Source organism: Enterococcus wangshanyuanii (genome assembly GCF_002197645.1).
Taxonomy (GTDB): domain Bacteria; phylum Bacillota; class Bacilli; order Lactobacillales; family Enterococcaceae; genus Enterococcus_L; species Enterococcus_L wangshanyuanii.
In genome coordinates this window covers 1,671,691-1,729,361 of sequence record NZ_CP021874.1, presented here as the reverse complement: position 1 = coordinate 1,729,361, position 57,671 = coordinate 1,671,691, and the positions used below count along the sequence as shown (strand labels likewise).

Below are 57,671 nucleotides of genomic sequence, written 5' to 3'. Positions count from 1 at the left end.
CTCGCTCAAGACATTAATCAACTGGATCAAACGTTGCTGACGACGATCGATGCCTTAAAAGCTGAAGTGGCTAAAGTAGAAGGGATCGAACGTTCAAAAGCTGAGTTTATGCGTGTGACCTCGCATGAATTAAAAACACCGGTCGCCTCATTGATGGGAATCATTGACGGTATGATCTATAATGTGGGGAAATTTAAGGATCGCGAGCATTACCTAGCAGTATGTAAAGAGATTTTGCAGCAGCAAGCAGACATGATCCAAAATGTTTTGACAGTTTCAAAGTTGGATATGTTTTCTTTGGAGGAAACGAATCAGGAAGTTTTTTCACTAAGAGAGGTCATTGAAGATAAGCTTAAAACGTATCGATTACTTGCAGAAATCAATCAGGTAGAACTTGTTATACATTTGGAAGAATGTCTGATCGAAGGAAATAAAGATGAGATCGGCAAGGTGGTCAATAATCTTTTGAGTAATGCTTTTCGCTATACGAAGGCGAACGGTCAAATCGATTTATTTTTGGATCAGCATACGTTAGTGATCGAAAATCAAGCAGTGAAGGCTTTGTCTAAAGCTGAATTAAGCCAAATCTTCGAGCCATTTTATCGTCCTGATTTCAGCCGAAATCGAGAAACTGGAGGATCAGGCTTAGGATTATTTATAGTGAAGCAAATCTTGGATAAACAAGGATGGAATTTTTCATTCAAAGAGTTAGAAGGGGAGCGAATGTGCTTTTCGATTTATTTTGATACAGAAAGAATTATCATCTAATAAAAAAGTTTTTATGCTTGTTATGAAAGTCCCTTTGTGATTCAAATGTAGCTTTCATAGATGTAAGGTTATTGAATCTTTTGTAAGTAGTTTGCTCACCTTCCGTATGTTAGTATAAATGTACTGAGAGAAAGAAGGGGCAGAAATGAGTCGTGCAAGAGAAGTTATATCTTATCTAGTTATCATCTATCTATCGATCAGTGTTGGAAATCGGGCATTGGCTTTTTTTCAGAAGTTTCCAACCAATATTTGGATCGATCGAATCATTTGTATCATCATTACAGCAATAATCGCTGGTTTGTTAGGCTGTCTTTTATTGCCAAAAAACAAAGTCAAACAATAGCATCAAATTTGAGTGCGAAACAACACTGGTTTTTAGTGTTGTTTCGCTTTTTTTTCGTGATCAGTTTATCCAAATATCAGGCGGTAATATTTTTGTATTAATGAAAACGAGGTATAGTGATGAGAAAAATTAAAAAGATTATCTTGTAGAAAGTTATCCTCTATTTATTACTGTTGAATCATACATTTGTCTTTTTTAGCGATATAAAGATTTGAAATAGTCAATTCGAAAAATAAGAAAGGACGATGATTAAATCAATTCTAGTGTTTATTCGTTTTCAAGGAAGCAAGTCTTGATCTGTAGTGTTATATTTAGGTCTCTTCCTTTTGTTTAAGTTGTCATAATAAATAATGATAATTGATAAAAAAGGAAAAAATATGATGCAATATTTTTGGTAAAAAAAGAATATTTTAAGCTATAAAATGAGATTTTATAGGATTTTATACAACTAGTTGTTTATATAAAAAAATGAAAAAAGACTCTTCCATTTAATGATATGCTTCTGTATAGTTAATAAAAAAGAGAAAGGAGTAAGGAATTTTTTTATAGTCTATTTAGTTATTAAATAGACGAAGTTACTTGCGATTAATGAAGTAAAATGAAAAATGATAGGAGTTTATAGAATGAGTAGAGTACTAAGTAGATTGTTGAGTAGATTGTTTTCACGCACCGATGGAGAAAGCTTAGTAGGTTATGTCGGAGTGATCCTTTTAATGTTGGTTGGGCTTGTCTTTATTTATTGGCTATATTATAAATTTGTTACTGATAAGAAAATAGATTCTTTTGTGAAAGCTAATGAGGCACCAGCTGATAAGCAAAAATATTTAGCTGCAGCATCGATTTATAGTCATGATCCATACCCGACAATGATATGTTTAAAAAGCTTTGATTTGGAAAAACCATTTCTTAAATTGATTCGAAGACAGGTATTTAAAAGAGATTGGTCGATCACTAATCATCAAACGACGATAGATACACTTGATTGGTTATTTGATTCTGGTCATCGAAAGGAAATAGATTTAAGTAGCACTTTGAGCCAATTAGATTCGAGGCATGTGGTCGATAGCCATCTTGCTCGGTTGATTACTGCTGCAAATGATATCCAGGTATATAATGATAATGGAGAGCTTAGAAAAATAGATGAAAATGCTATTTATAATTGTAAAGGAATCTTAGCTTGGGATGCACTAAGAGGTGCTAATGTGGCACGAGTTTGCTATAATTTGGGCTATTTGTCAGAAGAAGAAACTTGGTACTATTTAGAAAAGTTCTCTCATCAGCTTAAAGAAAATTACGATAATTGGGAAGAGATAGCTTTTTCTTTTTTATTAGGACGGTATTTATGGTCTGGAGATTCAACGCAAGAAACGTATATTAGGATAATTACGAACCAATTTACTCATTATTCAATGCCGTCAAAATCTAAAAAAGAAATCAACATGTGGCAAAAATTTCCAGTAAGTTCACTATAAATGTAAACTGTGTAGCAACTTTGTAATACTATGTTAGACTAAATAAAACGTGAACTATTTGGTTGTACTAAAAAAAATAATTGGAGGGAGCAATAATTATTATGAAAAGAAAAAGCTATACAGGAGAAAACGTATCGGTGTCTGGTCCTTATTCCCATGCAATCGATGCGGGTAATTATCTGTTTTTCTCAGGTCAGGTTGCTAAAAATAGTACTAATTATATTGAAGAAACAGGGAGTATTGAAGAACAAACAAAACAGTGTTTTGTCAATTTACAAGAAGTCATGAAAACGGCCAATGTTAGTTTAGATGATGTTGTGAAAGTCAATGTCTATCTAACGCAAATGAACAATTTTGAGGCGATGAATGAGATCTATAAAACGATGTTTAAAGAACCTTTTCCAGCTAGAACGTGTGTCGCAGTTTTAGAATTACCATTAGGCGCGGATATTGAAATTGAGGTTATTGTTTATAAAAAGTAAAACGAGCTCAATACTAGAAAAGAAATCTTTCAATTTTTACTTACTGATTTTTCTTTACGCGTGTCAAATTTTTCTAGTAACCTATTGGGAAGTTGGAGTAAAGGGGATATATGGTTGAAGGTAGAGCCTGTAGATGCTATAAAGGGTTCAATAAACGCTATTTATAGAATTCATGAAAAGATTGACACGGATAAATACAAAGAAAAGAAGGGGACTAATTTGATGATTTCACTAAGAGAAGTAACCAATGATAATATTGAGGCCGTTTTAAACCTTAAAATAAAAGAAGAACAGCAGACATTTGTTGCAAGCTCTTGTAAAAGTTTAGCTTATGCTTATGTAAATAAAGACAATACAGTAGCTTTTGGAATTTACATGGATAATACATTAGTTGGCTATGCGTCAATCATATTTGATGAGAGTGATAATATGTTTAATTTATGGCACTTTTTTATAAGCGAACTTTTTCAAGGAAAAGGGATAGGAAAACAAGCCCTAGGAGTCGTAGTGGAAGAGATAAAAGGAAAATCCCTAGGCATAGCAAATAAGGTCGCTTTGGGTGTAGAGGAAGAAAATGTAGTTGCAATAAAATTATATGAATCATTTGGTTTTAAAGATACTAGCGAAAGAGATGAGGATGGAGAAATTATTATGATCTACGAATTTTAACATCGCCAAGGATTACAAAAGAATGTGTCTATTCAAAAAGGAAAAGGGGTTACCTAGTATTTGGAGCGTTGAGGATGGTTAAAACTTAATTCTATATATGCCGGTCATGATCGTATTACAGATTTTGGGACAGTCTCGTAACTTATGGGCTATATAGAATCAAGTGATAACGATTATTAAGAATTGATGCATGGTGCTTAACGTTACGCGTAGGATTTGCGTGTTGATGTTAAGCCTCTATTTTTTTATACCCCATCTCAAGCAACAGTTTTTCCACTTCATCTACCGTCGAAAGATCAGCGAGTGCAGATAAAAAGCCTATTTTTTTTCGATCTACCTTAGTGAAGTCTATTTTATAGGATTCAATGGCTCGTTCTTCTTGATACTCTACAGAATAGCTGACCCCCTCAACATCTTCCAGCTCTTTTTGTTTCTGAGAAATCAAGGATTCGGCTTCTGTTTTATCTTTGATACCAAACCCAGCGTAAGGAATAGCTTCGGTCGTTTCTTCGGCAATTATTTTTCCATTTTCATAGGTTACTTTTTTTTCCATTTTATCTTCTTTACTGCCCAGCTCGGCTGTATAAGTGACGGTTCCTGTTTTTCCTTCACTTTTTGTTGAGCTAGGTGACGATTTACCCTTTGATGAACTGCTCGTAGCGTTGATTTTTAATGAGGCTTCCGAATTTTTTGTCTTCTCTTTCGTTGATTCTTCCTTTGCTGTGCAGGCTGTTAACGTAACCGCTGCAGTCACTATTGTCAAAAATAGCACACGGGAATAGTATAATTTCTTTTTCATATAAAAGACTCCTTTCCACTCTATCTGTAAGTCAGGTTATCATAAAAAGCTGTCCTAATAATGTGATGTAGAAAAACGGTACGGAAAAAATAGACAAAAATTACATTATGGTATTTTATAAAAGAAAAACGAATTTGTTAATTTTATCTTTTTTATCTCGGCTAAAAGTCCTATATAAATGACGGACATTTTCTGATAAGGTACAATAGAAGAAACAAGTGGAGGGAAAATGGATGGCAAAGATCATGATTGTAGAAGATGAAACGACGATTCGCGACTTGATTCGTGAAGAGCTGCAAAAATGGCAGTTTGATACATTCGGAGTGACTAATTTTAATACTGTTTTAGAGGATTTTCAGCAGGAAGATCCACAGTTGGTTTTACTGGATATCAACTTACCTGTATTTGATGGTTATTATTGGTGTCAAAAGATTCGTGAAATTTCTAAAGTGCCTATTATTTTTATTTCGAGTCGTAATACGAATATGGATATGATCATGGCGATGAATATGGGGGCTGATGATTTTGTGACAAAACCATTTCAATTAGATGTTTTGGTTGCAAAGATCAACGCTTTGCTACGGAGATCGTATAATTATTCTGAGGTCGGCAGTGAGATCATGTCTCATAACGGCATCACGTTGAATGTAGATAATGGCAGTATGGAGATCAACGGTGAAAACATCGATCTTAGTAAAAATGAGTATCGCTTGCTTTATATTTTGATGAAGAAGCATGGGAAAATTTTGACTAGAGAAAAGCTACTGCGCGCGTTATGGGAAGATGAACGCTTTGTTGATGACAACACTTTAACAGTCAATATCAATCGCTTACGGAAGAAAATCGAACAGGCTGGATTGGAAGGCTATATCGAAACCAAAGTTGGTCAAGGGTACATTGTACCGTAGATAGGAGAGACGCATGACGATTCGTAATTATTTAAAGGATCACTGGCTTTTACTCGTTGGCTGGCTGACATTTATTGCATTGACCTGTTTTATTCTGTGGTTATCGCCAGATATTGCGGTGAATTTTTCGATCATTGGTTATTTAGTCTTATTAGAAGGTCTATTTTTACTGCTCTTTTTAACGATCGATTATTCATTAAAAAAACGTTGGTGGCGCTCGCTGGATACAACAGAGCATCCGCCTTCTTTACAGCATTATCTAAGTGAGGCTTCAAGGGCGGAAGAAAAGCTCGTTCAAGAATATATCAACGGGTTATTGGTCGAGCATCAACAAGTGATGCAGCAGGCGATCAATAATCAACAGGATCAAAAAGATTATATTGATTCGTGGGTGCATGAAATCAAAGTACCATTGGCTGCAGTGAACTTGATTTTACAGTCTCTGGAAGATGATATTCCAGAGAAAAAATATTATTTGGTAGAAAATGAACTGACTAAGATCGATGAATATGTGGAGCAAGTCCTTTATTATGCCCGTTTGGATAGTTTTTCCAGAGATTATCTTATTCAGGAATATTCGTTGAAAGAGATCGTTCAATCTGTCATTCGGACACAGGGAAGTTATTTTATTCAAAAGAATCTACATTTTTCAATTGAAGGAACGGATCAACTTGTGTTGACGGATGCAAAATGGGTAGCGTTTATCTTTAAACAATTGGTAAGCAATGCAATCAAATATACGCCAGCTGGAGGAGACATCACTGTTACTTTTTCACGTACAAAAGAAGGCGCTTGGTTACAATTGAAAGATACGGGCGTTGGGATTCCTAAAGAAGACCAAGGACGGATTTTTGACAAAGGCTTTACGGGTGAAAATGGCCGAACGAGTGAGCAGCATTCCACGGGTTTAGGCTTATATTTAGCAAAGAGTTTAGCGGATAAATTAGGTCATCAACTATCGGTGGAATCTATAGAAGGTGAAGGAACAACGATGAAATTGCTCTTTCCATTTTTGAGTTATTTTAAAGAGAGACGATAAAGAAAAGAAGTCAACGGATGAATTCGGTCGGCTTCTTTTTTTGATTTTGGGAAAATGAGAGAAATTCTTTTAAACTTTTTTCTTTATTATGGTTGTATCGGAAACGTTTTTATTGTTAGACTGAGATATCTACTTTATTGAATAGGAGTTTATTATGAATATTTTGATTGCGTTGATTCCAATGTTTGCCTGGGGCAGTATTGGTTTAGTCAGTGGAAAGATCGGTGGCAGTGCGAATCAGCAAACGCTTGGGATGACGATTGGAGCGTTGATCTTTTCATTAGGTGTCTATTTTGTGGTTCAGCCGGCTATTACAGGTCAAATGATCCTCATTGGTATTTTATCTGGTTTGTTTTGGAGCGTTGGACAAAATCAGCAATTTCATGGAATGAAATATTTAGGAGTATCTGTTGGATTACCTGTTTCTACAGGCATGCAACTGATCGTCAATACGATTGCCGGAGCAGTCTTTTTTCATGAGTGGCACGGGAGTAGAGACTGTTTCTTAGGTTTTATTGCGTTGGCTTTGTTGGTGTTAGGTGCGTATTTGACTGCTCGTCAGGACGATGAAAGCTCGGTCAAGACCACAAATTCTATGCTTGATTTTAACAAAGGTTTTCGTGCATTGATTGCTTCAACAGTAGGGTATGGTGCCTATACGATCATTATCAATGCGTTTGGACTCGATCCAATGGGCATTATTTTACCGCAAAGTATTGGTATGTTGATTGGTGCTAGTTTCTTTGCATTCAAGAAAATCAAGGTGGATCGCTATGTTTGGTTCAATATGAGCTGCGGGCTTTTATGGGGTCTAGGGAATATTTGTATGCTTCTGACGATGCGCCAGATTGGTTTAGCTATCAGTTTCTCTCTTTCTCAAATGGGCATTATCATTTCAACATTAGGCGGTATTTTCATTCTTGGTGAAAGCAAAACTAAGAAGGAAATGAGATATGTGTTTTTTGGTTGCTTATTAGTGATCGTCGGTGGTATTCTTTTAGGGTATATGAAAGCGTAAATTGTCTATTTACGCTTATTTTTATGAATTAAATGCAATTATTTATCTAAGAATAATGGTTAGTTGAATTTATTGGAGGAAATGAAATGTCGATGTTTAGAAAAAAATCATTGGAGGATCTATCTACTGAGCCGAGTGGAATGAAGAAAGATCTAAAAACGATGGATTTGATCATGTTAGGAATCGGTGCGATCGTTGGAACGGGAATTTTTGTGGTGACTGGGGTAGCAGCTCAAAGAGATGCTGGTCCGGCCTTGTCTTTATCGTTTTTAGTAGCAGCAGGTGCAATCATTTTGGCAGGGTTATGTTATGCGGAGTTTGCTTCACGGATTCCGGTGATTGGCGGACCTTATGCCTATATGTATGTGGTTTTTGGAGAGTTTGTTGCCTGGATGACGGGTTGGCTGGTGATTTGTGAATTTTTCTTAGCCGTTTCGTCTGTGGCTTCCGGCTGGTCCGGCTATGTTCATGGTTTTTTGAACAGTTTGGGGATTCATTTACCTAAGGCTTTGAGCGGTGCGTATAATCCAGCGAATGGCACATACGTTGATTTGGTCGCGATGCTAGTTCTTTTAGCTGTGATGTTCTGGGTGTCTTTAGAGGCTAAAACCGCTTTGCGTTTAAATAATGTGATGGTTTTTGTAAAATTTGGTATTATTGCTTTATTTTTAATTGTTGGGATTTTTTATGTAAAACCGGATAATTGGCAGCCGTTTATGCCGTTTGGTTTTTCAGGCGTGATCAGTGGTGCCGCAGTGGTTTTCTTTGCTTTCTTAGGTTTTGACGCAGTGAGTATGACTGCAGAAGAGGTCAAAAATCCGCAAAAAGATATTCCTAGAGGGATCATCGGCTCGATTTTGATTACTGCAGTTTTATATGTGATCGTTACATTGATCTTAACTGGTATCGTGCCTTTTGATGCGCTTGGTGTAAAAGATCCAGTGGCTTTTGCGATGCGTTTTGTGCAGCAGGATGGTGTTGCTGGTGTAATCTCAGTTGGTGCGATCTTAACACTTTTAACGGTGACGATTTCGATGATGTACAGTTTGGCGCGGATCATTTATGCGATCAGTAAAGATGGGCTTTTGCCGAAATTTATGAGCAAGATCGACGAAAAGAATCGTACGCCGAAAAATGCCACATATGTTGCAGGGATTTGCACGATGTTATTTGCTGGGTTCGTGCCAATGGAATTATTGGCGGAACTGACAAATATCGTGACATTGATGTATTTGATCGTGATGGCGATCGGGATCATTCGTTTAAGAAAAACAGATGGCGATCCTAAACCAGGGGAATTTAAAATTCCTTTTGTTCCGTTTTTACCAATTTTATTGGTGATCGTCAGTATTGGTCTGATGCTACAGCTGCAGGCGGCCACTTGGAAAGCATTTGCTATTGCGTTAGTGTTAGGCGTAGTGATCTACTTTACGTATGGTTATGCGCACAGCAATGAGCATAAAACAGAGAAATAGATAAAGAGCTAGGGTAAAGCAAATGACAATAGTTGGCTTTACCCTATTTTTGTTTCGAAAGATGGGCAAAGGACGAACGATAGAAACATTCAGGTAGGAAATGTTACAAATTTTATTTTAAAAAAAGGTTGAACTACAGTATAGTTGTAGTAACTGAGGAGATAAAGGAGAGGATCAGGTATCATGAGCTATCGGATCGAAAACGATTCTATGGGAGAAATCCAAGTGCCGAACACAGCACTTTGGGGCGCACAAACACAACGCAGCCGTCAAAATTTTAATATCGGGGCTGAAAAAATGCCTCTGCCCCTGATCAAGGCGTTAGCTATAGTTAAAAAACATGCGGCGAAAGCCAACGAAGCTACCGGTAAGCTTGATACAGCAATTAGTCAGGCTATCCAGCAGTCAGCAGATCATATCATTGCTGGGGCAGTTGATGAACATTTTCCATTGTCGCTTTGGCAAACGGGAAGCGGAACGCAGACAAATATGAATGTGAACGAAGTGATCGCTCATTTGTGTGAGAAAGAAGGTATCCACGTTCATCCAAATGATCATGTGAATATGTCTCAAAGTTCCAATGATGTGTTTCCGACAGCGATCCATATTGCTGCAACTGTGCTGATCCAAAGAGAACTGTTTCCTGTGTTAGAACAGGTGATAGATACATTGAACAGATTAGAAACAGCAAATGCTGATGTCATTAAAATCGGCCGTACTCATTTACAGGATGCAACCCCGATCACATTTGCGCAAGAGGTAAGTGGCTGGCGTTCTAGTTTTGAGCATACCAAACAAATGATCGAGCTAAGTTTGACTGAGTTGAAGCAATTAGCCATCGGTGGAACAGCAGTTGGCACTGGGTTGAATGCTTCAAAGGAATATGTCGATTTTTTTATTGCAAGCCTAAATGAAGAGACACAGAGTCAGTTTTCAGCTAACTCAAATAAATTCCATGCGCTTGCAAACAAGGATGCTGTAGTATTCACCTCTGGCGCATTAAAGGCATTAGCAACAAATGCTATGAAAATGGCAAATGATATCCGCTGGATGGCGAGTGGTCCGAGAAGTGGACTGGGAGAAATCACGATTCCGGCAAATGAGCCAGGCAGTTCGATCATGCCGGGAAAAGTCAACCCAACACAAGCCGAAGCATTGACTATGATCGCCATTCAGGTGATGGGAAATGATACAACGATCGGTATTGGCGCATCACAGGGAAATTTTGAATTGAATGTATACATGCCGGTATTAGCGTATAATTTGATTCAAAGCATTGAGCTTTTAACGGATGGCTTACGTTCATTCAATGAGCATTGCTTAAGTGGGATTCAGGCAAATCAGGAAAAGATGAATCAATATGTCGAACAGTCACTGATGTTAGTCACTGCATTGAATCCGTATATTGGCTATGATAATGGTGCTAAGATTGCTAAAAAGGCTTTTGCAGAAAATGTCACGCTAAAACAAGCGGCACTATCGACAGGTTTGGTGACAGAAACAGAATATGATCAGTGGGTAAGGCCGGAACATATGTTGGGAAATAACTTCTAATGTTTGCTTGTATGGATTTGAAAGGAGAAAAAATAAATGACAACGATTTATGAAAAAGCATTGAAAGCACATGAAGAATGGCGTGGAAAAATCGATATTCATTCGAAAGCGAAAGTGAAAACGAAAGAAGACCTGTCTCTAGCTTATACACCAGGTGTAGCAGAGCCTTGCAGACAAATTCATGAAACGCCTGACAAAATCTACGACTACACTTGGAAAGGAAATACCGTTGCAGTAGTGACAGATGGAACAGCTGTGCTGGGATTAGGGGATATTGGACCAAAAGCTGCGTTGCCTGTTATGGAAGGTAAAGCATTGCTGTTCAAAGAGTTTGCGGATATCGATGCGATCCCGATTTGTTTGGACACGAAAGATCCTAAAGAAATCATTCAAATCATTAAAGCAATGGCGCCAACGTTTGGCGGGATCAATCTGGAAGATATCTCTGCTCCACGCTGTGTTGAAATTGAACGAGCTTTGATCGAGGAATTAGATATTCCGGTTTTTCATGATGACCAGCATGGCACGGCGATCGTAACGATTGCAGCTCTAATCAATGCACTGAAAATCGTCCATAAAAAAGTAGATGAGATCAAGGTCGTTATCTCAGGTACTGGAGCGGCCGGTAGCGCGATCATCAAAATGCTGCATCATTTTGGAGTCAAAAATATGATTGCCTTTAACATTGACGGAGCGTTAAGCAAAAAGTCTGAACGATCATTAGATTTCTTAGAGCAAGAAATTGCTGCAATTACAAATGTAGCAGATTTTCAAGGAACGATGGCTGAAGCGATGGTCGGAGCAGATGTTTTTATCGGTGTTTCTGCGCCGAAGCTTGTAACAAAAGAAATGGTTGCTTCAATGAATAAAGGAGCGATCGTGTTTCCAATGGCAAACCCGGAATCAGAAATCGATTATCAGGATGCAATCGAAGCTGGAGCTGCTGTAGTCGGCACAGGTCGTTCAGATCATCCCAATCAAATCAATAATGTACTGGCTTTTCCGGGACTGTTCAAGGGCGCTTTTGTAGCTGGAGCGACTAAGATAACTGAAAATATGAAGTTGGCAGCAGCCCAAGCAATTGCTGAAATTATTCCTGAATCTGAATTGACCAGTGATTATATTATTCCATCTCCATTCAATCCGGATTTGGTTGAGATCATCATTCGAAAAGTTGTGGAAGCAGCTGTAAAAGACGGTGTGATCCGCTCATAACAAAATTCTTGTAAAAGTATCAGGTCATTTTTTTCAAAAAAGAATGATTTGATGCTTTTTATATGGAGAAAGCACAAGGATTTCTAGTTCAATAAAGCCAAGTATGGTATACTGTTTAGGAGTAAATTCAAGAGAATGCTAAAGGAGGATGTTTCTGTATGTCAGAAAAAGAAACATTTTATATCACCACCCCGATCTATTATCCAAGCGGACAACTACATATCGGTAATTCATATACAACGATTGCCTGTGATGCGATGGCCCGTTACAAACGCTTGATGGGCTTTGACGTATTTTACTTAACAGGTGTGGATGAGCATGGACAAAAAATTGAAAATAAAGCATCAGAACTAGGCGTTACCCCGAAAGAATATGTCGATAAAATGGCGGCTGATGTTCAAAAACTATGGAAAACCCTTGATATCAGTTATGACAAATTTATTCGAACAACAGATGATTACCATAAAAAAGCGGTACAACAGATTTTCGATCAATTATTAGAACAAGGCGATATTTATCTTGGTGAATACGAAGGTTGGTATTCTGTTTCTGATGAAGAATACTTTACAGAAACGCAATTAGCGGAAGTGTATCGTGATGAAGAAGGCAAAGTCATCGGCGGTAAAGCACCGAGTGGTCATGAAGTTGAGCTAGTCAAAGAAGAGTCTTATTTCTTCCGTATGAGTAAATATGCGGATCGTTTACTTGAGTATTACAATGAACATCCAGAATTTATCCAACCGGAATCTCGTAAGAATGAAATGATCAATAACTTTATCAAACCAGGCCTGGAAGATTTGGCTGTATCACGTACGACGTTCTCATGGGGGATTCCTCTAACAAAAGATCCTAAACATGTGGTTTATGTTTGGATCGATGCGTTGTCGAATTATATCACAGCTTTAGGCTATGGTTCAGAAGATGATAGCTTATTCCAAAAATACTGGCCGGCAGATGTCCATATGGTCGGAAAAGAAATCGTTCGTTTCCATACGATTTACTGGCCGATCATGTTGATGGCGCTTGATTTACCATTACCGAAAAAGATTTTTGGTCATGGCTGGTTATTGATGAAAGACGGTAAAATGTCTAAATCAAAAGGCAATGTAGTTTATCCTGAAATGCTAGTGGAACGTTATGGCTTGGATGCTTTGCGTTATTATTTACTACGCGCGATTCCATTCGGCAGTGATGGTGTCTTTACGCCGGAAGACTTTGTTTCTCGTTTGAATTATGATTTAGCCAACGACTTAGGTAATTTATTAAATAGGACCATCGCGATGATCAATAAATATTGTGAAGGTCAAGTACCGACTTATGCGTCTAAAGTGACGCCATTTGACAGCGAATTATCCACAACTGCTGCTAATGTGATTGGAAAATATCATGAAGCAATGGAAAAAATGGAGTTTAACACTGCGATTTCCGAAGTGTGGACCTTGATTTCCAGAGCCAATAAATATATCGATGAAACACAACCTTGGGTTTTAGCCAAAGATGAAGAGAAGAAAAACGAACTAGATAGCGTCATGGTGCATTTAGCGGAAAGCTTGCGCATCGCAGCGATTTTATTACAGCCGGTAATGACTGAGACGCCAGGGAAAATCTTCGAACAATTAGGCTTAGATCCTGATACGATGAATATGGAAAATATCCATTTTGGGGAATTCCCAACTGGGGTCAAAGTTGTCGCTAAAGGGACACCGATTTTTCCTCGTTTGGAGATCGAGACAGAAGTGATTTATATTCAAAAGAAAATGTCCCAAAATGCACAAACCACTGCAGAAGAAATCAAGTGGGATCCTGAAGAAACGGAACTTGTTTCAACAAAGGAAAAACAAATCAAGTATGAAGATTTTGATAAAGTCGAGCTAAAAGTAGCCGAAGTTGTCGACTGCAAAAAAGTCAAAGGCGCAGACAAGCTGCTACAATTCCGACTAGATGCTGGTGATGGACAAGATCGTCAAATTCTTTCCGGCGTAGCTGAATTTTATCCAGATCCAAGTGCCTTGATCGGGAAAAAAGTTGTGATCGTAGCCAACTTGAAACCGAGAAAAATGCGGGGACAAATCAGTCAGGGAATGATTCTTTCAGCAGAATCGCCAGATGGCAAGCTGCAAATTATCGATGCACCAAAAGATATGCCGAATGGAGCAGGGATTGCTTAATTAAGACAAATTAAAAACAGCCAATGCATTAGTCTAGTCCTAACTTAGACAAATACGTTGGCTGTTTTCTTTGTTAATGCGAATAATTTGATATATGACTAAAATTTTAATTTTTTATTCGTTTTAAGTCTGCGGAAACGAGTCGGTAAAAGCATGACCAATAACGCATATGGTACGCTAATGATCGACCAAGTCAAGGTTCTACTCAAACTATTATTTTTGTACAACCAATTGAGTAAAAAATGCAGTCCTAATAAACTAATGGCAACAAAAATCAAAACGGCATAATCAGGCTCATCTTTAATCACCATTCGAAGGACGCTGCCGATTAGCGGTACTAGATAAAAATAAGCACTTGTTAATGAGATTCGCCAGCTTTTAGTGATAGTTCCAAGATTTATCAAGAAAAATACAATGGATAATACGATCCCTAAAGGTGGGAAAAAAGCGATCAAGGCTGAATAAATAGCTCCCCATAAAAGCATCAATGGTCCTTTCACGATCGCAGCAATTGCTATAAAGAGCCCTATCAGGAGAAATTGCTGTGTCATGGTACCGTATGCCAATAGACCGAAAAGAATCAGCAATAGCCAATGCCAGACCGTATTGACTTGAGGTTTCCTTTGAATCGTTACGTTCTTTTGGATCGATGTTTTTAAAAAGTCAGATTCTTCGAAGAAATTTTTCAAAAAGCACTCACTCCTATCAAATTGAAAATCAGACTGGAGTTAAGTGTACTGCGAAGCAGATAAAAAAACATCAGACTAAAGACTGTTTTTTAGTCTGATGTTTGAAGAATCACGCATGCTCGTTTCTGTTAAACACCTCAGCAAGCTCCCCGATATAAGGTAGAAAGACCTGTTTCATCCCTCTAGAAATCGCTGTATAAAGAATTTTTTTCTCTCTGTCAGTCGTACCGTAATGGCTTTTGGACGGATCATGAATGATCACATTATCAAACTCAAGTCCTTTCGCCATATCGATCGACAGGATTTGAGCATATTTGTGCGAAAGTCGTTGTTTCAAGTGTTCGGCTTCGGCTGCTGTTTTTGTGATAATGACAGTATCTTCTTCGTTAGCTAATGAATTTAAAAGTGAATTCACTGTATCCAGATACGTTTTTTCCTCCTCACAAGAAATAAAGACAGGTTTTTCTCCATCTTTTCGAATCGATACGATCTTCAGTTTTTCGTGATTGGTCACTAATGTCTGGAAAAGTTGAGTGATTTCTTTACTCGAACGATAGCTATTCAGCAATTGATAAGAAGTAACAGAACGACTAGAAGCCGACAATAATTCTTGTAGTGCAAGAAAGCTGATCGATGTATTAAAAATCGCCTGATTTTCATCTCCTGCTAATGTAAAGTTCGCTTGCGGGAATAATTTAAGCAGCAAAAGAATTTGAGCGTCAGTGTAGTCTTGGACTTCATCCACCAAAATAAACGCCATTTGTCGATTTGATAGATCCTCGATAAATTTATCTTTGAGCAGTAATAAAATGACTATTTCATCTGCAGTATACGCAGAGGTCGTTCGTTGATAAGGCTCTTTTTGATCCTGCTGATATAAGGCTTCAAAAAGCAGCCACTGATCGAACCAGGCCAAATCAGCGATGTCTTCTGCAACTTTACGGTATTTTTGCTGTAACCGTTGAAGGGCATATTCTACTAATTGCTCCTCATCTTCGGCATCAAATGTCGTATCAAAGTAGCGTAATTGTTCAGCTTCCGTCAAATCTTGCATCTGATCGATCATTTGCTTTGTTTTTGATTGCTTGATCAAATAACGACGCCATAAACTTGCTAGTTTTTCTTTTGTTGCTGAAAGTCGATCTCTGATCGTTAAAGTGGCCGGTGTTTCTTGATACAAGCTAAAAATCAATTCAGCAGAAAATATCGGTTTACGTTTAAATAAAATAGGTTTAAATAGTGATTGCTGGATCAAAGAGGGCTCTTGAAAGGCTTGTATGAAAGCCACAAATTTCTGTGATTGAATCACTCTTTGTTGATCATTGACTTGCTCAGCTGTAATTCGTTTAAAATAGTCAGATTCCGTTTCGATCGGTGCTTTTTCACGAAAGGTAAATTTGAGAAATTGCAATAGCGTCAAATTCAATGGATTTCGCTCACCTAAATTTGGTAAGACTTGAGAAATATAATCGATAAATGTTGAATTAGGTGAAAGTAGTAAAATGTCATCGGCAGTAATTTTGGTCCGATGATTATAAAGTAAATAAGCGATTCGCTGCATGATCGCAGACGTTTTCCCGCTTCCTGCAATCCCGTTGACTAAGAGTAATGGGTGACTTTCATCCCGAATGATCTCATTTTGTTCCTGCTGGATCGTTGTGGTGATATCTTTCATATATTGAGAAGAGTCTGCTTCTAACGAGTGAAGCAAAATATCATCTTGGATCGCAAGGCTGGTATCAAAAAAGTTGATCAAGCGATCTTCTTCGATGATCAATTGCCTTTTTAGATTCAAGGTGACAGGGATCTCTGTTTTATTGGCGAAGTAGCTGCTATCGCCTAAAACATTATTATAAAAAAGAGAAGCAATCGGTGAACGCCAGTCATAAATGCGCGATTCACCCTCTAAATTTGTAAAGTCATTCATCCCGATGTAAAACACATCCCGATCAGCATCTGCGTCTAAAAAGGTGACATCGATCTTCCCGAAATAAGGCACTTTCAGTAAGCGCTCGACTTTTTCCAGCTGTTTCGCAGCTGTCGCATTTTGGATATTTAGTTGATCGATTTCTCTATTTTTCATTTCCATCATGGCAAACGTTTCTAAATTATCCGAATAACTATCAAAATTGAGTTTTGTATCACCGCCAAACTGCTCTAGCACTGACTTTCCTGTCGTGTTGACTTCATTAATAGCGGTTTGATAGGTATCTTTTGCTTGACTTAGTTCCTCGTAAATTTGGTGGAGATGTTCGGTTTCTTGTGTGCGATCGTTTGACATAGTGATTCCTCCTGACGTAAATTGCCGTGACCGATTAGTATAAGCTATTTTTTTTAATAAAGCAATTGGAAGATGCTGATAATTTTCAGAGCTGTCCATTCAGCTTTTACGTAAAATGTGATAAAGTATAGAAGACAGAGGAGGGTTTTACTTGATTTTTGATTCACATACACATTTAAATGCAGAACAATTTAATGAAGATATTCCTGAAACGATTGCCCGCGCGAAGGAGCTGGGCGTAACTGAGATGGCGGTTGTTGGATTTGATACACCGACGATCAAAAAATCACTTGAACTAAGTCAAATGTATCCGGAGATCCAAAGTATTATCGGTTGGCATCCAACGGAAGCTGGGAGTTATACGCCTGCGATCGAAAAGGAGCTGCAGGAGTTGTTAACGACACCAAAAGTTGTGGCTCTTGGGGAAATCGGTTTGGATTATTATTGGATGGAGGATCCTAAAGAAGTTCAGGATCGAGTGTTCAGACGTCAAATTGCGATTGCCAAAGAAATGAATCTACCCATCAGTATTCATACACGAGATGCAATGGAAGACACGTACAACATTTTAAAAGAAGAAGATATCCGTGATATCGGCGGAATCATGCATAGTTTCAGCGGTGATCCTGAATGGATGAAAAAATTTCTAGACATGGGCATGCATATTTCACTAAGTGGTGTGGTGACCTTTAAAAAAGCGTTAGAAGTTCAAGAAGTCGCAAAAGAGGTTCCGCTTGAGCGTCTATTGGTAGAAACAGATGCACCATATTTAGCGCCGGTACCGTATCGAGGCAAACGAAATGAGCCAGGCTATACGCGTTATGTAGTTGAAAAAATTGCCGAATTACGTGAGATGCCTTTTGAAGAAATCGCCGCACAAACGACTGCCAATACCCATCGTTTGTTTAGGTTAGTCTAATGACAGAAAAACTGAGGATCGAAGAAATCATAGTCGTAGAAGGCAAAGACGACACGAGAAGAATTCAGGAAGTGGTGGATGCAGATACGATCGAAACGATCGGTTCAGCCATCAATGAAGAGATCTTAGAGCAAATCGAACATGCACAAGAAACCAGAGGTGTGATCATTTTTACGGATCCGGATTATTCAGGGGAAAAAATACGTAAAACGATCATGGATGTTGTACCAGATGCTAAACATGCTTTCTTATCCAGACGGCTGGCGGCACCGAAAAAACGCGGGTCAAGTTTAGGCGTGGAACATGCCAGTGATGAAGCGATTTTAGAGGCATTGGAAAAAATTGTCACCCCTGTTCATGAAGCAGATGATTATCAAGAAATCCCTCGACAAACCTTGATAGAATATGGTTTAATAGCAGGAGCTCATGCAAAAGAACGCCGGGAAAAATTAGGTGATATCTTACGCATTGGTTATACGAATAGCAAACAGCTAACGAAGCGACTTAAAATGTTTCGCATCACAGAAAAAGAGCTTACGGATGCTATGAATACCATCATACAAGCAGCGAGTGAAAAATCGGAGGAATCAATGTGACAGAATATAAAGAAATCGCCACACCTTCAAGAACAAAAGAGATCTTGAAGCAGCATGGCTTTTCATTCAAAAAAAGCTTAGGCCAAAACTTTTTAACAGAACCGAATATCTTACGTAAAATTGTTGAAACTGCTGGAATCGATACACAGACAAATGTAATAGAAGTTGGTCCGGGAATCGGCGCTTTGACCGAACAGCTAGCAAAAAATGCAGCTCAGGTTTTGGCGTTTGAGATCGATGACCGACTGATTCCTGTTTTAGAGGACACACTTAGCCCGTATAACAATGTAACTGTGGTTCATAAAGATGTACTTAAAGCAGATTTAATTGGAACCACAAAAGAAGTGTTCAAAGAAGATTTACCGATCAAAGTGGTAGCCAATCTGCCTTATTACATCACGACACCGATCATGATGCATTTTTTAGCATCTGATTTAGAGGTGGCTGAGATGATCGTCATGATGCAAAAAGAAGTGGCTGACCGAATTTCAGCAAAACCTAGTACAAAGGCATATGGTTCTTTGTCGATCGCTGTTCAGTACTTTATGGAAGCAAGTATTGCATTTATTGTGCCCAAAACAGTATTCATCCCACAGCCAAATGTTGACTCAGCAATCATCAAACTAACGAAACGTGACAAACCAGCTGTTGATGTTATCAATGAGAAAGAATTCTTTAAGTTGACTAAAGCTTCATTCCAACTCCGTCGCAAAACATTATGGAACAATTTGACTCATTCGTACGGCAAAGATGAAACGACTAAAGAGTGGCTGACAAAAAGTTTGACCGAGGCAGAAATCGATCCCTCACGTCGAGGTGAGACTCTTTCTTTAGAGGAGTTTGCTCGTTTAAGTAATCAGTTAGAAAAAAATCGGGCACTCTAGACGATAACTAAAGAGAACCAAAAATAAAGCGACTCCGTTTTATTTTTGGCTCTCTTTTTTTGAACGATAAAGGGTGTTATAAAAACCAATTAATTGTGACTTTGTGCAAAATAATTCGCTTGGAGTTATTGACATTTCACAAATAACGAGCATAATATAAGAAAGCGCTTTCTTTAAGTGAGGAGGAATTTTGTGGAAAAAAGGGGCTCAAGAAATGTTGTTTGGATGCTTACGGCTATTTTTTTAGGCTATAGCTGTATCTACGTTGACAAGATGACGATTGGTATGTCGCTGGTGACGATTGCAACGGATTTAGGTTTTGATCCGCAGCAAAAAGGGTTGATTTTAAGTGCTTTCTTTTTAGGATATACGATTTTTCAAATTCCATTTGGGTATCTATCGAATAAAATCGGTACTAGAAAAATGATGATTACCTCTGTATTTTTAGTAGGTATTTTTCTTTGCTTATTCGGATTTGGTTTTTCATTATTATATCTGATCATGGTTCGATTTATGACTGGAGCGGTCGCTCATTCGGGATATCCCTCTTCAGTAAGTACATTTATTTCACAAGAACTACCTTTGGAAAAACGCGGTCCGGCACAATCGACGATGATCGCTTCATCAGGTTTTGCTTCAATTATTGGGCCGTTACTGATCGCACCGCTATTGGTGATGATTGGCTGGCATAAAACCTATTACTTATTAGGCGTACTGGTGATGTTGATTGCGGTCATGATGTATTTTGTGATTCCAAAAGAATTTGGCGGAGTCAAAAAGCAACTGCAAAATAAACAATCGATTTCCTTCAAAGAAGTGTTGAAGGATCGAAATGTGTGGGTCATGATTTTTGCGGCATTTTTCATCAATGCAGCCGTCTACGGTTTAAATGGCTGGATGGCGACCTACCTTGTTGAAGCGCATGGACTTGCTTTAACTCAAACCGCTTATGTTTCAGCTGTCATTGGACTATTTACGATGGTCGCAGCTATGGGAGGCGGTGTACTGGTCAATAAGTACTTTATGGGTAGAGAAAAATATGTGATTTTAGTAGCTACAATTGGCGGCGGGGCTTTTTCTATTTTGGTTTCACTGGTAGGCAGCTTTGTAGCGAGTATGCTGTTTTTGGCCTTGGCTGTGGCGGCAGCTAGTTTAGCATTTGCAACGTTGATGAGTATTCCTTTAAAGATTTTTCCATCCGATGAAGTATCTGCAAAATATGCAACGATCAATGCCGTAGGTGTCTCAGGAGGATTCGTGGCACCAACGATCATTGGCGCACTGATTCAATTGTCTCAAGGCAATTTCTTTAGTTCATTTATTTTTATTGCCGTTTCGTTTGTTGTATCAGGATTTATCACATTGATGGTTCAACGAAAAGGGGAAGCTTGAAAAAACAGAAGGATGTGAAGGTATGTGCACAGGAATTTCAGTAGAATCAAAAGAAGGAAATCATTTTTGGGGACGTACGCAGGAATTCAATCTTTTACTGGATTATGAAGGAGCGATCATCCCTAAAGCGTATGAGGTGAAAGTATCGCTTGATCGTTTTGTAACTCGTTATGCTGCAATGGGTGTAGCACTTGCTGAAAATCCATTGTTGATAGATGGGGTGAACGAAAAAGGATTGATGGGCGGTTCCTTTTATTTTGGCAATTATAATCGTTATATTGACGAAGAAAAGATTCGTTCGGCTGGCAAGCTCCCTCTAGCTGGAGCGGAATTTGTGACATACGCGTTGACGAATTATGCTTCTGTTCAGGAAATCAAAGAGCGGGTGAATCAAGATACAGCGATCGCTCTTGTGGATAATCAGTTGGGGATTCCTCAGCATTATGTTTTTCAAGATGAAACAGGAGCTTCGGTTGTTGTTGAACCTTCGATCGAAGGCAGCTATGAAGTGTATGACAATCTTGTTGGGGTATTTACAAATAGCCCTAAATTTGCCTGGCATTTAGTCAATCTTCAAAATTATGTTGGTCTCAGTGATCAGATGGCAAGCGATATTCAGATGGGTAATCTACATGTTTTTTCTAATGGTAAGGGTTCAGGTATGCGTGGATTGCCAGGAGATTATACGCCGCAGTCACGTTTTATCCGAGCAGCCTATCTTAAGCATTTTACAGAAAAAGTCAGTGATGAGCAGGTAATTGATCAAATTTTCCATCTATTAAACAGTTTTGATATTCCCAAAGGTGTCGTTAAAGTCACTTCTGAAAAAGATGTTCAGTATACGCAATATACAAGTGCTTATGATGGACAAAAAAAGGTCATGTATATTCATTTGTATGAAAACCGCATGATTCAAACACTGTCTTTAGAGGAGCATTTAAAAGATGCAACGATTCCGCAATATTTTACTTTAAACGATAGACAGCAATATCAGGCAATGGTAAAAAAGTTCTAAGTGTAAAAGGAGAATGATTGGGATAAAAATAGGATGTATGGTAAATTTTAAGTAGAAGCTTTCGATGACTTATTTCAACGTTAAAAACTCTAGCAGTTAAATAGATTGGATGGAAGAAAATTACGGGAGAGACTGACTAACAGCACCGAAGGAATAAATAATAAGTGGCGCAACCATTATTATGAAGATCTCAGGTAAACGGACCGTAATTGGACATCACTCTGGAAAGCATAGGCACCGAAGGAGCAACTCTTCGATGAGAAGACGAATCTCTCAGGTTTTGTACAGAGGAACAGGCACTTTTTTAAGGTGCCTGTTCCTCTGTTTTTATAATTTCATTTTTGGTGTGGAGGTGGGAGGAAAATCAGTGTTCTAAGCAAGTAGAAAAAATAAAAAGTGAAGGAGTTTGGAAATGGACCTAAAAACACCCTTATACGATGCACATGTGAAAGCTGGAGGGAAGATGGTATCTTTTGCCGGCTACATGTTACCTGTACAATATGCAAAAACAGGTGTGATCAAAGAACACTTGGCGGTTCGCAATCAAGTTGGCTTATTTGATGTTTCTCATATGGGAGAAGTCGTGTATGAAGGAAAAGACGCCTTAGCGAATTTGCAATATGTTTTAACCAATGATTTTACTAATTTAGAAATAGGTCGGGTCCGCTACACATTGATGTGTAACGAAAATGGTGGCGTGATCGATGACCTTTTGGTATATAAATGCAGTGAGGACAAATATCTACTCGTAGTGAACGCAGCTAATAGAGAAAAAGATGTTGCTTGGATGAGAGAGCACTTATTTGGTGAAGTTGACTTTTCAGATCAGTCGGATTCATTTGTTCAAATCGCTTTGCAGGGGCCTAATTCAAAAGAAATCATTGAACAGTTGACTGCTGAAAAGGATATCCCTAAAAAATACTACAGCTTTACTGAACATGCCGATGTGGGCGGTATCACTTGCCTCTTATCCAGAACGGGATATACAGGAGAATTCGGCTATGAATTATATTGTTCAGCTGAAGACGGAGTTAAACTATGGGAGTTATTATTGGAAACAGGCGAAAAATTCGGCCTTGTTCCTTGTGGTCTAGGTGCACGTGATACCTTGCGTTTAGAAGCAGGGATGCCTCTTTATGGTCACGAAATGAATGACGAGATCACTCCATTTGAAACAGATTTAAATTTTGCAGTGAAGATGAAAAAAGAAAAGTTCATCGGGAAAAAAGCTTTAGAGGAAAAAGGTGAGCCTAAAATCACTCGAATCGGTTTGGAATTGACGGAACGCGGAATCGTGCGTGAAGGAGCACCAGTGTACTTCAATGATCAGAAGATTGGGACGACAACATCAGGAACGATGTGTCCTTATGTGAATAAAGCGTGTGCTATGGCGCTTGTGGATAAAGGTCTCGTAGAGATTGGTTCATCGATCGAAGTTGAAGTTAGAGGTAAGAAAATTGCTGCAGAAGTTGTAGAGATTCCATTTGTAAAAAAATAATTTGACTAGAGGAGACGGTTAGAATGGCAAAAGTAGAAGAATTGAAGTTTTCAAAATCACATGAATGGGTCCTTTTTGAAGGAGACAAAGTAAAAATCGGTTTATCTGATTATGCACAAGATCAATTAGGAGATATTGTCTTTATTGATTTGCCAGATGAAGGAGACGAAGTCACTAAAGAAGAATCATTTGCGGATATCGAGTCAGTTAAAGCGGTATCAGAAGCGTATTCTCCATTGACAGGAACCGTTTCTGCGGTAAATGAAGAACTATTAGATAGTCCTGAATTGATCAACTCGGCACCATTAGATTCGTGGTTGATCGAAGTGGAGGAAATCAAAGAGGTCGAAGACTTATTAACAGCTGAGGAGTATAAGAAATTCTGCGAAGAATCTGAGGAGGCTTAATTCATGGGAAATTATCTTGGATCAACAGAGCAACAACAAAAAGAAATGCTGCAAAAAATCGGGCTTGATACGATGAACGATCTTTATCAAGTGATTCCACAAGAAATGTTAGTAGAAAAACTTGATATTCCAGCGGGCAAATCTGAATTTGAAGTACGCAGTATCATTGAAAATATGGGTCGAAAAAATAAAGTTTTTTCAAAAATCTTTCGTGGAGCAGGCGCCTATAACCATTACATCCCTGCTATCGTGAAACAAATTGCGGCCAAAGAAGAATTTGTTACATCCTATACTCCTTATCAGCCAGAAATCAGTCAAGGCTTGCTGCAGTCTATTTTTGAATACCAAACAATGATCTGTGAGATCACAGGCATGGATGCCACAAATGCTTCAGTTTATGACGGTGCAACGGCGACAGCAGAAGGAATCAATATGTGTTTAGAGAAAAAAAGGCTGAAAGTTTTGATCTCTGAAACGACCAATCCGATGACCGTCCAAACAGCTATCACTTATTTTAGCTCTAGAGAAATCGAGTTTGTGATGATTCCTGAAAAAGATGGATTAACGGATCTAGCCGCTTTAAAAGAAGCCTTAGATGAAACAACTGCCTGTTTTATCGTTCAGCAGCCGAATTATTATGGCGGGCTCGAAGCAGTAGAAGAAATCGAAGCGTTAGTCCATGATGCAAAAGCGAAATTCATCATGAATGTCAACCCAGTAGCCAGCACGACATTAAAATCAGCTGGTGAAGTCAATGCAGATATTGCTGTAGGCGACTCACAGCCATTTGGCTTGCCGCTAGCTTTTGGCGGACCGTATATCGGTTTTATTGCGACGAAAGAAAAAATGATCAGAAAACTTCCCGGCCGCATCGCAGGTGAGACGGTAGATGAAGCTGGCGACAGAGCTTTCGTTTTGACTTTACAAGCGAGAGAACAACATATCCGCAGAGAAAAAGCAGCTTCTAATATTTGTTCGAATCAAGCCTTGTGTGCATTGACGAATGCAGCGTATATGAGCACGATGGGCGCAAAAGGCATTCAGGAAGTTGCCGCACAATGCTACAGTAAAGCACATTATTTAGCAGATCAACTCAGTAAAATAAAAGGTGTTCAGCTAGCAAATGACGCACCATTTTTCCATGAGTTTATCACTACATTACCGGTTTCAGAAGAACTTGTCCTAGCAAAATTAGAAGAAAACGATATTTTAGGCGGTTATCCAACTGAAAAAGGATTGCTATGGTGTGTGACTGAAATGAATACAAAAGAGCAGATGGATGAAGTAGCAGCACTAGTGAAGGAGGTATGCCAGTCATGAAATTGATTTTTGAACGAAGTGTAGATGGCTATTATAACGAAATGATTTCTAAGTGTGATGTGCCTGTCGTTGAACTGCCTGAAACGATGAAGAGAGAAAAAGAATTGCATTTGCCCTCACTGCCGCAGCCAGAAATCAGCCGTCACTATACTGAGCTGGCGAATGCGACCTTTGGGATCAACGATGGATTTTATCCGCTAGGTTCCTGTACGATGAAATACAATCCAAAAATCAACGACGAAATGGCGGCATTTCCAGCTTTCGCCAATATCCACCCGCTACAGCCGGAACGAACAGTGCAAGGCTCTTTAGAAGTATTCACTATGACAGAGAGGCTTCTTAAAGAAATCACTGGGATGCATGCGATCACTTTCCAGCCAGCTGCAGGAGCCCACGGAGAATTTACCAGTTTGTTGATGATCAAAGCTTACCACGAAAAAAATGGCCAGCCCCAACGAAATAAGATCATCGTTCCTGACTCTGCTCATGGTACAAACCCTGCTAGTGTGGCGATGACTGGTATGATCACAGTCAATATTCCGTCAGATGAATATGGCTGTGTGGATATAGAGGCATTGAAAGAAGCGGTCGGTGAAGATACTGCTGGATTGATGCTGACGAATCCGAATACTGCTGGTATTTTTGATAAAAATATTTTGGAAATAACGAAAATCGTTCATGACGCTGGCGGCTTAAATTACTATGATGGCGCGAATTTAAATGCGATCATGGGTGTTGCCAGACCAGGGGATATGGGCTTTGATATCATTCATTTGAACTTGCATAAAACATTTTCAACACCACATGGCGGTGGCGGACCAGGCTCTGGTGCTGTCGGCTGTAAAGAGATTTTGAAATCATTTTTACCCAATTTTTATCCAGTTCAACAAGGAGAACAAATCGTCTTTACTGAACCGGCAGATTCTATTGGACAAGTCAAAGGCTTTTATGGACAATTTTCTGTCTTTTTACGTGCGTTGACTTACATTCTATTCCTAGGCTCTGAAGGGATCTCCTCAGCATCTAAAGGAGCAGTTTTAAATGCAAATTACATGCTTCATGAATTGAAAGATATATTTGAAGTACCATATGGCGATACGTGTATGCATGAATTTGTGATCAGCTTAGATCGATTGAAAAAAGAAACGGGTGTCACAGCTTTAGATGTTGCTAAAGGAATTTTGGATCATAAAATGTATCCGCCGACCATGTATTTCCCATTGACAGTACCAGAAGCATTGATGGTAGAGCCTCCTGAAACAGAATCAAAAGAACGGATCGATGACGCTATCTCTGTTTACCGCAAATTGTATGAAGCGGCACATGAAAATCCAGAGGACTTCCATAATTATCCGCTCCATGCTCAAATTCATCGTGTAGATGAAGTGAGAGCGGCGCGGCATCCAATCGTTCGTTATGATTTTTCTAAAGAATAAGGAAGGGAGTGAAAAGGGTGAGGTATGATTTAATTGTTGTTGGAGCAGGACCTGGAGGCTATGTAGCAGCAATCAAGGCTGCTCAGTTGGACATGAAAGTAGCACTTGTTGAAGAGCAAAGAGTTGGCGGGACATGCTTGAATCGAGGCTGTATCCCGACGAAATCTTTGCTGCATTCTGCTGAGACGGTCAGAACGATCAAACAGTCAGAGGAAATCGGCATTCACATCGACGCTATCACTCTTGATATGAATCGTATCTATCAGAAAAAAGAGCAAGTGGTCGATCAATTGGTTCAAGGAGTTGAAGCACTAATCAAGGCAAACAAAATTGAATTGATCATGGGAAGCGGCGAAATCATTGCAAAAGGTAAAGTCAGAGTTTCAGGAGAAATTTATGAAACAGATAAGATCCTGATCGCAACTGGCTCAAAACCAGCGATTCCGCCTATACCTGGAAGTGATTTACCTGGTGTTTTAACGAGTAATGAACTTTTGGCTCAGTCAAATCAATATAAGCAGTTGGTCATTATCGGTGGAGGTGTGATCGGTGTCGAGTTTGCTTCGATTTTTAATGATCTAGGCTGTGATGTTACGATCATTGAGGCTGCTGATACGCTTTTGCCAAATTTTGATAATGAGATTTCTAAGAAATTAGCATTGATCCTGAAAAAGCAAGGGATCAAAATTTTTACTAAATCCAGTGTTGCATCGATCACTAAAGATGAGCTGTTGACCTGTACATTCATTTCAAAAGGCAAAGACATGAGTGCAGAAGGGGATGCTGTACTGATCGCAACAGGTCGTAAAGCTGCATTTGATGGACTATTTGCCGAAGGCTTTGCTGTTGAACTTGATAACCAGGCGATTTGGGTCGATGAAGCCTTTGAAACATCCGTTAAAGGCATTTATGCGATCGGGGATGTTGCTAGCCGCGGCATGCAATTAGCGCATCTAGCTTCTGCTCAAGGAGTGAATGCTGTGATGGCAATGAATCAAACAGCAGGTGTTTATGATTTAGACTTAGTTCCATCATGTGTCTATACGGCGCCAGAGATCGCTTCAGTCGGAATAACAGAGACACAGGCAAAAGAACAGGGAATTTCGATCAAACTCGGGAAATATCCGATGGCTGGTAACGGAAAAACGATCATTGCAGGTTCTTCTCTAGGCTTTATCAAAGTCATCGCAGAAGCTCAAAGTGATAAAATCATCGGTGCTCATCTAATGTGTGAGCGTGCGACAGATATGATCAGTGAATTTGCGACAGGCATCGCAAATGGCTTGACCATCGATCAAGTGACAGGAATCATTCATCCTCATCCAACGTACAATGAAGGTGTCGGTGAAGCTTATGAACTTTTAACAGGCCACAGCATCCACACCATGCCTAAAAAATAAACTGGAAAAATGACACAGCGGTTTGGTATGATAGGCGTAACGTTTTATCTGTTGTTTTTGGTTGTTTACGATAAGATCGATGAGTCGTTCGATTGATCTACGTATATCAGTTAAAGTCACATCGGATCAAAAGAAAAGGAGAAAAATAAATGCTAACAGAAAAACAAACATTATTTGCTGATGGATTACAAGAAGAATTGGTCGAAATCAGAAGGCACTTGCATCAAAACCCGGAAATCGGGCTAGAATTACCTAACACCGTTGCGTTCGTGAAAGAAAAACTGACAGAGTATGGGTATGAACCCCAATCGTGCGGGGAATCAGGAATTACAGTCGTTGCAGGTAAAAAGGCTGGAAAAACTTTCTTATTGCGTGGAGATATGGATGCTTTGCCAATTAAGGAATTAACTGATTTGTCTTTTAAATCTGAGAATGGTTATATGCATGCCTGTGGTCATGATATGCACACAACGATGCTTTTAGGTGCAGCCAAAATTTTGAAAGAATTTGAAGATGAGCTTGATGGACAAGTCAAGCTATTGTTCCAACCGGGAGAAGAGATTCTTTCAGGATCAAAAGTTTGTATCGAAAATGGCGTCTTAGAAAACCCTAAAGTGGATGCAGGTATGATGATGCATGTCTTTCCTTTCAGCACGCTAAAAGTCGGACAAATCATGCCAACACCAGCGGGGACCTTCATGGCAAGCGCTGATTGGTTTGAGATCAATATCAAAGGACGGGGCGGACACGGTTCACAACCAGAAACATCGATCGATCCAATCAATGTAGCAGTGCATATCTATACTGCTTTACAGGAGCTTTCTGCAAGAGAGATCGGCTCAGAGGAACGATTTGTATTGACGATCGGTGAATTTACAGGAGGAACACCGGGCGCTTCGAATATCATTCCTGAAACGACTGTGATGAAGGGGACATTAAGAACCTTGAAAGAAGATGTACGCGTACAGGTCAAAGAACGCATGGTAGCGATCGCAGAAAATATTGCCAAAGCATTTCGTGCAGAAGCAGAGGTCGTCTTTACGAATGGATGTACAACCAATGTCAATGATCCCGAACTTGCAGCTTTCACTAAAGACTCACTTACAAAAACATTTGGTGCAGAACGAATCGTAGATATTCCTATTTCAACACCTTTGATGGGAAGCGAGGACTTTGGCGAAATCAGTCAATTGATTCCAACAGCAACGGTTCTTTTAGTCGCATCAGAAGAAAATATCAATTTGCATAATCCTGCCATCGTTTTTGATGAGTCGATTTTAAAAGAAGGAGCAAAAGTTTATTTTGATACAGCAATGAGCTGGTTGAAAAAATAGACGAAATCAAATCAAAAAATGGAGGGTTATAATGGTCAAAACAGATATCGAAATCGCACAAGAAGCAACGATGCGACCCGTGACAGAAATCGCTGAAAAGATTGGATTAAATGAAAATCAGTTTGAATTATACGGAAAATACAAAGCAAAGATCGATGTTGATCAGATCTCCCAAAACAAAGAAGGAAAAGTCATCCTGGTTACAGCGATCACACCGACACCGGCAGGCGAAGGAAAAACAACGACTGTCGTTGGTCTAGGAGATGCGTTGAATCGGATTGGCGAAGAGACGATCATTGCATTGAGAGAACCTTCCTTGGGGCCTGTTTTTGGGATCAAGGGCGGTGCGGCAGGTGGCGGCTATGCTCAGGTGATTCCAATGGAAGATATCAACTTGCATTTCACCGGTGATTTTCATGCGATCGGGGCAGCAAATAACTTACTGGCGGCAATCATAGACAATCATATTTTCCAAGGCAATGAGCTGGGCATCGATAATCGCAGAATCACTTGGAAAAGAGCGGTAGATATGAATGATCGTCAATTGAGACATATTGTTGACGGACTGGGTGCACGCGTGAATGGGGTTCCTAGAGAAGATGGTTTTGAAATCACGGTTGCTTCAGAAATCATGGCGGTACTATGTTTATCGAATGATATTGAAGATCTAAAAACAAATCTTGCCAATATTATCATTGGTTATACGTATGATAATCAACCTGTCACCGTTAGAGAATTGAATGCGCAAGGGGCGATGACCGCTTTACTGAAAGATGCCATCAAACCCAATCTGGTTCAGACGTTAGAAAATAATCCAGCGTTGATCCACGGCGGTCCGTTTGCTAATATTGCTCATGGCTGTAATAGCGTGATCGCAACAAATACAGCTAGAAAATTAGCAGATTATGTAGTGACAGAAGGAGGATTCGGTGCAGATCTAGGTGCGGAAAAGTTTATTGACATCAAGTGCCGTAAATCAGGAATTCGTCCTTCAGCAGTCGTTGTTGTTGCTACTGTGCGGGCATTGAAGATGCATGGCGGTGTGCCGAAAGATCAACTTGGAACAGAAAATATCGAGGCATTAGAAAAAGGCTTACCGAATCTGCTTAAGCATATCGAAAATACAACCACTGTTTTTGGTTTGCCGACAGTTGTTGCGATCAATAAGTTTCCAACAGATACAGAGGCTGAATTAGCTTTAGTTGAAGCAGAATGTAAAAAAAGAGAAGTAAACGTAGTTCTTTCCGATGTTTGGGAAAATGGTGGTGCAGGTGGTGAAGACTTAGCTCGTGAAGTCGTTCGTTTAGCAGACCAAGAAAATCATTTTTCTTTTACCTATCCAGACGAATATTCGATCAAAGAGAAAATCAATGCGATCGTAGAGAAGGTTTATGGTGGTAATAGTGTACAATATGAACCGCTTGCGGAACGTGAAATTGCTAAATTAGAAAAATTAGGGTTTGGACATTTACCGATTTGTATGGCAAAAACCCAATATTCATTGTCTGATGATCAAACAAAATTAGGTCGGCCGACAGATTTTACTGTTACTATCAGCAATATCAAAATATCCGCAGGAGCTGGTTTTATCGTTGCCTATACAGGAACTATCATGACTATGCCGGGATTGCCGAAAAAACCAGCCTATGAGAAAATCGATGTTGATCCTAATGGGAAAATTGTAGGGCTTTTCTAAAATAAGAAAAAGTAATCAAGTGTATGAACGACAAAAGCATTCATGATGGATCTGATGAACTCATGAATGCTTTTTTTATTTAGCTCAGGTGTCTTGACACCTGAGCCTTTTTCACGTAAAATAATGACATTCTATGTGTCAAGACACCTTTAAGGAGCTTAGAGATATGAAAAAAAATTCAGTCAGACAGTTAACGATTGCAGCATTACTAGTAGCAATGGGCATCATTATTCCAATGGTTATGCCAAGAATTACGATTGGCCCTGCTTCATTTACCTTAGCAAGTCATGTACCGCTTTTCTTAGCAATGTTTTTTTCACCTGGTGTGGCAGTAGCAGTTAGTTTAGGGACAGGCTTCGGATTTTTTCTTTCTGCGACGCCGATCATTGCTTTACGGGCACTTTCTCATTTGTTATTTGCAACGATAGGCGCATTATATCTACAAAAGCATCCAACGATCGTTTTATCAAAACATAAGGTTGTTTTCTTTAACGGACGCTTTCAACTATTTAATTTAGTGATCGGCTTAATACATTCTGCAGCGGAATTAGCTGTAGTAAGTGTTTTTTATACGATGGGCAATATGCCGGAAACCTATTATACACAAGGGTATATGTATTCCATCTTTTTGTTGATGGGGTTGGGCGGACTGATTCATAGCTTGATCGATTACAACATTGCTTATTTTGTAGCGAATGCTTTAAGCAAACAGTTTGATCTTCCAATTTTTAGTCAGGCTAAAAAAATGGAAAAAGAAAAGAAACAAATTCTTCCCCAAGAAGTAGAAGTACAAATCCGTTGAGGAGACAAAAAAAGTAGTTGGTCGTGTTATGACTCAACTACTTTTTTACTTTAGCGATCCCAAAATCAAGGCAATTTGATTACTTGTTCCGTTTCTGGATCAAAGAAATGTGCTTTACTGATATTAAATGCTAAATCAACCATTTCTTCTGGTCTGTGGAAATCACGCGCATCAACTTTAGAAATAAATTCTGTATCGCCCAGTCTTGTATAAAGCATTGTTTCAGCACCTAAAAGCTCAGAAACGACGACTTCGGAACGAACGACTGCATCGGTCATTGCGTCTAAAGCAACTTGTTCACTGTGGATATCTTCAGGTCGAATACCGAAAACAACTTCTTTTCCTTCATAGCCCTTTTCAACGAGCAATTTGTTTTTTCCTTCTGGAATCTTTAATTCAAGTCCATGGCCATCTCGGATCACGCCATTGTTCAATGTAACTTTAAAGAAATTCATTGCAGGTGAACCGATGAAGCCGGCAACAAACATGTTATTTGGTGTATTATACACTTCTTTTGGTGTTCCGATTTGTTGAATAAAGCCGTCTTTCATGATAACGATTCGGTCAGCCATCGTCATTGCCTCTGTTTGGTCGTGAGTCACGTAAATGGTTGTTGTTTCTAGACGACGGTGTAATTTGGCGATTTCAGCACGCATGGCAACCCGCAATTTGGCATCTAAGTTAGATAATGGTTCATCCATTAAAAAGACTTTTGCATCACGTACGATTGCACGTCCTAAGGCCACACGTTGACGTTGTCCACCAGATAAGGCAGCAGGTTTACGCTTTAAGTATTCTGTCAGACCTAAAATTTCAGCAGCATTTTCCACCCGTGTTTTGATTTCAGCCTTGTCATATTTACGAAGTTTCAATCCGAAAGCCATATTATCAAAAACAGTCATATGAGGGTATAGTGCATAGTTTTGGAAAACCATTGCGATGTCACGGTCTTTTGGAGCAACATCATTCACGATTCTATCTCCGATCGAAAGCTCACCTTCTGTGATATCTTCCAATCCTGCGATCATACGCAAGGTTGTTGATTTTCCACAGCCAGATGGGCCAACAAAAACGATAAATTCACGATCTGCGATTTCTAAGTTAAAATCTGTTACAGAATAATTCTCTGCATTATCATATTTTTTATAGACATTTTTTAACGCCATTTCCACCATTGTCGTCACTCTTTTCTCTTTTAGTATAAATGTAGTATAAATGAAAGCGCTATACATCCTCAACGGAAGGTTGCACAAGAAAAAAAGCTTTTTTTCGTCATTATGACAAAACGTGTGATCATTCCTCTAACTTTTCATTCAAAGACTTTGCTATAATAGTAGAAAGAATAGAATCGGGGGATAAAAATGAAAATAGCATTGATTGCTCATGACCGAAAAAAAGAATTGATGGTCAAATTGACTTTGGCATATCAGCCTATCTTGAAAGAACATGAATTATTTGCTACAGGAACTACGGGCTTAAAAATTTCAGAAGCAACAGATTTGCCTGTTCATCGCTTTAAATCTGGCCCTCTAGGAGGAGATCAGCAAATTGGTGCAATGATTTCAGAAGACAAGCTAGATATGGTCATTTTTCTTAGAGATCCTTTGGCTGCTCAGCCGCACGAACCAGATGTGACAGCGTTGATCAGACTAAGTGATGTGTATGAGATTCCTTTGGCAACGAATATCGGTACGGCGGAAATTTTACTAAGGGGGCTTCAAGCCGGTTTTGCTGACTTTAGAAAGGTTGTTCATGAAACAGACAATAAACCGCTTTCTTTTTAGTCAAAATTGATTGCAGTAATGTAAGGAATATGCTATATTTCAAATAGGCTTCGGCCTAATAAAAACAGAGTAGGAAATAAAGCGTCAAGTGCTGAAAGGATGGGATGTTGCCTTTCGGACGAAGTATGAGGTAAAAGAAGCACGAGCTGGCTTTTCTAATCATACGCGGTTTTGTTTTCGCATTCGCTGCATATTTTGTGTAGCAGCTCTTAGAGGAGATGCTAGTATTGAAGAAAAAAAGAATTGATGCACGAACCATTACGTTGATGAGTTTATTGATCGCGTTGATGGTGGTTTTCACACGGTTTATTTCGTTTGAAACCCAATTTTTACGAATCAGCCTGACATTTATTCCAGAATCATTGATGGGAATTTTGTTTGGACCGTTCTGGACAGGGATCGGTAGTGCAGTGGCTGACACAGTTGGTATGATGCTGTTTCCAAAGGGACCTTATTTTCCTGGATTTACACTGAATGCGTTTATTTCAGGAGCAATTTATGGTTTCTTCTATTACAAAAAGGAACTGACTTGGAAACGTGTATTTACAGCAACACTGCTTGTAACAGTGATCATCCATCTATTTTTGACCCCATTATGGTTGGGATTGATGTATGGGGTGAATCTATCTAATATTGCTTGGTGGATTCCAAGAATTTTGAAGAATGTTATTTTCTTCCCGATTCAAGTAGTTGCCACGTACTATTTGGGCAATAAAATACCATATAAACAATTTTTGAATAAATCATTAGCGAATTTTAAATAAAAAAACCTCGATCTTTTCTACATCCCAGAAAAGATCGAGGTTTTTTATTTATTATAATTGATTCTTAAATTGCGCTTCATATAATGCATGATAATAACCATCTTTTTTATCGATCAATTCATCATGACTGCCAATCTCAACAATAGCTCCTTGATCCATGACTAAAATTTTATCTGCATTTTTGATAGTCGATAGTCTATGCGCAATAACAAAGCTTGTACGACCAGTCATCATTTGCAAAAATGCGTCCTGAATCTTTTTTTCTGTCAGTGTATCGACTGAACTAGTTGCTTCATCAAGAATCAACATAGGTGGGTTACTGATCATCGTTCTGGCAATTGTCATCAACTGTCTTTGACCTTCTGAAATTTTGATGCCGCTTGCTCCGATCAATGTATCCAGTCCTCGTGGCAGACGTGTGACAAAATCAAAGATGTACGCCTTTTTCATGGCTTCTTCGATTTCTTCATCGGTTGCATCTGAGTTGCCATAAGTAAGATTATCGCGAATCGTACTGTCAAATAGCCATGTATCCTGCAAGACCATACCGAAACTTTTCCGTAAACTATCTCTGGTTATTTGCGTGATTGGATACCCATCGATTGAAATCGATCCGCTGTTTACGTCATAAAAACGCATCAGCAGATTTACTAAAGTTGACTTTCCTGCCCCGGTTTTACCTACAATAGCAATCGTTTCGCCTGGCGTAGCAACCAGATTAAAATCTTGGATCAGAGGCTTAGAAGGAATATAGGCGAAATCTACATGATCAAAAACGACTTTTCCAGCTGCATCAGTCAAAACAATTGCATGATCACCATCTGGTTTTTCTTCAGGCTGACTGATAATATCAAACGTTCGATCCAACCCAGCTAGAGCCGTTTGAATTTGAGTGGTAATCCCAGATAGTTCGATAAAAGGTTTTGAAAATTGACTAGAATAAATCGTAAAACTTGAAATTACGCCGACTGTTACAGCATGGTTGCCATTCAAAAGTAATAATCCGCCAACAAGACCGATCGATAAGTATGTTAAATGATCAACAAAACGCGAAAGTGGGTTTGTTAGTGAGGAAGAAAACTGAGCTTTTTGTCCTCGAACATATAAATGTTGATTGAGTTGTTCAAAGCGTTGTTGCGAAACATTTTCTTGCTGAAAGGCTTTAACGATTTTTTGATTTCCAACCATCTCAGAAACAAATCCGGATATTTCTCCGACTATTTTTTGTTGCTCAGCAAAGTTTTTTTGTGAAGAAGTTGCGACCAGCCAATTAACAAGAAAAATGATCGGCGTTGACACAAGGACAACGATTGTGAGCAGCAGACTAAGCTTCAACATGAAAAAGAAGGCAATAATCACAACGGAAATTCCTGAGAATAGTTGATTAAAAACAGCTGAGCAAGCAACAGAAATATTATCCATATCATTTGTAAAGCGACTGACAATATTGCCATGAGAATTTTGATCATAGTAGTTCAGCGGCAGACGATTAAGATGGGCAAAAGCATCTTTTCTAAGTTCAGCTACAGAAAGATAAGAGACACGATTTCCTAAACGCTGAATCAGCCATTGACTGATGACTGTCACGATCAAGATACCACCAAGCAAACTTAGTAAATAGATCAACTTGCGAAAATCCACGTTTCCTGCACCGATCATGGTATCGATCGATTTCCCCATATAATATGTCATCAAAACAGTCGTTAGTCCGCTTAAAATACCTAAAATAGCAGCTGCAGTTATTTCTTTTGGATAGTTTAGTAAATACGGGAGAAAACGATTAAAAGAACGAGCTGAATTTTTTTTAGTCATCATGGACGTTTTCCTCCTCTTGTGAAGCAACGATTTCTTGATATTCTTTAGAAGAGTTCAGAAGCTCTTCGTGTGTTCCCAAACCAACTTGCTTCCCGCTAGTCAATACAAGGATTTGATCTGCTTCTTGAATAGAGCTGATTCTTTGAGAAATCAAGATCAGAGTTGTTTCTTGCAGGTCTCTTTTTAACGCAGTTCTTAAATCCAGGTCTGTTTGATAATCTAAGGCGCTCAGTGAGTCATCTAGAATCAAGATATCTGGTTTACGGATCAAAGCCCGAGCAATCGTCAACCGCTGTTTTTGTCCACCAGAAAAATTTTTTCCGCCTTCATAGACTAGCGTGTCTAAACCTTCGCTTAGATTTTCAACAAAATCCTTACATTGAGCCGTAGCAAGAGCTTGCCAACATTCTTCATCAGTTGCTTTTTCCTTGCCCCATTGCAGATTTTCTCGGATCGTTCCAGTAAATAAGACTGCTGTTTGAGGGGTAAGAGCAATTTTTTTGCGTAGTTTCTCTATAGACCAATCGCGCACATTTAGATCATCAATAAAGATATTTCCCTCACTTGTATCATAGAACCGTGGAATCAGTTGAGTAAGTGTACTTTTTCCGCCACCGGTTGGTCCAGTGATGCCCAAAATCGAATTTTTCGGGATCGTCAGATTAATATTCTGTAAAGCTAAGCCGGCATCGGGCTGATAGCGGAATGAGACATGATCGAAGACGATTCCCTGTGAAGAGGTGCTGTCCATTTCATTTTGTGTTTTAGCTTGAATACTAGGTGTGATCGCTAATACTTCATTGACCCTTGAAGCCGAAGCCGAAGCGCGGGTAAAGATAATAACTAAATTTGAGACAACGATCAGTGCTAACAGCATTTGATTCATATAATTAATCAAAGCTAAAACTTCTCCTTGCTGCAGCCCGCCAATTTCGACCTTGATTCCGCCAAGATAAAGTAGTGCTAATATGCCAAGATTCATAACAAGAGTGGTCGCAGGAGTCAATAATGCAGAAATATTTGAAACACGTACGTAGATGGAAGCAAGATCATCTGTTACTTTATTGACATGCTTTTCTTCTGTCTGTTTTCTAGAAAAAGCTCGAATCACACGAACACCGCTTAGGTTTTGGCTGATTTGGCGATTTAATAAATCCAATTTTCCTTGAACTTTCTTATATAATGGAACAGTCGTCTTGATAATAAAATAAAGAATAATACAAAAAAGTGGAAGCATTAATAAAAAGATCAAGCCCATTTGCACATTGATATAAAAAGCCATGATCACAGATCCAATACTCAAAAAAGGAGCCCGAATCACTAAACGAATCAGCATTGCTAACGCTAGTTGTAGTTGGTTGATATCGTTAGTCATACGTGTAATCAACGTATCTGTGCCAAAGCTATTGAGTTCAGCATGAGAGAGCGTGTTGATTTTTTTCATCAGCTGATTTCGCAGCTCTGTTCCAAACCCCTGTGAGGCGATCGAAGAATAATGGCTCCTATGTCAATACTCCGAACAAAAAAAGGCGAAAGAATTGCTTAATGCTCATTAAAAATAATAAATAAAAGAGACGTGTGAACCAATGCCTCTAAATTAGACGGCACATTTCTCTACTGATCAAAAGAAGACGCACTTAAATAACCCCTTCAATCGTCTTTTTTTGAAAAAAGGGGACGTTACTAAGCAACAAGAGAAATTCGATCTGTATTGTACCAACGAATGTAACTGTCAATGCCAACGATGGCTTCCTCAAGTGTTTTAAAGGATTGGAAATTCACATATTCGCGTTTCAAAATAGAGTGGAAGCTCTCTATTCTTGCGTTGTCCCCTGGACAACCTTTTCTTGAATAAGAATGCTTTATTTTTTTATTCGTTAATGTCTGATTAAATAAGTCGCTTGTGTATTGGCTTCCCATGTCGCTGTGTACTATTTCTATTCCTTGTGCCTGTAAATTTACTTTTTCTAGCACGCTTGTTGCTAATTCTTTCGTCATGTGGGCACCAACTTTATGAGCAATAACCCGACGGGTTTCTGGATGATAGAGACTGGCTAAATACGCCCACTTTCCTCTCACTGGAATATACGTGATATCCGTTAAAAGAACCTTAGACCAATCACTCTTTTTTCTGATTAGATTAGGTAATTGAGCGACTTCAGTATAAGATTTAGGTTTTTTCATTTTCTTTATCATCCGAGAGTGAATCCCTAATTCACGCATTAAACGATAAATTAGGTAACGACTGACAGGGATATTCAGTTCTTCTTTAAAATATTTTGTCATTCTTGGATATCCATACATCGGATAGGCTAACCAGGATTTCAATACCTTTTCTTTTATCTGTTGGCGTCTGCGCATTCGATCGCTAGGCATCCAGTTTAAATACGCATAATAGGTGGTTCTTGGGATTTTAAGAACCCTTAAAATACGAGTAATGCGGTGCTTTGCTTCTAAATTGACACGAACGACTCGTAAGACAGTCGCTCGTCCTTTGGCCATCAACTCTTTGCCAAAAGCACCGCCGCTCGCTTTAAAATAGCATTTTCTTCTTTCAAGCGTTTATTTTCTTTTAGCAATTCTTGCTCTTTTATTGAAAGAACATTTCGATCCAATGGATCTGCCTGCCGTATCCATTTCGTAAGTGTAGAGACACTTACATTGTATTCTTTCGATAGTGAGTTCGCAGACCGACCGGTCTGACTTAATGAAATCATGGATTCTCTAAACTCTTTTGAATATCTTGTAGCTGTGTTTTTTGTCTGCATAATAAAAACTCCTTTAATAGATTATAGCGAACAACTTGTCCGTATTTCTAGTATAGGAGCCAATATTGGCAAATCATTACGCAAACTAATCCAATAATGGACATCAAAAGCATCCAACCGGCCATCTGCAAAACATATGCCTGATCGTTATTTCGAATCCCCTGATCAACCAAACGAGCCATAAACAATGGCAAGACCAGTTCAAAACAAGCTTCTAAAAATTTGAAAAAAGGCCCAAGAATCACCTGTTTTCGATACTTTTTAGCAAATCTAAGTAAACCTAACATAGAACTCCTCCTTAAGTTATAAGTAACAACGTTCCGCTTTGCTACACCTTGTACTGTTTAACATCAGTTCATTCCATTCACTGTGTTTCACAGCAAAAGCGGAACAGGTTCGTTCAGCCTTGACAGGAGAATAGGAAAAATCGATTGAGGCGCTTTTTGCCTCACTCTATTTTTATCTATTCTCCGAAAGGCAACCCTGTATAGCCTGAAAATACAAATGAACAAGAGCTAAGCAACAACTAGGATCAACATACCTTGTAGTTACTAATGACTTCATTGTTTTCTTAGTATGTTTCTTAGTAAATATCTTTCCTTCTATTTTATATCAATCCGGCAAGCAAATAAAGTTGCTCGCCTTAATCGGTAGTTATTTGTTACAATAATTGTGAAAGTACTAACTATCAGAAGGAGAACATCTATGGATGAATTTATTAAAGTCGTGTTATTATTTTTTATTTACGCATTTATTGGTTGGTTATGGGAAACCGTTTATTGCTCATTAAAAGCAGGGAAATTTGTTTATCGAGGTTTTTTGATCGGTCCTTATTGTCCAATTTATGGTTTTGGTATTTTGGGCGTATTGTATTTTTTAGACCCATTTAAGCAAAATCTTGTGCTTTTATACATCTTATCAACCATTTTGGTGACCATTTTAGAGTATCTAACGAGTTATGGATTAGAAAAGCTTTTCCATGCATCTTGGTGGGATTATAAGGATGTACCAATGAACTTAAATGGTCGTGTAGCCTTACCTGTATCGCTATTTTGGGGGATCGGCTGTGTTTTGATCGTACGAGTGATTCACCCGAAAGTGCTATTGTTTGAAAGCTTTTTAGCTAAAAACTTTGGAGTGATACTGCCGATCATTTTATTGATAATGATCACCAGTGATTTGATCTATACACTTATTAATATGCAGGCTTTCAAAAAAGTTACTACTCAACTTAGTACAGCAGTGGATGAAAGAAAAGAAGAATTGGCAGCTAAATTGAATGAAAAAAGAACAGAGTTTTCTTCAAATTTTTCTGAGTTGAAAGAATCTATTTCAGAAGAATTAACTGAACGAAAAAGAGCGAAGTCAAATGAACGAATTTCTTTGATGGAAGAGTTGAAAAATACACCATCGATCAACGAGCTAGTTTCACATATTGGCTTCAATCAAAAGCGCTGGATTAAAAATTACCCTAATTTAACATTGAAAAATATTAAAAATCCATTTGAAGTCAAAGAAATTATCAATAAGAATAGAAAAAATAAGAAATAATACTAGTTTAAATATAACAGTAGTGAGTCGTGTTTCACTTAACGTTAAAAGCTAGATAGAAGTGGGTCTTAGCTTATATTTTAGGGACTGACTAGTACGGATTAACAGTAGTTATATTACAGTGAAAACGATATTTTCGTTAAAATGTAACAAATTGTAACAGTATTGAAATAATATAGGCGTGATTGATTAGTATAATGAATAGAGTTGGATTTAGTTAGGAAAGGTGTTGGATTCAGTGAAAGTAAAAAAATTGATGCCATTTTTAGCTGCTATCTTAGTTATAAATGTAGGATTTCCGATCAGTGCTTTAGCAGAATCATTAGATGATCTGAACGAAAAAGAGGCGCAAACTGAACAAGCAGGAGAGTCCCTTAGCAAAGATATCAATACAGCTTTAAATGATGTTAATGAAAAATACGCTGAAATTGAAAAACTTAAAGTAGATATTTCAAAAGCTGAAGAAACAATCAAAAATTCTGAAGCAGAAATCACAATAACAGAGCAAAGTATTGAACGCCGGAAAGAAGTCGTTGGAAATCGTATGAAAGATATCCAATTGAGCGGGGAACATCGGACTTGGCAAGTGTTGCTAGATGCCGAAAATATCTCAGATTTCTTTAATAAGGCATTTGCAATGACTACTTTACAAAATGCTGAACAAGATAAGATAGAAAGTTTGTCTAAAGACAAAGAAAAATTGACAGAACTTCAAGAAACTGTAAAGAGCAAGCAAGAAGAGTTACAAACCAACGAAGCGAAATTACAGGAAGAAGCTTCTTCAATGGATGCGCAAGTTGCCTCTTTAAAAGAGCAGTTAGCGGATAATGAATCAGCATTACAGTTGATCGCTAGTCAAAAGCAAACGGAAGAAAAACGTATTTCTGATGAGAAAAAAGCAGCAGCAGCCCAAAAGCAAGCAGCAGCTCAAGAAGCACAGAGAAAAGCAAATGAAGCCGCATCATCAAGCACAAGCAGCGAGTCTTCAAGCTCCTCTGATTCATCAAGTAGCAGTTCAAGCTCTAGCAGTGAAGAACAGCCAGTTGTAACTCCTCCGTCTGAACCAGCGGAAGAGCATCCAAACACTGGAGGCGAGACAGGAGGCGGCAATGTAATCTATGTGCAGTCAACTGCTTACTCTTGGAGAGAAGCTGGATCTGGTTACATCACAGCTACTGGGATCGACTTACGTTCAAATAGCAACGTGATTGCCGTTGATCCAAGTGTGATTCCATTGGGATCATTTGTCGAAGTAGAAGGCTATGGTTTTGCCGTTGCCGGAGATACTGGTGGTGCAATCAATGGACATATCATTGATGTCCATTTCCCAACAGTCGATCAATGTATCAACTGGGGACGTAGAAACAATGTAAAAGTTACGATTCAGTAAGAAACTACAGATACGTAAAGACACTTTTCGAAGTGTCTTTTTTTTGTTAAGATTATCCCAAATGAATTAGTAATTATTTAAAAGAAATTAGAAAGCAACAGAATGTAATGCATTAATTTTTCATAAATGGTACACTGCTTTATAGAAAGTGAGGAATAACAATGATTCGTTTTGCAACAAAAGAAGACGGAGAAGCTATTGCTCCGTTGATATTAGTTATTTTAAAAGACATGGAACTACCTCTCTTGGACATCGTTCCTGAGGAAACTATTTTATCCGTTTTAGCTGAAGCATCAGCAGATCCGACTTATCGATATGGCTACCAACGAGGTTTAGTTTATGAGCATGAGGGACAAGTAGCGGGAATCGCTTTTGGCTATCCGAATGAAGATGAGCCAGTGATCGATGAACCCTTGAAGAAGGTTTTGCGTAAACATAATTTAGATGAAGAAATTAGGATTTTTGTCGATCCTGAAACATTACCGAATGAATGGTACCTTGATTCGATTTCAGTAGATGAAAAATATCGTGGGTTAGGTATTGGCTCGAAATTATTAGATGCATTACCACAGATCGCTGAACGAGATGGAAAAGAAATTATTGGGTTGAGTGTAGATAAAGCCAATCCTAATGCAAAAAAATTATATAGCCGTAAAGGATTTAAAGATGTGGCAGAAATGATGATCAGCGGACATGTATATGATCATATGCAAAAAAAAATCAGCGAATAACGATCGCTGATTTTTTAATTGGGTCGAACTATTGACACGTACCCAGTCCCATAATTGGTTTACGTCCATTATTCTTTTTTTTATTATATAGCCAGTAATCAAGAACTGCTGCAACACAAATACAAAGAGGAGCATCCTCATCATCAACCACATTCAAGCTAAAGTAATCTCCTGTAAAAAGAGTCGCTTTACTCATTTCCATGATTTTATGATTCATTTGATAGATGGAGTAGTGATGATTTTTAATATTACCTGAGACGGTCCAATGTAAGTGTTGGATATAGTAGAAATCAGCGTTTAAGTTTAGGATTTTTCGTAAAACACCGACTTTTTTAAAGCCTTTATACAGTTCAAAGCGTGAACCGAACATAAAAGAGGTTTGTTTGATACTTGCGACAAGCTCTCCATTCATTGCATATAATGAAAGGGCATCGCCTCGAGTTCCCCAGCGTCCGACAAGTAGGTAAAGAGATTTACCATCTTCATCTTTGACAAGCGTTCTCGTGATATTGCTTAGTTGTTGTTCTTGTATAAAAAACTCAGACACCATCTCTCACCTCTTTTCATTGTTGTCTGACTGAGAGAAACGTTATAAATCTTCTCTGATTGCTCTTAAAATCGCTTCACCAACGCCATTTTCCAAGTTGGTTGATGTGACATATTTGGCATGATCTTTCACTTCAAGTTCTGCATTTCCCATAGCAAAACTAACACCGGCCCATTGAAGCATACTGACATCATTGAAATTATCACCGATCGTCATGACTTCTTTTTCAGAGATACCACGATCTTTTGCTACATGAGCAACTGCTATTCCCTTTTGCGCATTTTTATGATTGACTTCGATATTATTTTGAGCAGAAGAAGTCACAACTAAATCAGGTAATTGTCTAATTTGAGTGCTTGTTGGGGCTAAGACGGTCGGTCCTTCCATGCTAAAACCAATAATTTTTAAAATTTCGATATCTTCCCGATCCAATAGTGTACGGATATCTTCAATATAATTAACATCCAATAAGGATAAGTGGGCCGCGGCCATCGCAATTGCCACTTTATAAGTCAAATGCGGCATAGTTGACGCAATGTGAGCCGCAAAATTCTCGATTCTTTTTTCTTGATGAGCTGAAAAAATACCTTTATTCGTTGAAACTTCAAAATATACATTATTTGCATCCAGAATATCCATGATTTCAGCGGTGGTTTTCTTTTCGATTCCAGCTGTGAAGAGTGCATTGCCTGCCTTATCAAAGACTTTTGCACCATTCAGGGTGATCATTGCACATTCGATCCCAGCTTCATCAAGCGCTGGTTTCGCTTCTGTATAAGCACGTCCTGTAGCAACCATAAATTCGATCCCAAGACGTTCGGCCTCACGTATCGCTGAAGCATTGTCTTTTGAAATGCCCATTTTTGAATCTAGTAATGTTCCGTCCATGTCTGAAGCAATCAATTTAATCATAAATTTTTCTACACCTCGTTTATTTAACTTACCTATAGTTTACCATGTTTTTATGATTTCAGTGCAGAAAAAATTTTCTTGTCACATCCCATAAAATCCGCTATGCTAATCATGTAAAAGAAAGTTAGCAGAATAGACGTTTTACTTAATGGGTAATTGCAGTAAAAAAAAGAATTATGTTAAAGGAGAAGTATTAATGAAAGAAATCATTCATAATAGCTGGCAAGATGTTTTAAAGGATGAATTCAATAAAGACTATTATCTAAAACTACGCGAATTTTTGAAACAAGAATACAGTCACCAAACCATTTATCCAGATATGTACCATATTTATTCGGCCCTTGAGCTGACACCGTATGAAGAAGTCAAAGTCGTGATATTGGGACAAGATCCTTATCATGGGCCAAATCAAGCTCATGGACTAAGTTTTTCAGTACAGCCCGGAGTAAGAACACCGCCATCATTGATGAACATTTATAAAGAGCTTCAGGATGATCTGGGCTATCCGCCAGTCTCACATGGTTTTTTGGAAAGCTGGGCAAAACAAGGAGTTCTACTATTAAACACTGTATTGACTGTTCGAAATGGACAAGCTTATTCTCATCGTGGACAAGGGTGGGAAAATTTGACGGATGCAATCATCCAGAAGCTGAATGAGCGGGAAAAACCAATTGTCTTTATTTTATGGGGCAAGCCGGCACAGGAAAAAATCAAGATGATCGACACCAATAAACATATTATTATCAAATCGCCTCATCCAAGTCCCTTAGCAGCTCATCGTGGCTTCTTTGGTTCAAAGCCATTTTCAAAAACAAATCAAGCATTAGAACAGTTAGGAGAAACACCGATCAACTGGCAGTTGCCTGATACAGTGTCATAAAACAGACGCAATCTGTTATAGTGCAGATGATGGAGTTTGTGAAAGATATATCAGAATCAATGTTTTTTCCACTAATACAGCAAGAAATAACTGTTATTTTCTTTAAGAATGGTGTATGATAAGTTTGTATAAATAATCATTGGAGGGTGTATCGTGGAATTATTCGATAGCTTAAAATTTAAAGTCATTCGCCGCAATATCAAAATTGTTTTCCCGGAGGCAACAGATCCTCGTATTCTAGGGGCTGCTGCACGTTTGAAAGCAGAAGAATTAATGGAACCGATTTTGATCGGTAAGCAAGAAGCCATTGTTGAAGCAGCACATGCTCGTGGAATCAAAACATCAAACTTCACTATTATCGACCCTGATAATTATGAAGGCTGGGAAGAAATGGTTGCTTCATTTGTTGAACGTCGTAACGGCAAAGTAACAGAAGAAGATGCTCGTAAGATTCTTAAAGACGTGAACTATTTTGGCACAATGCTGACTTATATGGGTCTTGCAGATGGTATGGTCAGCGGAGCGGTCCACTCAACTGGTGACACGGTTCGCCCAGCACTACAAATCATTAAAACAAAACCAGGCATCAGCCGTACAAGTGGTGCGATGATCATGGTTCGTGGACGTGATCAAGAGAAATATATCTTTGCAGATTGCGCGATCAATGTAAATCCAACAGCTCAAGAACTTGCTGAGATCGCTGTTGATAGTGCAAAAACCGCTGAATTATTCGATATCGATCCAAAAGTTGCAATGATGAGCTTCTCTACAAAAGGTTCTGCAAAAGCACCTGAGGTTGATAAAGTTGTTGAAGCGACTAAAATCGCCAAAAGTTTAGCACCAGAATTGGAAATCGATGGAGAATTACAATTTGATGCTTCTTACGTTGCTTCTGTAGCACAACTTAAAGCACCAAATTCACCAGTTGCTGGTCAAGCTACAGTCTTTGTTTTCCCAGAATTACAATCAGGAAACATCGGCTACAAGATTGCACAACGCTTAGGTAATTTCGAAGCGATTGGCCCGATCCTACAAGGATTGAACAAACCTGTTTCTGATTTATCTCGTGGTGCAAATGAAGAAGATATCTACAAATTATCGATCATCACAGCAGCACAATCATTGATGAATTAATTTTATTACTAGAGAATCTAAGTAAAACGATTGACGTTTTCACTTAGCTCTCTAGTTTTTTTTTCGATAATTCGGTATACTACACTACATAGAAAGATAGAAGAAGCGAGAAATCAGGTGGAAAAGTGGAAATAATAATCAATGATCCGAAAGAAACAGAAAATATTGCAAAAATCATCGGACAAAATGCGACAGCAGGAGACACGATCGTTTTATCTGGAGATCTTGGAGCCGGTAAAACAACGATGACCAAAGGCATTGCTTTAGGTCTTGATATTGAGCAAATGATCAAAAGTCCGACCTACACGATAATTCGCGAGTATCGTGAAGGGCGTTTGCCGCTCTATCATATGGATGTTTACCGTATTGAAAATGGGGCAGATGACTTGGGCTTAGATGAATATTTTGAGGGTGACGGTCTATCTGTTGTTGAATGGGGAAAACTCTTAGGTGAATTCATGCCTGAAGATTATCTAGACATCACGATTGAAAAAGACCCAGAAGATCTCGAAAAAAGAAAATTAGCGATTCAAGCGTTCGGACGACGGTCAGAACGATTTTTAGAACGTATCCAGCAAAAAATGGAGGAAAAAGAATGACAGAAGTTGAATTTACGATTCGGGAAGCAATTCCAAGTGATGCGGCAGAGATTTTACGAGCTCTCAAAATTATTGGCAGTCAAACGCCTTTTTTAGTGATGGATGAAAAAGGGCTGGAGATGACGACAGATGAGATGGGAGATAATTTAGCGAATCTTTATGAATCGCCGAATAACGTTTTGATGGTTGCTTTAGCTGACGGGAAAGTGATTGGAACAGCCTCTGTGAAAGCTTCTTCGAAACAGCGGATGGAGCATATCGGAGAAATAGGGATCAGTATTTTACAAGACTATTGGGGCTTTGGCTTAGGCAGTTTAATGATGGAAGAACTAATCGAATGGGCAAAAGAAAGCAATGTGATTCGTCGTTTGGAATTGACGGTACAGCATCGAAACCAACGAGCTGTCCATGTTTATGAAAAAATTGGTTTTACGACAGAAGCCATCATGCCCCGGGGAGCCAAAACGGATGACGGCGAATTTCTAGATGTTCATTTGATGAGCATGATGATCGATTGATAGAGAAATAAGTAAAAGTATTGAACGTGATCGTCACAAGTGTTCAATGCTTTTTTTGTTACGCAGTGTAACTGTGATGTCACAAGTTACCTATTTGCATTCCTGTAACGACTTACTGATTTTCTATATACGATTTTTTATGGAAACGCTATACTGAAAGCAGATAAATTACTAAGGAGCTGAAGGTCATGTCAAAAGGAATCAAAATTGTAACGATCGGTGGAGGTTCAAGCTACACGCCGGAATTAGTTGAAGGATTTATTAAACGTTACGATGAATTACCAGTCCGCGAATTATGGCTTGTAGATATTGAAGCAGGAAAAGAAAAATTAGAAATCGTAGGAGAAATGGCCAAACGTATGGTCAAAGCAGCAGGTGTCGACTGCGAAGTTCATTTAACACTTGATCGTCGTGAAGCGTTAAAAGATGCTGATTTTGTTACAACACAATTGCGTGTAGGACTATTAGATGCGCGAATTTTAGACGAACGGATTCCATTAAGTCATGGCATGATCGGTCAAGAAACAAATGGAGCCGGCGGGATTTTTAAAGCATTGAGAACGGTTCCTGTGATATTGGACATCGTTGAGGATATGAAAGAATTATGTCCAAATGCTTGGTTGATCAACTTCACAAACCCAGCAGGCATGGTCACAGAAGCTGTTTTACGTTATGGTAATTGGGACAAAGTCGTTGGTTTATGTAATATTCCAGTCAATGCTGTGTTTGAAGAAGCTGCATTGTTAGGGGAGGAAAACCGTGATTTATTCTTCCAATTTGCTGGAATCAATCACTTACATTGGCATACGATCACAGATAAAGATGGAAATGACCGTACAGATGAACTGATCAAAATTATGTATGGTCAAGATGATGCAAAATCAATTGTAGCAAATATTAAAGACAATAATTTGATTTGGGAACAAGTAGAAAATTTACACATGGTTCCTTGTCCGTACCACAACTATTACTACTATACAGATAAAATGTTAGCAGAAGAATTAGAAGACTTTAAAAACAACGGGACGCGTGCCGAAAAAGTCAAAGAAATCGAACATGAATTGTTTGAATTATACAAAGATCCAAACTTAGACTACAAACCAAAACAACTTGCAGAGCGCGGCGGTGCCCGCTATAGTGATGCGGCTTGTGAAATCATCAATTCGATCCACAATGATAAGCGTACAACGATGACTGTCAGCACAAGAAATAACGGAACGATCACAGATTTACCAGCTGAAAGCGCAGTTGAAGTCACTTGTACGGTCACAGGGAAAGGTCCTGTTCCATATAACTTCGGCAGCTTCATGCCAAATCAACGTGGGTTGCTGCAAGTTATGAAATCTATGGAAGAATTAACGATCGAAGCTGCTGTAACAGGCGATTATGGTACGTTATTACAAGCATTTACGATGAATCCATTGATCACCAGTGGAGATGTTGCTAAAGAAGTCATGGACGAATTATTAGAAGCGCATAAAGCCTATTTACCAAATTTCTTTAAATAAAAAAATAAACAAGCGGCAGCCTAATCGGTGCTTGCTTGTTTATTTTTTTGGACTTCTTTAGCCAAATATTCTACGGTATAAAGCGCAGGTACTTGAGAGGTGATGTCACTATCGCCGATTCTTTCTGTCGAAATATAATAAGGAATATTGACATCAGATAAAGAAGAAATCGTTGATTTTTCACTATTTGTGATGGAAATGATGGCACAATCATTCGAAATAAAATGATTTAAGTAATGGATGATCGCTTCATTTTCACCGCTTACTGATAGAGCAATCACACAGACATTTCTTGCGATACTCTTATTAAAAAAATTGACCGGATGATTGATCGGATCTTCAATATGAAAAGCCATACTAAAAATAGAAGAAAAGTACAATGCACCATATTCTGCAATGATTTTTGAAGAGCCAGTTCCGATGAATAGAACCAGATCTTTTTCAGCAAGTAATTTTACAGCAGCCTGCATTCGCTCTTGATAAAACGTTTCAGTTGATCGCTGGATAAAATTAGTGAATGAGGTTTCATCCACAGCATGAGTTGTTACGGGTTCAGCTAAGGTTTTTCGATAAAGATTCAATTTGATTTTAAATTCAGAAAATCCGTCACAGCCGAACTTTCGGCAAAAACGAAGAATGCTAGCTGTACTGCTATGAGTCTCTTTCGCTAGTTCTCGAATTCTCATATAGACGACCTCATCCATATGAGCAGCAATATATTTATAAATCTCTAAATCGATTGGACTTAAATCAGGGGTGTGATCTAAAAAGAGCACAACATTCACCACTTTCTTTTAACAAGTTCATTCACTAAATCAACGCTATAAACATAATGTTTTACTGGCAAACCAGAATAATCTTTGTGAAACTCCTGAACGATGGTCATACCATTTTTTTCAGCCACCGTTTGAGAAGCGATATTTGTATCTCGAATGATCGAACAAATTTTTGGTGTCTTCAGGATATTTTTTGCATAGTCTAAACACAAAGCACTAGCCTCACTGGCATATCCTTGACGCCAATATTTTTTGTTTACCAAATAGCCAATTTCTAACAAATTTTTTCCTTCGACATCTGAATAAACTATACCACATTGACCAACAAATTTTTCCTCGTTTTTATCAATGATCGCCCACAAACCAAAGCTGTTTTTTTGATAGCTTGCTAAGTTCCAGTTGAGCCATTCATTTACTTTTTCGTCGGTAAATGGTGCCTCATACGCATACATTGTTTCTTCATCTTGTAAAATGGCACATAACTCTTCAAAGTCATCCTCTGACAGTTCCCTTAAATACAGCCGCTCAGTTTCGACTATTTTTTTCATCATTGATTAAACCTCCTTTTAAATCAAGCTGAAAGTCATTACATATTGCGGGCCTGCCACGCCTTCTATAATTTTATCCATAGGTAAAAATCCAGATTTTTTATAAAGAGTTTGTGCTGCACTATTTTCTTTATTTACAGCAAGAACGATTTCATCAGCTGTTGGAAAGAGTTTTCTTGTGAACTCGGGTAGTTGCTGCAAGACCTTTTTTGCATACCCTTGCCCTTGATAGCGGTAGTCTGTCGAAAAAGTTCGTAGTAAAATCGCATGCTCATTTTCAGTGTATAAAGAGACATCTTTCTTTTCATCTAATACAAAAAAATTAGTTAAGCGTTCATTTTCAATTCCTACGATCGGATGAATGAAAGGATTTGTCGAAGCGATCTTTAGGGGCATTTCAGGTGTTTCTGTAAAGCGAAGCTGTTCCTCAGTTAATTGGTATTGGCAGATCAATGCTGAAAATTCTTCATTATATTCGCTTAATAACATTTATGTTCTTCCTTTCCTCTTTTCTTGCTAAGTCCTTCCTATTTTAACATACTCAGCCCATTTTTTAGCTTAAATGATCAGTGAAGGAGTTGACGGCTGAAAGAAATGTGACAGACAACTGGGACTATTTTAAAAGAAACTCGGAAGTTTAAATCGATCATTTCTTTATATACTAGGTTCATCAAGTAATATAAGTCGCCCGAGACGTTAAATGAGAGGAGATGCAGGATGAAATCGGATATTTTTTTGATGCAGCAGGATAAGGCGATGAAAAAACAATTAAAAGTTATCAAGAAGCTGCAAAAAAGAGTGCACGCAGAACAGCGTAAAAAGAATCAGCTTGCATCTCAATTGAAGCGATCGCAACACCGAATAAAAGAGCTGGAAGACCAGCAAAAGTTGAAGGAGGAAATCAATAAATGACAGCATTAAGTGGAGTAGATGTAGTATGGCGTTTTCGTTTAGCAGAAGACGAAGGAAATGAACAGGCGTGGGGGTTAGCCTACAGTACAGAAAATGGCTATTCAAAATCAAAAGAAAGCGAATCGACCGTAACAAAAGACGGCAGCGTAGTAACACCTGGCGCTACAGAAACGACTGTTTCGGCAACGACATTATATAAAATCGGTTCAACACAAATCGACAAATTAGAAAGCGCAATGGATGAAAATAAACGGGTCCAAATTTGGCGCATCAACACAAAAGAAATCGGTACAGGTGCAAATGAAGGCAAATACAAAGCTAAATATTTTGAAGGCTTTTTCACCTCATTTGAAGAAACTGATTCTGCAGAAAACAAAGTGGAATATTCATTAGAATGGGCCATCGAAGGCGCTGGCAAAAACGGGTTCGCTTCATTAGTTGTTGACACAACTGAAGGCGGAGACTATGAATTTAAAGATACAGTCAAAGTAGAAGCGGCTGAGTAATGATAGATAAGAGGATGAGGCAAAAGTCGTTTAGGTTTGAACAATTGGAGTAAAAAAGGACAATACGCTTTTTGTATTGCTCGTTTTTTGTGAAATTGCTGAAGAATCTGACTTTTGGCTACCGTTTATTAAGAAGTAGAGTCCAGAACAAAACTGTTTTCTCGTTTTGTCCCGGACTCTTAAAAACAGGAGGACAATCATGGAGCTTACAATTAACGATAAATTAGTAAATTTTAAATTTGGATATGGTTTTTTAAAGGAAGTCAACCAACGTTATTCTGTTGAACGCGGCGGAATGAAATTGAAATTAGGTGTAGGGGCGATCATCTCAAATTTATTATTATCAGATGTCGACACACTTTTTGAAACGTTATTGATCGCCAATTTAACAGAAAAACCAAGAGTCCAGATCAAGGATTTAGAAGCATATGTGGAAGAACATGGTACGCAAACTTTATTTGAAGCGGTCATTGAAGAACTAAAAAAGTCCGAATATACAGCGATGATGGTGAACAAAATGCTGGAGGAAGCCGAACTGTAAACTCGGAAGAAAATGATTTTGATGCAAGCTACGCTCAAGTGCAGCTCAACTGTTTGCGTTATTTGAATATCGAAGACCTCAATGAGATCGATCGATTGACGATTCCTGAATACGAGTTGCGGATCAAGGCCTATCAATTAAAAAGTTTAGATCAACAATACAATATTCATTTACAAGCCTGGGCAACGGTCATGGCTGGACAAACCAAAAAAGGAAGACCTGTCTATCGAACCTTTGAGAAATTCTTCAATTATCAAAAAGCCGAGGAGCGAATACTCGGAAAAGACCCTAGCTTGCCGAAAAATCAAGAAAAAGAAAAACTCCAGAATTGGATCGCAAACTTTAATTCGTAGAAAGGAGGAAAAATGGCAAAAGAAATACTACCTACAACGAATAAAAAATTTATACAGTCGATTAAAAAATCGACGAAAGTGACTAAAAGTTTAGATAAACAATTAAGTAAAACAACAAAACGTCTTAATAATTTTATTAAACCACTTTCTAAAAGTAACAAGCTATCGAAACCTTTTGCTGATATGAAAAAACAGATAACTGCACTAAATCAAGCAATTGTGGCAAATGATCTAGCTAGCTTCGAAAGTGGATTAGCAGCTATTAGTACGACCTTTTCAGAACTATCTGTACAGAGTCAACAAATGATTCGATCATTAGGTTTGGTAAGTAAAAATTATGGATTATTAAGTCAAGCATTTCAAGGAAGTTTAACAATTGATGATACCAGTTTAGTTTCTTTAGACGTTCAAACCAAAAGTTTAATACAAAGTTTTAGTTCCGTTCAAGCAACTATTTCTAATTTAAAAAGTGAATTGATTATTGATACTACTAGTATTGCTACATTGATCGATTCTGGAAAAAATTTGACGACAGAATTTTCACTGATGAATCAGAATATGGCTGCATTCACTGGAACTTTTACAAGTAGTCAGTCTGTGATTGCTTCATTTGGCGGTACGATAAATAGCACATTGAGTTCAATTGATTCATCTATTAATAATCTAGTTTCCATAAGTGAGAATTTAGGGAATGTATTGACCAACGCGATAAAAGAGCCAGCGATAGAAGTGGAAAAATCTCAGAATAGTTTCGAAAAACTAAAAAATAGTCTGAACGAAATGTTTAAGCCTCTAGTAAAAGGCGTTGAGGCGGGAGCGACATTTGATGAGCTTAAAGGGAGAGTCAATAAATTGGATGAAGCCCTCGCAAATGTGGGATTTTCTGATTTTCAGACATCCATTTTTGGTGTCAGCAAAGCGTTTCAATCAGTTTCTTCTCAAGGCGGTTCCATGTTTCAAAAAATAAATGATTCTATAAACAGTACAGGAGAAAAATATTCACTACTAAAGAAAGTTTTTAAAGGAAAATTGGAAATTGACGATTCCAATTTCAATAAAATGGATGAAAATTCACAAAATCTTGTTCGTCGATTTTCTGAAGCAAAGAATGCTTTTAAAGTATTCAAGGGAGAGCTGAATGTTGGAGATGATGTGTTTAAGGAACTAGATAAAGCCTCTCAAATTTCAGTTAAGCGATTCTCTGAGATGGAAAAAAAATTCAGTGGTATAAAACAGACAATAGGAAATACTGGACTATCTGTATTGACTAAAATAGTCCCCCCTCAATTAACAGATCCTTTTGCTACTGGAGAAATGGACCCGACTGCATCGCTTAGATCAACTTTAGATTTTGGGTTAAATGATATAAAACAAAAATTTGCAAAGTTTAGTACAGTAGGGACCAATTTAGCAAAAACTGTTCAAATTCCTATGAAAGTTGGAACCACTGCACTAGGTGGGATGGTTCAAGGCTTAGTTTCAGTTATGGGGATTGCGATGAAAGCCATTGCGCCAACTGCAATTATAGGTGTTGCTTTGGCTGGGTTTGGATTATTGGATACTCAAATGGATGGTCAACTTGGCAACATGATTCAAACCGCAATAACTAAAGGTCCGGAAGTTATCACAGGTTTTGTTCAAGGAATCATTGATAAGCTTCCTGATCTAATTACTTCTGGAACACAACTAGTTGCTGGTTTAGCTGAAGCAATTTCGATAAATTTACCAGTGATTATTGAAAGCGGGATGGCGCTATTACAAACGTTGATTGACGGTGTAATTGCTAATTTACCTTCATTAATTAATTCAGCACTTTTGATTATAGAAACGTTAGCGACAAGTTTATTAACTGCTGCACCTCAATTACTTCTGATGGGCTTAGAGCTGCTATCGGCACTTGTCGATGGTCTATTTCAAGATCCCGCTAAACTGATCGATACAATTACATCGATTATTGATACGTTGACTGGTGAGATTACGACTAGTCTTCCGAAAATTATCGATAAGGGAATTGAAATTCTTGTGAAATTGGCAGAAGGAATTGCCTCAGTTTTACCTCAGTTGATTCCAGTTGCTTTAGAGGCAATGACTACCCTAGTACGAACTCTCTCAGAAAATTTACCGAAATTATTAGATGCAGCAGTTGAAATTGTTGGAAAGCTTTGTGAAGGACTACTTGCAAATCTACCTCAAATTCTATCAGCAGCTGTTGGTCTAATATTAGCACTTGTGCAAGGAATTGGTAAAAGTATCCCGAAAATCATTACTGCAGGGGCTCAAATCATGCTGAAGCTTCTTGAAACATTTGTAAAAGCTATACCAGATTTAAGAGATGCAGGTGGAAATTTAATTCAAGGCTTAATTGATGGGATTGGTGGTATGGCCAAAGCGGCATTAGAGGCAGTTAAAAAAATTGGTAAAAGTATTGGTGATACATTTAAATCTATTTTCAACATCCACTCACCTTCCCGCTGGATGCGTGATGAAATCGGAGCCATGCTCCCAGCTGGTCTTGCTATCGGAATCGAACGAAATGCGCATGTGATCGATCAGCCGATGGACGATTTAGCATCTAAAGTGATATTGCCAAGTTTAGACAGCTTAGATCAACAAGTCGACACGGTTCAACAATTATCCGTTCATTCCAGCAGCACACAAACACAGCAAAAAGAAAAACAACCTGCAACATTCAATATCAATTTTGGCAACCAGCAGTTTAAAGCCTTTGTTTCAGATATTTCTGAAGCAATGGGACAAGATGCTGCAATCAACTTAGCATTTTAGAAGGAGGAAAGAGATGTATTATTTTGAAGACACACTAGAAAAAGGTCATAAAGATGAGTTGATCCTTCCTTCTTCTGCATTGATGTATGACGGTGTTTATATCGAAAAAATGATCGAAGGATATCGCACCTTAGCTGTAACTGGCAGGGAAATGTTATCACTGGACATCGAAACACAGAACACACAAGTTGGAAGTATCAAATTAAATCAAAAATTACCTGCGAGAGCGATCAAAGTCACCTATCAGTTAATGGGTAAAAATGCTCAGGATGTGCAAAAAAAATACCATCGTTTGATGCAACTGCTTTATCGGGAAAAGGATGTTGAGCTTCGCTTTAAAGATGAGCTTGATTACCACTATTACGGTCAATATGTCACAACAGATGAGGTGCGTGGCGATACGAATAATATCATCGCAAGTTTTGAACTACTTTGTAATGATCCTAAAAAGTATTCGCTTTTGCTATCAACTGACAGCCAAATCACAACTTATTTACCATATCCAGTGACACCTGAAAAAATCACTGTGACGATTGCCAAATTTGGCACATTGTTGATTCAAAATGAAGATAAGGCGATAAAAATTACCAGCTATAACTTAAGTGCTGATGATCAGGTCGTATTTGATTTCTTAAAAGGAAAGGTATTTGTGAACGGAATCGACCAAACCTTTTTATTGGATTTAGAAAGTGATTTTGAGAATTTTCAGATTCGTGAAGGACAGACTGTCACATGTAGCAATGGACAAATGCTTCTGTCTTATCGGGAGGTACAATTATGACAAGTGTTTATTTTTTTGATGAACAGCAACACTTACTTCGGATCGTAAATGAGAAAGAATTAGTAGAGGTTGTTCAGGAGAAAGAAATCACAAGCAATAGAGAAGAATTGCTTCATGATACCTTGAATGTTTCCGTAATTTATGATGAGGAATTAAAAGGAGCCTCTTATATGGCTGTAAAGGAAAGTAAAGACTTTTACAGCTTATACCGTATTGTTGTCGATAGCGAAGCTGAAAATATTCTTTCATTTGTAGGTATTGCTTTTGCACCAGACGAACTAGATTCTTATGTCGTAAAAAATGTTTCAGTAAAAAATATTTCTATTAAAGAGACACTTCAAAAATTATTACAAGAGACAGAATGGCAGATCGGTCACGTAAATAATGGACTGCCTTCAGTAACTGCAGACTTTAACTACTTATCGATTCGCGATGCCATGAAGGAACTGCAGACTAAAGGCTGTGAGATTTTGTTTAAATATAAAATCGACGGCATCGGGATCACAGAAAAATGGGTAGAAGTCTATCGTGAAATCGGGGAACAAAGCAATCAGCGGTTTACGTATGGTGATAAAGCGCTAAGCATTGTCAAAGAGCAGGATCGTAACGAAGTCTATACGAGCTTGATCGGTCGCGGTCGCGGGGAAGATGTCGGTGATGGAAAAGGGAAACGGATCGAATTTACAACGATCGAATGGAAAAAATCAAACGGCGATCCGTTAGACAAACCCAAAGGTCAAAATTGGCTGGAATTTCCTGAGATGACGAAGCAATATGGCATTCCTTTAAAAAACGGCGGAATGCGAAAACGAGAAAAGGTCATCACTTTTGATGAAGTTGAAGAGCCAAAAGAATTACTAAAACAAACCTATGAGGCACTTGTGAACTATTCCCGTCCGCTCACGCAGTTTAAAACAGAAGTTTTAGGTGGAGATGCAATCGGCAATACTGTGACGATCCATCACCATGAGCGTAACTATCATTACCAAACTCGGATTTTTAAAGTTAAAATCGATCATCTGACGGGAAAAGTGGAAGCTGGTTTAGGCGACAATATCACAAAAAGTATGTCAAAAGCCGCTTCTGAGCTAAAAGGAAATGTTGCTTCTTTAGAAGAAAAAAAGATGACATTTTATGATTCAGAAGAAATTTCGAAATGGCAGGATGATATCATTCGCGGAGCTAAAGGTGGATCGATCAAATTGATGAACGGGATCGAAACAGGAAAATCTGATAGTCGAGAACCTTATCAGATGGTTTGGATGAATAAAGATTCTCTTGAATCAAGTAATCATTTTTTAGTAGCCAACAGTGAAGGCATTGGTTTTATTGATGGAGATTTCACGAAAGGTAAGTATAAAAGTGCATGGACAATCGATGGGAAATTCAATGCTGACTTTATCCAAGCAGGCACGATTAGAGGAAGAAATATAGAGGGATGCGAATTCAGAACTTTAGATAAAACCTTTCAGATAAAAATTTTCGATGGAACGATTATTTTTAGCGATAAAAGTGTTAATAAACGCTTGGGTTCTATAAGCGCAACATTAAGTGATAATGTAGTTAATGGATTTGCAGTTATACAGCAACCTGGATTTATTTTTTCTTTGAATTCTGGAAGTAAGGATAAGGAAGGAACATCGAATTATGTTATACAAATCCCAAAAGAAAGTACAATGGAAGATCCTAAGCTAAATTCTAGAGCTGAATGGAAACATAAAGGCGATTTACACGTTACAGGTAAACTGACTTTAGAAGGTGATTTACACATAAAAGAAAAACTTTTCCTAAATGGTAAAGAAATCACTGGGAATGGCAATGGCAGCGGCGGTAATAATGGGGGAACACCTCCAGAATTAACGACAGAACAAGAAAAAAATGCATGGACAGTTTGGCAGTTCTTTAAATCAAAAGGCTGGACAGAACAATCTATCGCAGGGATGTTGGGCAATATTCAAAGTGAATCTGGAATTATGCCGGATATTGATGA

53 protein-coding genes, 2 pseudogenes and 2 riboswitches (2 of these 57 only partly in view) are annotated in these 57,671 nt (G+C 38.4%); of the genes and pseudogenes, 42 read left to right on the top strand and 13 right to left on the bottom strand.

Translation table 11 applies throughout. The features are described 5' to 3' along the window. The 5 genes from CC204_RS08405 to CC204_RS08385 form a co-directional block, all read left to right on the top strand. Window positions 1-768 carry the 3' portion of a sensor histidine kinase gene (locus tag CC204_RS08405; RefSeq protein WP_088269777.1) on the top strand. The gene continues 660 nt to the left of window position 1, outside the view, so 768 of the gene's 1,428 nt are visible here — the last part of the coding sequence; its start codon lies off the left edge, out of view; the stop codon is at window positions 766-768. Between the two features lie 145 nt (window positions 769-913). Next, window positions 914-1,111: a hypothetical protein gene (locus tag CC204_RS08400; protein ID WP_087640945.1), complete on the top strand. Its 198-nt coding sequence runs from the start codon at window positions 914-916 to the stop codon at window positions 1,109-1,111. A gap of 623 nt (window positions 1,112-1,734) precedes the next feature. Further along, a complete protein-coding gene (locus CC204_RS08395) occupies window positions 1,735-2,583 on the top strand; it encodes a DUF1266 domain-containing protein (protein ID WP_157894260.1) in 849 nt (282 codons plus the stop codon). 101 nt (window positions 2,584-2,684) lie between these two features. Then, a complete protein-coding gene (locus tag CC204_RS08390; RefSeq protein ID WP_088269775.1) occupies window positions 2,685-3,065 on the top strand; it encodes a RidA family protein in 381 nt (126 codons plus the stop codon). Between the two features lie 114 nt (window positions 3,066-3,179). Beyond that, complete coding sequence (locus CC204_RS08385; RefSeq protein WP_227011244.1) at window positions 3,180-3,734, top strand: GNAT family N-acetyltransferase; 555 nt, start codon at window positions 3,180-3,182, stop codon at window positions 3,732-3,734. Window positions 3,735-3,963: 229 nt separating this feature from the next. On the opposite strand, the gene CC204_RS08380 is transcribed toward CC204_RS08385, so the two are convergent. Beyond that, the gene (locus tag CC204_RS08380; protein ID WP_088269774.1) at window positions 3,964-4,533 is read right to left on the bottom strand and encodes a DUF1307 domain-containing protein; all 570 of its coding nucleotides are present in this window, start codon (window positions 4,531-4,533) and stop codon (window positions 3,964-3,966) included. A 233-nt stretch (window positions 4,534-4,766) separates the two neighbouring features. Here CC204_RS08380 and sapR point away from each other — a divergent pair, with 233 nt between their 5' ends. The 7 genes from sapR to metG all read left to right on the top strand — a co-directional run bounded on the left by sapR (window position 4,767) and on the right by metG (window position 13,910). Then, window positions 4,767-5,441, top strand: coding sequence for a two-component system response regulator SapR (gene sapR, locus CC204_RS08375; protein ID WP_088269773.1), 675 nt, complete (start codon window positions 4,767-4,769; stop codon window positions 5,439-5,441). Between the two features lie 13 nt (window positions 5,442-5,454). Continuing rightward, window positions 5,455-6,480, top strand: a complete 1,026-nt coding sequence (gene sapS / locus CC204_RS08370; RefSeq protein WP_088269772.1) for a two-component system sensor histidine kinase SapS — start codon at window positions 5,455-5,457, stop codon at window positions 6,478-6,480. Window positions 6,481-6,634: 154 nt separating this feature from the next. Next, window positions 6,635-7,498, top strand: coding sequence for a GRP family sugar transporter (locus tag CC204_RS08365; protein ID WP_088269771.1), 864 nt, complete (start codon window positions 6,635-6,637; stop codon window positions 7,496-7,498). A gap of 86 nt (window positions 7,499-7,584) precedes the next feature. Further along, complete coding sequence (locus tag CC204_RS08360; RefSeq protein WP_088269770.1) at window positions 7,585-8,973, top strand: amino acid permease; 1,389 nt, start codon at window positions 7,585-7,587, stop codon at window positions 8,971-8,973. 183 nt (window positions 8,974-9,156) lie between these two features. Beyond that, window positions 9,157-10,527 carry a class II fumarate hydratase gene (gene fumC, locus CC204_RS08355; RefSeq protein WP_088269769.1) on the top strand — a complete coding sequence of 457 codons (1,371 nt, stop codon included), beginning with the start codon at window positions 9,157-9,159 and terminating at the stop codon, window positions 10,525-10,527. A 36-nt stretch (window positions 10,528-10,563) separates the two neighbouring features. Further along, window positions 10,564-11,742 carry an NAD(P)-dependent malic enzyme gene (locus CC204_RS08350; RefSeq protein ID WP_088269768.1) on the top strand — a complete coding sequence of 393 codons (1,179 nt, stop codon included), beginning with the start codon at window positions 10,564-10,566 and terminating at the stop codon, window positions 11,740-11,742. A gap of 158 nt (window positions 11,743-11,900) precedes the next feature. Next, a complete protein-coding gene (metG, locus tag CC204_RS08345; protein WP_088269767.1) occupies window positions 11,901-13,910 on the top strand; it encodes a methionine--tRNA ligase in 2,010 nt (669 codons plus the stop codon). Between the two features lie 98 nt (window positions 13,911-14,008). Here the strand turns inward: metG and CC204_RS08340 are convergent, their stop codons facing one another. Both CC204_RS08340 and CC204_RS08335 read right to left on the bottom strand, forming a co-directional pair. Further along, on the bottom strand, window positions 14,009-14,599 hold the full coding sequence (locus tag CC204_RS08340) for a hypothetical protein (RefSeq protein WP_088269766.1): 591 nt from the start codon (window positions 14,597-14,599) through the stop codon (window positions 14,009-14,011). 109 nt (window positions 14,600-14,708) lie between these two features. Next, window positions 14,709-16,880 carry a HelD family protein gene (locus CC204_RS08335; RefSeq protein ID WP_088269765.1) on the bottom strand — a complete coding sequence of 724 codons (2,172 nt, stop codon included), beginning with the start codon at window positions 16,878-16,880 and terminating at the stop codon, window positions 14,709-14,711. Window positions 16,881-17,031: 151 nt separating this feature from the next. Between CC204_RS08335 and CC204_RS08330 the strand changes: the two genes are divergently transcribed. From CC204_RS08330 to CC204_RS08270, 13 genes are all read left to right on the top strand, one after another. Continuing rightward, window positions 17,032-17,799 carry a TatD family hydrolase gene (locus CC204_RS08330; protein ID WP_088269764.1) on the top strand — a complete coding sequence of 256 codons (768 nt, stop codon included), beginning with the start codon at window positions 17,032-17,034 and terminating at the stop codon, window positions 17,797-17,799. Next, entirely contained in the window at window positions 17,799-18,395 is a 597-nt protein-coding gene (gene rnmV, locus CC204_RS08325) for a ribonuclease M5 (RefSeq protein WP_162288335.1), read from the top strand. The genes CC204_RS08330 and rnmV overlap by 1 nt, the downstream gene beginning before the upstream one ends. Next, a complete protein-coding gene (rsmA, locus tag CC204_RS08320) occupies window positions 18,392-19,279 on the top strand; it encodes a 16S rRNA (adenine(1518)-N(6)/adenine(1519)-N(6))-dimethyltransferase RsmA (RefSeq protein ID WP_088269763.1) in 888 nt (295 codons plus the stop codon). Before rnmV ends, rsmA begins: the two co-directional genes overlap by 4 nt. 192 nt (window positions 19,280-19,471) lie before the next feature. Beyond that, a complete protein-coding gene (locus CC204_RS08315) occupies window positions 19,472-20,671 on the top strand; it encodes an MFS transporter (RefSeq protein WP_088269762.1) in 1,200 nt (399 codons plus the stop codon). 22 nt (window positions 20,672-20,693) lie between these two features. Beyond that, a complete protein-coding gene (locus tag CC204_RS08310) occupies window positions 20,694-21,686 on the top strand; it encodes a linear amide C-N hydrolase (protein WP_088269761.1) in 993 nt (330 codons plus the stop codon). 113 nt (window positions 21,687-21,799) lie between these two features. Further along, window positions 21,800-21,902, top strand: a riboswitch (glycine riboswitch). A gap of 196 nt (window positions 21,903-22,098) precedes the next feature. Beyond that, window positions 22,099-23,184: a glycine cleavage system aminomethyltransferase GcvT gene (gene gcvT / locus CC204_RS08305; RefSeq protein ID WP_088269760.1), complete on the top strand. Its 1,086-nt coding sequence runs from the start codon at window positions 22,099-22,101 to the stop codon at window positions 23,182-23,184. A 23-nt stretch (window positions 23,185-23,207) separates the two neighbouring features. Continuing rightward, window positions 23,208-23,591, top strand: coding sequence for a glycine cleavage system protein GcvH (gcvH, locus tag CC204_RS08300; protein WP_087640969.1), 384 nt, complete (start codon window positions 23,208-23,210; stop codon window positions 23,589-23,591). A gap of 3 nt (window positions 23,592-23,594) precedes the next feature. Next, window positions 23,595-24,911, top strand: coding sequence for an aminomethyl-transferring glycine dehydrogenase subunit GcvPA (gene gcvPA / locus CC204_RS08295; RefSeq protein WP_088269759.1), 1,317 nt, complete (start codon window positions 23,595-23,597; stop codon window positions 24,909-24,911). After that, window positions 24,908-26,347, top strand: coding sequence for an aminomethyl-transferring glycine dehydrogenase subunit GcvPB (gcvPB, locus tag CC204_RS08290; RefSeq protein ID WP_088269758.1), 1,440 nt, complete (start codon window positions 24,908-24,910; stop codon window positions 26,345-26,347). The genes gcvPA and gcvPB overlap by 4 nt, the downstream gene beginning before the upstream one ends. 17 nt (window positions 26,348-26,364) lie before the next feature. After that, window positions 26,365-27,747 (top strand): dihydrolipoyl dehydrogenase, encoded by a 1,383-nt coding sequence (gene lpdA / locus CC204_RS08285; protein WP_088269757.1) that lies wholly within the window; start codon window positions 26,365-26,367, stop codon window positions 27,745-27,747. 149 nt (window positions 27,748-27,896) lie between these two features. Next, window positions 27,897-29,081: a M20 metallopeptidase family protein gene (locus CC204_RS08280; RefSeq protein ID WP_088269756.1), complete on the top strand. Its 1,185-nt coding sequence runs from the start codon at window positions 27,897-27,899 to the stop codon at window positions 29,079-29,081. A 31-nt stretch (window positions 29,082-29,112) separates the two neighbouring features. Next, entirely contained in the window at window positions 29,113-30,777 is a 1,665-nt protein-coding gene (locus CC204_RS08275) for a formate--tetrahydrofolate ligase (RefSeq protein ID WP_088269755.1), read from the top strand. 166 nt (window positions 30,778-30,943) lie between these two features. After that, on the top strand, window positions 30,944-31,579 hold the full coding sequence (locus CC204_RS08270) for a hypothetical protein (RefSeq protein ID WP_088269754.1): 636 nt from the start codon (window positions 30,944-30,946) through the stop codon (window positions 31,577-31,579). Between the two features lie 65 nt (window positions 31,580-31,644). On the opposite strand, the gene CC204_RS08265 is transcribed toward CC204_RS08270, so the two are convergent. Continuing rightward, entirely contained in the window at window positions 31,645-32,754 is a 1,110-nt protein-coding gene (locus CC204_RS08265) for an ABC transporter ATP-binding protein (RefSeq protein WP_088269753.1), read from the bottom strand. 186 nt (window positions 32,755-32,940) lie between these two features. Between CC204_RS08265 and mgsA the strand changes: the two genes are divergently transcribed. Both mgsA and CC204_RS08255 read left to right on the top strand, forming a co-directional pair. Then, window positions 32,941-33,363 carry a methylglyoxal synthase gene (gene mgsA / locus CC204_RS08260; protein WP_088269752.1) on the top strand — a complete coding sequence of 141 codons (423 nt, stop codon included), beginning with the start codon at window positions 32,941-32,943 and terminating at the stop codon, window positions 33,361-33,363. Window positions 33,364-33,426: 63 nt separating this feature from the next. Continuing rightward, a riboswitch (THF riboswitch) is annotated at window positions 33,427-33,554 on the top strand. A 27-nt stretch (window positions 33,555-33,581) separates the two neighbouring features. After that, window positions 33,582-34,127 (top strand): folate family ECF transporter S component, encoded by a 546-nt coding sequence (locus CC204_RS08255; protein ID WP_188634507.1) that lies wholly within the window; start codon window positions 33,582-33,584, stop codon window positions 34,125-34,127. A gap of 51 nt (window positions 34,128-34,178) precedes the next feature. On the opposite strand, the gene CC204_RS08250 is transcribed toward CC204_RS08255, so the two are convergent. From CC204_RS08250 to CC204_RS08230, 4 genes and pseudogenes are all read right to left on the bottom strand, one after another. Continuing rightward, entirely contained in the window at window positions 34,179-35,942 is a 1,764-nt protein-coding gene (locus CC204_RS08250; protein ID WP_088269750.1) for an ABC transporter ATP-binding protein, read from the bottom strand. After that, window positions 35,932-37,440, bottom strand: a pseudogene (locus CC204_RS08245) (ABC transporter ATP-binding protein); the annotation flags it as partial. The pseudogene CC204_RS08245 and the gene CC204_RS08250, both read right to left, overlap by 11 nt. A gap of 185 nt (window positions 37,441-37,625) precedes the next feature. After that, window positions 37,626-38,710, bottom strand: a protein-coding gene (locus CC204_RS08240) for an IS3 family transposase (RefSeq protein WP_120308903.1) whose coding sequence is annotated in 2 segments (ribosomal slippage) — window positions 37,626-38,473 and window positions 38,473-38,710 — 1,086 coding nt in all. Because the reading frame shifts where the segments join, the coding sequence is not laid out codon by codon here. A 59-nt stretch (window positions 38,711-38,769) separates the two neighbouring features. Continuing rightward, window positions 38,770-38,997: pseudogene (locus CC204_RS08230) on the bottom strand (ABC transporter ATP-binding protein); the annotation flags it as partial. A 418-nt stretch (window positions 38,998-39,415) separates the two neighbouring features. Here CC204_RS08230 and CC204_RS08225 point away from each other — a divergent pair. From CC204_RS08225 to CC204_RS08215, 3 genes are all read left to right on the top strand, one after another. Further along, on the top strand, window positions 39,416-40,261 hold the full coding sequence (locus tag CC204_RS08225; protein WP_088269749.1) for a putative ABC transporter permease: 846 nt from the start codon (window positions 39,416-39,418) through the stop codon (window positions 40,259-40,261). 226 nt (window positions 40,262-40,487) lie between these two features. Continuing rightward, on the top strand, window positions 40,488-41,651 hold the full coding sequence (locus tag CC204_RS08220; RefSeq protein ID WP_444542357.1) for a 3D domain-containing protein: 1,164 nt from the start codon (window positions 40,488-40,490) through the stop codon (window positions 41,649-41,651). A 161-nt stretch (window positions 41,652-41,812) separates the two neighbouring features. Next, a complete protein-coding gene (locus tag CC204_RS08215) occupies window positions 41,813-42,382 on the top strand; it encodes a GNAT family N-acetyltransferase (RefSeq protein ID WP_088269747.1) in 570 nt (189 codons plus the stop codon). A gap of 28 nt (window positions 42,383-42,410) precedes the next feature. Here the strand turns inward: CC204_RS08215 and CC204_RS08210 are convergent, their stop codons facing one another. Together CC204_RS08210 and CC204_RS08205 are read right to left on the bottom strand one after the other, a co-directional pair. After that, window positions 42,411-42,929 carry an LURP-one-related/scramblase family protein gene (locus tag CC204_RS08210; protein WP_162288373.1) on the bottom strand — a complete coding sequence of 173 codons (519 nt, stop codon included), beginning with the start codon at window positions 42,927-42,929 and terminating at the stop codon, window positions 42,411-42,413. Window positions 42,930-42,971: 42 nt separating this feature from the next. Further along, window positions 42,972-43,841, bottom strand: coding sequence for a Cof-type HAD-IIB family hydrolase (locus tag CC204_RS08205; protein WP_088269745.1), 870 nt, complete (start codon window positions 43,839-43,841; stop codon window positions 42,972-42,974). A 196-nt stretch (window positions 43,842-44,037) separates the two neighbouring features. On the opposite strand from CC204_RS08205, the gene CC204_RS08200 reads away from it, so the two are divergent. The 5 genes from CC204_RS08200 to CC204_RS08180 all read left to right on the top strand — a co-directional run bounded on the left by CC204_RS08200 (window position 44,038) and on the right by CC204_RS08180 (window position 48,480). Beyond that, entirely contained in the window at window positions 44,038-44,721 is a 684-nt protein-coding gene (locus tag CC204_RS08200; protein WP_088269744.1) for a uracil-DNA glycosylase, read from the top strand. A gap of 153 nt (window positions 44,722-44,874) precedes the next feature. Further along, window positions 44,875-45,855 (top strand): phosphate acetyltransferase, encoded by a 981-nt coding sequence (pta, locus tag CC204_RS08195; protein ID WP_088269743.1) that lies wholly within the window; start codon window positions 44,875-44,877, stop codon window positions 45,853-45,855. Between the two features lie 125 nt (window positions 45,856-45,980). After that, window positions 45,981-46,454, top strand: a complete 474-nt coding sequence (tsaE, locus tag CC204_RS08190; protein ID WP_088269742.1) for a tRNA (adenosine(37)-N6)-threonylcarbamoyltransferase complex ATPase subunit type 1 TsaE — start codon at window positions 45,981-45,983, stop codon at window positions 46,452-46,454. After that, complete coding sequence (locus tag CC204_RS08185) at window positions 46,451-46,972, top strand: GNAT family N-acetyltransferase (protein ID WP_088269741.1); 522 nt, start codon at window positions 46,451-46,453, stop codon at window positions 46,970-46,972. The genes tsaE and CC204_RS08185 overlap by 4 nt, the downstream gene beginning before the upstream one ends. 188 nt (window positions 46,973-47,160) lie before the next feature. Next, window positions 47,161-48,480 carry a 6-phospho-beta-glucosidase gene (locus tag CC204_RS08180; protein ID WP_088269740.1) on the top strand — a complete coding sequence of 440 codons (1,320 nt, stop codon included), beginning with the start codon at window positions 47,161-47,163 and terminating at the stop codon, window positions 48,478-48,480. 20 nt (window positions 48,481-48,500) lie between these two features. Here the strand turns inward: CC204_RS08180 and CC204_RS08175 are convergent, their stop codons facing one another. Genes CC204_RS08175 through CC204_RS08165 form a run of 3 tightly spaced genes read right to left on the bottom strand, consistent with a single transcriptional unit; the run spans window position 48,501 to window position 50,293 of the window. Next, window positions 48,501-49,256, bottom strand: coding sequence for a MurR/RpiR family transcriptional regulator (locus CC204_RS08175; RefSeq protein WP_188634514.1), 756 nt, complete (start codon window positions 49,254-49,256; stop codon window positions 48,501-48,503). Between the two features lie 5 nt (window positions 49,257-49,261). Continuing rightward, complete coding sequence (locus tag CC204_RS08170; RefSeq protein WP_088269738.1) at window positions 49,262-49,807, bottom strand: GNAT family N-acetyltransferase; 546 nt, start codon at window positions 49,805-49,807, stop codon at window positions 49,262-49,264. Between the two features lie 15 nt (window positions 49,808-49,822). Beyond that, window positions 49,823-50,293: a GNAT family N-acetyltransferase gene (locus tag CC204_RS08165; protein ID WP_088269737.1), complete on the bottom strand. Its 471-nt coding sequence runs from the start codon at window positions 50,291-50,293 to the stop codon at window positions 49,823-49,825. Between the two features lie 228 nt (window positions 50,294-50,521). On the opposite strand from CC204_RS08165, the gene CC204_RS08160 reads away from it, so the two are divergent. The 7 genes from CC204_RS08160 to CC204_RS08130 all read left to right on the top strand — a co-directional run. Next, a complete protein-coding gene (locus CC204_RS08160; RefSeq protein ID WP_088269736.1) occupies window positions 50,522-50,716 on the top strand; it encodes a hypothetical protein in 195 nt (64 codons plus the stop codon). Beyond that, the gene (locus CC204_RS08155; RefSeq protein ID WP_087640993.1) at window positions 50,713-51,222 is read left to right on the top strand and encodes a phage major tail protein, TP901-1 family; all 510 of its coding nucleotides are present in this window, start codon (window positions 50,713-50,715) and stop codon (window positions 51,220-51,222) included. Before CC204_RS08160 ends, CC204_RS08155 begins: the two co-directional genes overlap by 4 nt. A gap of 199 nt (window positions 51,223-51,421) precedes the next feature. Then, window positions 51,422-51,763 carry a tail assembly chaperone gene (locus tag CC204_RS08150; RefSeq protein ID WP_088269735.1) on the top strand — a complete coding sequence of 114 codons (342 nt, stop codon included), beginning with the start codon at window positions 51,422-51,424 and terminating at the stop codon, window positions 51,761-51,763. Between the two features lie 53 nt (window positions 51,764-51,816). Then, window positions 51,817-52,116 (top strand): hypothetical protein, encoded by a 300-nt coding sequence (locus tag CC204_RS08145; RefSeq protein ID WP_225533645.1) that lies wholly within the window; start codon window positions 51,817-51,819, stop codon window positions 52,114-52,116. Between the two features lie 12 nt (window positions 52,117-52,128). Further along, window positions 52,129-54,900, top strand: a complete 2,772-nt coding sequence (locus CC204_RS08140; protein WP_088269734.1) for a phage tail protein — start codon at window positions 52,129-52,131, stop codon at window positions 54,898-54,900. 13 nt (window positions 54,901-54,913) lie between these two features. Further along, window positions 54,914-55,681, top strand: a complete 768-nt coding sequence (locus tag CC204_RS08135) for a distal tail protein Dit (protein WP_088269733.1) — start codon at window positions 54,914-54,916, stop codon at window positions 55,679-55,681. Then, window positions 55,678-57,671 carry the 5' portion of a phage tail spike protein gene (locus CC204_RS08130; protein ID WP_227011243.1) on the top strand. It continues 799 nt past the right edge of the window, so the window shows 1,994 of its 2,793 coding nt (coding positions 1-1,994); its start codon is at window positions 55,678-55,680; its stop codon lies off the right edge, out of view. Before CC204_RS08135 ends, CC204_RS08130 begins: the two co-directional genes overlap by 4 nt.

What these genes read in the sequence shown, in the direction of transcription:
- CC204_RS08400 (WP_087640945.1), top strand. Translation starts at nt 914, where the DNA reads ATGAGTCGTGCAAGAGAAGTTATATCTTATCTAGTTATCATCTATCTA.
- CC204_RS08395 (WP_157894260.1), top strand. Translation starts at nt 1,735, where the DNA reads ATGAGTAGAGTACTAAGTAGATTGTTGAGTAGATTGTTTTCACGCACC.
- CC204_RS08390 (WP_088269775.1), top strand. Translation starts at nt 2,685, where the DNA reads ATGAAAAGAAAAAGCTATACAGGAGAAAACGTATCGGTGTCTGGTCCT.
- CC204_RS08380 (WP_088269774.1), bottom strand. Translation starts at nt 4,533, where the DNA reads ATGAAAAAGAAATTATACTATTCCCGTGTGCTATTTTTGACAATAGTG.
- sapR (WP_088269773.1), top strand. Translation starts at nt 4,767, where the DNA reads ATGGCAAAGATCATGATTGTAGAAGATGAAACGACGATTCGCGACTTG.
- sapS (WP_088269772.1), top strand. Translation starts at nt 5,455, where the DNA reads ATGACGATTCGTAATTATTTAAAGGATCACTGGCTTTTACTCGTTGGC.
- CC204_RS08365 (WP_088269771.1), top strand. Translation starts at nt 6,635, where the DNA reads ATGAATATTTTGATTGCGTTGATTCCAATGTTTGCCTGGGGCAGTATT.
- CC204_RS08360 (WP_088269770.1), top strand. Translation starts at nt 7,585, where the DNA reads ATGTCGATGTTTAGAAAAAAATCATTGGAGGATCTATCTACTGAGCCG.
- fumC (WP_088269769.1), top strand. Translation starts at nt 9,157, where the DNA reads ATGAGCTATCGGATCGAAAACGATTCTATGGGAGAAATCCAAGTGCCG.
- CC204_RS08350 (WP_088269768.1), top strand. Translation starts at nt 10,564, where the DNA reads ATGACAACGATTTATGAAAAAGCATTGAAAGCACATGAAGAATGGCGT.
- metG (WP_088269767.1), top strand. Translation starts at nt 11,901, where the DNA reads ATGTCAGAAAAAGAAACATTTTATATCACCACCCCGATCTATTATCCA.
- CC204_RS08335 (WP_088269765.1), bottom strand. Translation starts at nt 16,880, where the DNA reads ATGTCAAACGATCGCACACAAGAAACCGAACATCTCCACCAAATTTAC.
- rnmV (WP_162288335.1), top strand. Translation starts at nt 17,799, where the DNA reads ATGACAGAAAAACTGAGGATCGAAGAAATCATAGTCGTAGAAGGCAAA.
- CC204_RS08310 (WP_088269761.1), top strand. Translation starts at nt 20,694, where the DNA reads ATGTGCACAGGAATTTCAGTAGAATCAAAAGAAGGAAATCATTTTTGG.
- gcvT (WP_088269760.1), top strand. Translation starts at nt 22,099, where the DNA reads ATGGACCTAAAAACACCCTTATACGATGCACATGTGAAAGCTGGAGGG.
- gcvH (WP_087640969.1), top strand. Translation starts at nt 23,208, where the DNA reads ATGGCAAAAGTAGAAGAATTGAAGTTTTCAAAATCACATGAATGGGTC.
- gcvPA (WP_088269759.1), top strand. Translation starts at nt 23,595, where the DNA reads ATGGGAAATTATCTTGGATCAACAGAGCAACAACAAAAAGAAATGCTG.
- gcvPB (WP_088269758.1), top strand. Translation starts at nt 24,908, where the DNA reads ATGAAATTGATTTTTGAACGAAGTGTAGATGGCTATTATAACGAAATG.
- CC204_RS08280 (WP_088269756.1), top strand. Translation starts at nt 27,897, where the DNA reads ATGCTAACAGAAAAACAAACATTATTTGCTGATGGATTACAAGAAGAA.
- CC204_RS08275 (WP_088269755.1), top strand. Translation starts at nt 29,113, where the DNA reads ATGGTCAAAACAGATATCGAAATCGCACAAGAAGCAACGATGCGACCC.
- CC204_RS08270 (WP_088269754.1), top strand. Translation starts at nt 30,944, where the DNA reads ATGAAAAAAAATTCAGTCAGACAGTTAACGATTGCAGCATTACTAGTA.
- CC204_RS08265 (WP_088269753.1), bottom strand. Translation starts at nt 32,754, where the DNA reads ATGGTGGAAATGGCGTTAAAAAATGTCTATAAAAAATATGATAATGCA.
- mgsA (WP_088269752.1), top strand. Translation starts at nt 32,941, where the DNA reads ATGAAAATAGCATTGATTGCTCATGACCGAAAAAAAGAATTGATGGTC.
- CC204_RS08255 (WP_188634507.1), top strand. Translation starts at nt 33,582, where the DNA reads ATGCTAGTATTGAAGAAAAAAAGAATTGATGCACGAACCATTACGTTG.
- CC204_RS08250 (WP_088269750.1), bottom strand. Translation starts at nt 35,942, where the DNA reads ATGATGACTAAAAAAAATTCAGCTCGTTCTTTTAATCGTTTTCTCCCG.
- CC204_RS08225 (WP_088269749.1), top strand. Translation starts at nt 39,416, where the DNA reads ATGGATGAATTTATTAAAGTCGTGTTATTATTTTTTATTTACGCATTT.
- CC204_RS08215 (WP_088269747.1), top strand. Translation starts at nt 41,813, where the DNA reads ATGATTCGTTTTGCAACAAAAGAAGACGGAGAAGCTATTGCTCCGTTG.
- CC204_RS08205 (WP_088269745.1), bottom strand. Translation starts at nt 43,841, where the DNA reads ATGATTAAATTGATTGCTTCAGACATGGACGGAACATTACTAGATTCA.
- CC204_RS08200 (WP_088269744.1), top strand. Translation starts at nt 44,038, where the DNA reads ATGAAAGAAATCATTCATAATAGCTGGCAAGATGTTTTAAAGGATGAA.
- CC204_RS08185 (WP_088269741.1), top strand. Translation starts at nt 46,451, where the DNA reads ATGACAGAAGTTGAATTTACGATTCGGGAAGCAATTCCAAGTGATGCG.
- CC204_RS08180 (WP_088269740.1), top strand. Translation starts at nt 47,161, where the DNA reads ATGTCAAAAGGAATCAAAATTGTAACGATCGGTGGAGGTTCAAGCTAC.
- CC204_RS08170 (WP_088269738.1), bottom strand. Translation starts at nt 49,807, where the DNA reads ATGATGAAAAAAATAGTCGAAACTGAGCGGCTGTATTTAAGGGAACTG.
- CC204_RS08165 (WP_088269737.1), bottom strand. Translation starts at nt 50,293, where the DNA reads ATGTTATTAAGCGAATATAATGAAGAATTTTCAGCATTGATCTGCCAA.
- CC204_RS08160 (WP_088269736.1), top strand. Translation starts at nt 50,522, where the DNA reads ATGAAATCGGATATTTTTTTGATGCAGCAGGATAAGGCGATGAAAAAA.
- CC204_RS08155 (WP_087640993.1), top strand. Translation starts at nt 50,713, where the DNA reads ATGACAGCATTAAGTGGAGTAGATGTAGTATGGCGTTTTCGTTTAGCA.
- CC204_RS08150 (WP_088269735.1), top strand. Translation starts at nt 51,422, where the DNA reads ATGGAGCTTACAATTAACGATAAATTAGTAAATTTTAAATTTGGATAT.
- CC204_RS08140 (WP_088269734.1), top strand. Translation starts at nt 52,129, where the DNA reads ATGGCAAAAGAAATACTACCTACAACGAATAAAAAATTTATACAGTCG.
- CC204_RS08135 (WP_088269733.1), top strand. Translation starts at nt 54,914, where the DNA reads ATGTATTATTTTGAAGACACACTAGAAAAAGGTCATAAAGATGAGTTG.